General features: G+C 60.3%; 49 protein-coding genes and 1 riboswitch (2 of these 50 running past the window's edge). Of the genes, 14 read left to right on the top strand and 35 right to left on the bottom strand.

Features of this window, described 5'->3' with window-relative positions:
* The 3 genes in view from AC1RJ3_RS01275 to AC1RJ3_RS01265 are tightly spaced (each overlapping or abutting the next) and all read right to left on the bottom strand, a layout consistent with a single transcriptional unit that may run on beyond the window.
* On the bottom strand, positions 1-1,389 hold the 5' portion of the coding sequence (locus AC1RJ3_RS01275) for an N-acetylmuramoyl-L-alanine amidase (RefSeq protein ID WP_054595350.1). It extends 48 nt beyond the left edge of the window; the window shows 1,389 of its 1,437 coding nt (coding positions 1-1,389); its start codon is at positions 1,387-1,389; its stop codon lies off the left edge, out of view.
* On the bottom strand, positions 1,390-1,860 hold the full coding sequence (gene tsaE / locus AC1RJ3_RS01270; RefSeq protein ID WP_054595349.1) for a tRNA (adenosine(37)-N6)-threonylcarbamoyltransferase complex ATPase subunit type 1 TsaE: 471 nt from the start codon (positions 1,858-1,860) through the stop codon (positions 1,390-1,392).
* Positions 1,848-3,347, bottom strand: a complete 1,500-nt coding sequence (locus AC1RJ3_RS01265) for an NAD(P)H-hydrate dehydratase (protein ID WP_493077065.1) — start codon at positions 3,345-3,347, stop codon at positions 1,848-1,850. The genes tsaE and AC1RJ3_RS01265 overlap by 13 nt, the downstream gene beginning before the upstream one ends.
* A gap of 63 nt (positions 3,348-3,410) precedes the next feature.
* Here AC1RJ3_RS01265 and queG point away from each other — a divergent pair, with 63 nt between their 5' ends.
* Positions 3,411-4,475, top strand: a complete 1,065-nt coding sequence (gene queG / locus AC1RJ3_RS01260; protein WP_493077063.1) for a tRNA epoxyqueuosine(34) reductase QueG — start codon at positions 3,411-3,413, stop codon at positions 4,473-4,475.
* Between the two features lie 11 nt (positions 4,476-4,486).
* Here queG and AC1RJ3_RS01255 read toward each other — a convergent pair whose 3' ends face one another.
* Entirely contained in the window at positions 4,487-5,098 is a 612-nt protein-coding gene (locus AC1RJ3_RS01255; protein WP_054595346.1) for a trimeric intracellular cation channel family protein, read from the bottom strand.
* A 227-nt stretch (positions 5,099-5,325) separates the two neighbouring features.
* Positions 5,326-5,868, bottom strand: a complete 543-nt coding sequence (gene orn, locus AC1RJ3_RS01250; protein ID WP_347928737.1) for an oligoribonuclease — start codon at positions 5,866-5,868, stop codon at positions 5,326-5,328.
* A gap of 107 nt (positions 5,869-5,975) precedes the next feature.
* Between orn and rsgA the strand changes: the two genes are divergently transcribed.
* A complete protein-coding gene (gene rsgA, locus AC1RJ3_RS01245) occupies positions 5,976-7,007 on the top strand; it encodes a small ribosomal subunit biogenesis GTPase RsgA (protein WP_054595344.1) in 1,032 nt (343 codons plus the stop codon).
* Positions 7,008-7,105: 98 nt separating this feature from the next.
* Here the strand turns inward: rsgA and motB are convergent, their stop codons facing one another.
* Both motB and motA read right to left on the bottom strand, forming a co-directional pair.
* On the bottom strand, positions 7,106-8,152 hold the full coding sequence (motB, locus tag AC1RJ3_RS01240; RefSeq protein ID WP_493077059.1) for a flagellar motor protein MotB: 1,047 nt from the start codon (positions 8,150-8,152) through the stop codon (positions 7,106-7,108).
* A gap of 162 nt (positions 8,153-8,314) precedes the next feature.
* Complete coding sequence (gene motA / locus AC1RJ3_RS01235) at positions 8,315-9,166, bottom strand: flagellar motor stator protein MotA (protein WP_054595342.1); 852 nt, start codon at positions 9,164-9,166, stop codon at positions 8,315-8,317.
* Between the two features lie 166 nt (positions 9,167-9,332).
* Between motA and AC1RJ3_RS01230 the strand changes: the two genes are divergently transcribed.
* The 3 genes from AC1RJ3_RS01230 (at position 9,333) to asd (ending at position 12,874) form a co-directional block, all read left to right on the top strand.
* On the top strand, positions 9,333-10,865 hold the full coding sequence (locus AC1RJ3_RS01230; RefSeq protein ID WP_493077057.1) for an HDOD domain-containing protein: 1,533 nt from the start codon (positions 9,333-9,335) through the stop codon (positions 10,863-10,865).
* Between the two features lie 314 nt (positions 10,866-11,179).
* A complete protein-coding gene (rhdA, locus tag AC1RJ3_RS01225; RefSeq protein ID WP_493077055.1) occupies positions 11,180-12,004 on the top strand; it encodes a thiosulfate sulfurtransferase in 825 nt (274 codons plus the stop codon).
* 9 nt (positions 12,005-12,013) lie between these two features.
* A complete protein-coding gene (gene asd, locus AC1RJ3_RS01220; RefSeq protein ID WP_493077053.1) occupies positions 12,014-12,874 on the top strand; it encodes an archaetidylserine decarboxylase in 861 nt (286 codons plus the stop codon).
* 125 nt (positions 12,875-12,999) lie between these two features.
* On the opposite strand, the gene serB is transcribed toward asd, so the two are convergent.
* Positions 13,000-14,214: a phosphoserine phosphatase SerB gene (gene serB, locus AC1RJ3_RS01215; RefSeq protein ID WP_054595338.1), complete on the bottom strand. Its 1,215-nt coding sequence runs from the start codon at positions 14,212-14,214 to the stop codon at positions 13,000-13,002.
* 134 nt (positions 14,215-14,348) lie between these two features.
* On the opposite strand from serB, the gene AC1RJ3_RS01210 reads away from it, so the two are divergent.
* Positions 14,349-15,890: an AhpA/YtjB family protein gene (locus tag AC1RJ3_RS01210; RefSeq protein ID WP_103316319.1), complete on the top strand. Its 1,542-nt coding sequence runs from the start codon at positions 14,349-14,351 to the stop codon at positions 15,888-15,890.
* Positions 15,891-16,232: 342 nt separating this feature from the next.
* Here the strand turns inward: AC1RJ3_RS01210 and AC1RJ3_RS01205 are convergent, their stop codons facing one another.
* The 8 genes from AC1RJ3_RS01205 to AC1RJ3_RS01170 form a co-directional block, all read right to left on the bottom strand.
* Positions 16,233-16,940, bottom strand: a complete 708-nt coding sequence (locus AC1RJ3_RS01205; protein WP_054595336.1) for a PqiC family protein — start codon at positions 16,938-16,940, stop codon at positions 16,233-16,235.
* Positions 16,941-17,117: 177 nt separating this feature from the next.
* Positions 17,118-19,382 (bottom strand): DNA topoisomerase IV subunit A, encoded by a 2,265-nt coding sequence (parC, locus tag AC1RJ3_RS01200; RefSeq protein ID WP_103316320.1) that lies wholly within the window; start codon positions 19,380-19,382, stop codon positions 17,118-17,120.
* Between the two features lie 78 nt (positions 19,383-19,460).
* Positions 19,461-20,444, bottom strand: coding sequence for an esterase-like activity of phytase family protein (locus AC1RJ3_RS01195; protein ID WP_493077050.1), 984 nt, complete (start codon positions 20,442-20,444; stop codon positions 19,461-19,463).
* A complete protein-coding gene (gene parE / locus AC1RJ3_RS01190; protein ID WP_054595333.1) occupies positions 20,444-22,348 on the bottom strand; it encodes a DNA topoisomerase IV subunit B in 1,905 nt (634 codons plus the stop codon). Before parE ends, AC1RJ3_RS01195 begins: the two co-directional genes overlap by 1 nt.
* 42 nt (positions 22,349-22,390) lie before the next feature.
* A complete protein-coding gene (locus AC1RJ3_RS01185; RefSeq protein ID WP_493077048.1) occupies positions 22,391-22,999 on the bottom strand; it encodes a YqiA/YcfP family alpha/beta fold hydrolase in 609 nt (202 codons plus the stop codon).
* Positions 23,000-23,243: 244 nt separating this feature from the next.
* The gene (cpdA, locus tag AC1RJ3_RS01180; protein WP_347928729.1) at positions 23,244-24,059 is read right to left on the bottom strand and encodes a 3',5'-cyclic-AMP phosphodiesterase; all 816 of its coding nucleotides are present in this window, start codon (positions 24,057-24,059) and stop codon (positions 23,244-23,246) included.
* A gap of 99 nt (positions 24,060-24,158) precedes the next feature.
* A complete protein-coding gene (locus tag AC1RJ3_RS01175) occupies positions 24,159-24,611 on the bottom strand; it encodes a DUF1249 domain-containing protein (RefSeq protein WP_019691483.1) in 453 nt (150 codons plus the stop codon).
* A complete protein-coding gene (locus AC1RJ3_RS01170) occupies positions 24,602-25,219 on the bottom strand; it encodes an NUDIX domain-containing protein (protein WP_054595330.1) in 618 nt (205 codons plus the stop codon). The genes AC1RJ3_RS01175 and AC1RJ3_RS01170 overlap by 10 nt, the downstream gene beginning before the upstream one ends.
* Before the next feature lie 223 nt (positions 25,220-25,442).
* Here AC1RJ3_RS01170 and AC1RJ3_RS01165 point away from each other — a divergent pair, with 223 nt between their 5' ends.
* A complete protein-coding gene (locus AC1RJ3_RS01165) occupies positions 25,443-26,189 on the top strand; it encodes an RsiV family protein (RefSeq protein WP_347928728.1) in 747 nt (248 codons plus the stop codon).
* Here the strand turns inward: AC1RJ3_RS01165 and cytX are convergent.
* Both cytX and thiC read right to left on the bottom strand, forming a co-directional pair.
* Positions 26,158-27,450, bottom strand: a complete 1,293-nt coding sequence (cytX, locus tag AC1RJ3_RS01160; protein ID WP_347928727.1) for a putative hydroxymethylpyrimidine transporter CytX — start codon at positions 27,448-27,450, stop codon at positions 26,158-26,160. The genes AC1RJ3_RS01165 and cytX overlap by 32 nt on opposite strands.
* Before the next feature lie 215 nt (positions 27,451-27,665).
* A complete protein-coding gene (gene thiC / locus AC1RJ3_RS01155) occupies positions 27,666-29,555 on the bottom strand; it encodes a phosphomethylpyrimidine synthase ThiC (protein WP_054595327.1) in 1,890 nt (629 codons plus the stop codon).
* A 171-nt stretch (positions 29,556-29,726) separates the two neighbouring features.
* Positions 29,727-29,832: riboswitch (TPP riboswitch) on the bottom strand.
* A gap of 196 nt (positions 29,833-30,028) precedes the next feature.
* Here thiC and AC1RJ3_RS01150 point away from each other — a divergent pair.
* A complete protein-coding gene (locus AC1RJ3_RS01150; protein ID WP_493077044.1) occupies positions 30,029-31,468 on the top strand; it encodes a TolC family outer membrane protein in 1,440 nt (479 codons plus the stop codon).
* Positions 31,469-31,525: 57 nt separating this feature from the next.
* On the opposite strand, the gene waaA is transcribed toward AC1RJ3_RS01150, so the two are convergent.
* Entirely contained in the window at positions 31,526-32,800 is a 1,275-nt protein-coding gene (waaA, locus tag AC1RJ3_RS01145; RefSeq protein WP_493077042.1) for a lipid IV(A) 3-deoxy-D-manno-octulosonic acid transferase, read from the bottom strand.
* Between the two features lie 23 nt (positions 32,801-32,823).
* Positions 32,824-33,714 (bottom strand): LysR family transcriptional regulator, encoded by an 891-nt coding sequence (locus tag AC1RJ3_RS01140; RefSeq protein ID WP_054595324.1) that lies wholly within the window; start codon positions 33,712-33,714, stop codon positions 32,824-32,826.
* A gap of 103 nt (positions 33,715-33,817) precedes the next feature.
* Here AC1RJ3_RS01140 and AC1RJ3_RS01135 point away from each other — a divergent pair, with 103 nt between their 5' ends.
* The 4 genes from AC1RJ3_RS01135 (at position 33,818) to AC1RJ3_RS01120 (ending at position 37,395) form a co-directional block, all read left to right on the top strand.
* Positions 33,818-34,150 carry a DMT family transporter gene (locus tag AC1RJ3_RS01135; RefSeq protein ID WP_019691475.1) on the top strand — a complete coding sequence of 111 codons (333 nt, stop codon included), beginning with the start codon at positions 33,818-33,820 and terminating at the stop codon, positions 34,148-34,150.
* A 251-nt stretch (positions 34,151-34,401) separates the two neighbouring features.
* Entirely contained in the window at positions 34,402-35,577 is a 1,176-nt protein-coding gene (locus AC1RJ3_RS01130) for an NAD(P)/FAD-dependent oxidoreductase (RefSeq protein ID WP_493077039.1), read from the top strand.
* Complete coding sequence (locus AC1RJ3_RS01125) at positions 35,574-36,386, top strand: aldo/keto reductase (RefSeq protein ID WP_054595322.1); 813 nt, start codon at positions 35,574-35,576, stop codon at positions 36,384-36,386. Before AC1RJ3_RS01130 ends, AC1RJ3_RS01125 begins: the two co-directional genes overlap by 4 nt.
* 43 nt (positions 36,387-36,429) lie before the next feature.
* Positions 36,430-37,395: a hypothetical protein gene (locus AC1RJ3_RS01120; protein WP_054595321.1), complete on the top strand. Its 966-nt coding sequence runs from the start codon at positions 36,430-36,432 to the stop codon at positions 37,393-37,395.
* Positions 37,396-37,547: 152 nt separating this feature from the next.
* Here the strand turns inward: AC1RJ3_RS01120 and hldE are convergent, their stop codons facing one another.
* The 5 genes from hldE to AC1RJ3_RS01095 all read right to left on the bottom strand — a co-directional run bounded on the left by hldE (position 37,548) and on the right by AC1RJ3_RS01095 (position 43,565).
* Positions 37,548-38,969: a bifunctional D-glycero-beta-D-manno-heptose-7-phosphate kinase/D-glycero-beta-D-manno-heptose 1-phosphate adenylyltransferase HldE gene (gene hldE / locus AC1RJ3_RS01115; protein ID WP_054595320.1), complete on the bottom strand. Its 1,422-nt coding sequence runs from the start codon at positions 38,967-38,969 to the stop codon at positions 37,548-37,550.
* A gap of 103 nt (positions 38,970-39,072) precedes the next feature.
* Positions 39,073-39,684 carry an adenylyl-sulfate kinase gene (gene cysC, locus AC1RJ3_RS01110; RefSeq protein WP_054595319.1) on the bottom strand — a complete coding sequence of 204 codons (612 nt, stop codon included), beginning with the start codon at positions 39,682-39,684 and terminating at the stop codon, positions 39,073-39,075.
* Positions 39,677-40,381: a sulfotransferase family 2 domain-containing protein gene (locus AC1RJ3_RS01105; protein ID WP_493077036.1), complete on the bottom strand. Its 705-nt coding sequence runs from the start codon at positions 40,379-40,381 to the stop codon at positions 39,677-39,679. Before AC1RJ3_RS01105 ends, cysC begins: the two co-directional genes overlap by 8 nt.
* Before the next feature lie 187 nt (positions 40,382-40,568).
* Positions 40,569-42,377 carry a lipid A export permease/ATP-binding protein MsbA gene (gene msbA, locus AC1RJ3_RS01100; protein WP_347928723.1) on the bottom strand — a complete coding sequence of 603 codons (1,809 nt, stop codon included), beginning with the start codon at positions 42,375-42,377 and terminating at the stop codon, positions 40,569-40,571.
* A 15-nt stretch (positions 42,378-42,392) separates the two neighbouring features.
* Positions 42,393-43,565 carry an O-antigen ligase family protein gene (locus AC1RJ3_RS01095; protein WP_493077034.1) on the bottom strand — a complete coding sequence of 391 codons (1,173 nt, stop codon included), beginning with the start codon at positions 43,563-43,565 and terminating at the stop codon, positions 42,393-42,395.
* A 109-nt stretch (positions 43,566-43,674) separates the two neighbouring features.
* Between AC1RJ3_RS01095 and AC1RJ3_RS01090 the strand changes: the two genes are divergently transcribed.
* Positions 43,675-44,280, top strand: coding sequence for a BUD32 family EKC/KEOPS complex subunit (locus tag AC1RJ3_RS01090; RefSeq protein WP_054595315.1), 606 nt, complete (start codon positions 43,675-43,677; stop codon positions 44,278-44,280).
* Here AC1RJ3_RS01090 and AC1RJ3_RS01085 read toward each other — a convergent pair.
* From AC1RJ3_RS01085 to AC1RJ3_RS01060, 6 genes are all read right to left on the bottom strand, one after another.
* Positions 44,266-45,369 (bottom strand): glycosyltransferase, encoded by a 1,104-nt coding sequence (locus AC1RJ3_RS01085; protein WP_493077031.1) that lies wholly within the window; start codon positions 45,367-45,369, stop codon positions 44,266-44,268. The two genes, AC1RJ3_RS01090 and AC1RJ3_RS01085, sit on opposite strands and share 15 nt — an antisense overlap.
* Before the next feature lie 81 nt (positions 45,370-45,450).
* Positions 45,451-46,407 carry a glycosyltransferase family protein gene (locus AC1RJ3_RS01080; protein ID WP_103316337.1) on the bottom strand — a complete coding sequence of 319 codons (957 nt, stop codon included), beginning with the start codon at positions 46,405-46,407 and terminating at the stop codon, positions 45,451-45,453.
* 84 nt (positions 46,408-46,491) lie between these two features.
* Positions 46,492-47,919, bottom strand: coding sequence for a PIG-L deacetylase family protein (locus tag AC1RJ3_RS01075; RefSeq protein ID WP_493077029.1), 1,428 nt, complete (start codon positions 47,917-47,919; stop codon positions 46,492-46,494).
* Positions 47,916-48,812 (bottom strand): antimicrobial resistance protein Mig-14, encoded by an 897-nt coding sequence (locus AC1RJ3_RS01070; RefSeq protein ID WP_216744726.1) that lies wholly within the window; start codon positions 48,810-48,812, stop codon positions 47,916-47,918. Before AC1RJ3_RS01070 ends, AC1RJ3_RS01075 begins: the two co-directional genes overlap by 4 nt.
* A complete protein-coding gene (locus AC1RJ3_RS01065; RefSeq protein WP_347928718.1) occupies positions 48,812-49,942 on the bottom strand; it encodes a glycosyltransferase in 1,131 nt (376 codons plus the stop codon). Before AC1RJ3_RS01065 ends, AC1RJ3_RS01070 begins: the two co-directional genes overlap by 1 nt.
* Positions 49,926-51,683: a carbamoyltransferase family protein gene (locus AC1RJ3_RS01060; RefSeq protein WP_054595310.1), complete on the bottom strand. Its 1,758-nt coding sequence runs from the start codon at positions 51,681-51,683 to the stop codon at positions 49,926-49,928. The genes AC1RJ3_RS01065 and AC1RJ3_RS01060 overlap by 17 nt, the downstream gene beginning before the upstream one ends.
* A 515-nt stretch (positions 51,684-52,198) precedes the next feature.
* Here AC1RJ3_RS01060 and AC1RJ3_RS01055 point away from each other — a divergent pair.
* Positions 52,199-52,570, top strand: a complete 372-nt coding sequence (locus AC1RJ3_RS01055) for a DUF6124 family protein (protein WP_493077026.1) — start codon at positions 52,199-52,201, stop codon at positions 52,568-52,570.
* A gap of 631 nt (positions 52,571-53,201) precedes the next feature.
* Here the strand turns inward: AC1RJ3_RS01055 and AC1RJ3_RS01050 are convergent.
* The 4 genes from AC1RJ3_RS01050 to AC1RJ3_RS01035 form a co-directional block, all read right to left on the bottom strand.
* Entirely contained in the window at positions 53,202-54,641 is a 1,440-nt protein-coding gene (locus AC1RJ3_RS01050) for a lipopolysaccharide kinase InaA family protein (protein ID WP_347928717.1), read from the bottom strand.
* The gene (locus tag AC1RJ3_RS01045) at positions 54,641-55,393 is read right to left on the bottom strand and encodes a lipopolysaccharide kinase InaA family protein (protein ID WP_054595306.1); all 753 of its coding nucleotides are present in this window, start codon (positions 55,391-55,393) and stop codon (positions 54,641-54,643) included. Before AC1RJ3_RS01045 ends, AC1RJ3_RS01050 begins: the two co-directional genes overlap by 1 nt.
* A gap of 103 nt (positions 55,394-55,496) precedes the next feature.
* Positions 55,497-56,303 carry a lipopolysaccharide core heptose(I) kinase RfaP gene (rfaP, locus tag AC1RJ3_RS01040; protein ID WP_347928716.1) on the bottom strand — a complete coding sequence of 269 codons (807 nt, stop codon included), beginning with the start codon at positions 56,301-56,303 and terminating at the stop codon, positions 55,497-55,499.
* Positions 56,303-57,409, bottom strand: partial view of a glycosyltransferase family 4 protein gene (locus tag AC1RJ3_RS01035; RefSeq protein ID WP_054595304.1) — the 3' portion only. The gene runs 15 nt beyond the window's last position; the window shows 1,107 of its 1,122 coding nt (coding positions 16-1,122); its start codon lies beyond the right edge, outside the window — the gene reads right to left on this strand; it ends in the stop codon at positions 56,303-56,305. Before AC1RJ3_RS01035 ends, rfaP begins: the two co-directional genes overlap by 1 nt.

Here is a 57,409-nt window from a genome sequence, read left to right as displayed (position 1 = left end):
GATTTTCAGTTCGTCGGACTGCAGGCCGTTGGCGCTGCGCAGAGTCGCCGGCGAGACCTGATAACGCACCGCGATCATCGCCAGGGTTTCACCCGGACGCACCGTGTGGTCACGCGGCCCCTGGGCGATCTTGCCGGAATCACGCAGCCAGGCGATGTAGGTGCCCGGTGGCGGGTTCTGCTGGAAGAACTGGCGCACACCCGCGCTGATCGAACGGGCCAGCGCTTGCTGGTGACCGGACGCCGCCAGTTTCGAGGCTTCGTTGGCGTTGGAGATAAACCCGGTTTCCACCAGGATCGATGGAATGTCCGGCGACTTCAGCACCATGAATCCGGCCTGCTCGACGCGTTGTTTGTGCAACGAGGTGACCCGGCCAATGTTGCTCAAGACCTTCTGGCCGACGTTCAGGCTGGAAGTCAGCGACGCGGTCATCGACAGATCAAGCAGTACGCCGGCAAGCATCTTGTCCTTGTCGTCGAGACTGACGTTGCCAGCACCGCCGATCAGGTCGGAGCGGTTTTCGCTGTCGGCCAGCCAACGCGCGGTCTCGGACGTTGCGCCGCGCTCGGACAAGGCGAATACCGAAGCGCCGAACGCTGCAGCGGAGGGTGCCGCGTCGGCGTGAATCGAGACGAACAGGTCGGCGCCCTTCTTGCGGGCGATCTCGGTACGGCCACGCAATGGAATGAAGTAGTCGCCGGTACGGGTCAGCTCGGCCCGGAAGCCTTTCATGCCGTTGACCTGGCGCTGCAGCTCGCGAGCGATGGCCAGCACCACGTCTTTTTCGTGCTGGCCACGGGAACCGGAAGCCCCCGGATCCTCGCCGCCGTGTCCGGCATCGATGACCACGATGATGTCGCGCTTACCGGCCGGAGCAGGCGGCAGCTTGATTGCCGGCTCAACCGGAGCCACCGGCACCGCTGGCACAGTGGCAACGGTTGGGGCCGGGGTCGGTGCGGGCGGTGGCGCGGCATCGGCGGCGTTGTCGAACAGGTCGACCACCAGGCGATTGCCGTACTGCGCATTCGGCGCCAGCACGAAGCTCTTCGGGGTAACGGCTTTTTTCAGGTCGATGACCACCCGCAGATCGGTCGGCGTGCGCTGAGCCGAACGCATGTCGGTAATCGGGGTATTGGCGGTAGAGACCTTCAGCGGCGCGCCAAGGACGGCGCCATTGATGTCGATCACCAGACGATCCGGGGACGTCAGGGTAAAGACGCTGTGCTGGACCGGGCCGGACAGGTCAAACACCAGTCGGGTGTTATCCGGCGCCCGCCACAAGCGAACACTGTTGACCTTTGTCGCGGCCACAGCGTCGACGGCCAGTGCCGTAAGCAGCATTCCTACGACAGCAACCAACGCGCGAAAGCGCATACCTAACCCCATCATTTATTTGAATTCCAATGCCAAAGAGGCACACCAAGACTCGCCACGCAAACCCTGGGGCGACAGATTCAGCGAACGCCCGCTGTCATGCGGGCTAATGGTAATGGTCAGGTCGGGCTTTGGCAAAAAGCCTGCACCCTTCTGGGGCCACTCGATCAGACACAGTGCATCGTCTTCTAGATAGTCACGAATGCCAAGAAACTCCAGCTCCTCCGGATCGACCAGTCGATACAGGTCAAAATGGAAGGCGCGAATGTCGCCGATCTCGTAGGGCTCGACCAAGGTAAAGGTCGGACTTTTTACTGCGCCAACATGCCCCAAACCGCGAATAATGCCCCGCGACAGGGTGGTTTTACCCGCCCCAAGGTCACCGTCCAGAAAGATGATGCCGTGCCCTTTGGTCACTTGAGCGATACGGTTGCCCAACGCGACCATGGCGTCTTCATTGGCCAGATACAGGGTTACTTCAGACACGGTGCTTGCTCCTCCAGCAACTGACGAATGGCGGGAATCAGATCACTGGCCGCCAGCCCACGGCCCGTTTTACCTTCACGCTCGCCGGCGTTGGCGTGCAGCCAGACCGCCAGGCAAGCTGCATCGAATGCATTCATGCCCTGGGCCAGCAAGGCGCCGACCAGTCCGGCCAGCACATCCCCCAGACCCGCGGCAGCCATGGCCGGGTGGCCTTGATGACACAGCGCCAAACGACCATCAGGGCTGGCAATCAGGCTGCCGGCCCCTTTGAGAATGACGGTGGTTGTGTATTTTTTGCTCAATGCATGGGCCGCGGCGGGGCGATCGGCTTGAACCTCGGCCGTGGAAATCCCCAATAACCGCGCCGCTTCCCCCGGATGCGGAGTGATCACGCAATCCTTTGGCAGGCGCACATCACCCCGGCTCAGCAAATTCAGCGCATCGGCGTCCCAGACCTGCGGTAACGGGGCGTTGGCCGCTGCCGACAACAAACTGCGACCCCACGCGCCCTTGCCGAGCCCCGGTCCGACCACCAGCACACTGGCCTGACCGAGCGGGTCCATCAGTTGGTTGGCCGAGTGAACGCCCAGCACCATGACTTCGGGCACCCGCGCCAATGCGGCCGGTACATGTTCACTGCGGGTCGCCAGAGACACCATGCCCGCGCCGCTGCGCAGGGCACTTTGGGCACTCAAGAGAATGGCACCGCCGAAACCCCGATCGCCACCGATCAGCAGGACGTGACCGAATCGGCCTTTGTGAGCGCTCGGTGCCCGAGCTGCCAGGCGCGGCAGGTTGTCTGGATTCAGGCGATAAGCACTGACGGTGCTTTCAGCAACGATCTGCGTGTCGGCTTGCAGATCGTTGAACTGCAACTCCCCCACCTGATCCGCCGCATCGCCGGTGAACAGCCCAAGCTTGAGGCCGATGTACGTCACGGTGAGGTCGGCCCGAACCGCAACCCCGAGGACTCGCCCGGTATCGGCGCACAGACCGGACGGGATATCCACCGCCGCAACGGGCAGGCCACAGGCATTGATCGCCTCGATCGCGGCAACATAGGGTTCGCGCACCTCACCGCTCAGGCCGGTACCCAGCAGCGCATCCAGCACCACCCCACGCAGCTCGATGGCAGGTGACCAGGCCTCGACGACAACCCCGACGGCCAGCGCTTCGGCAAATGCCAGCGCGGCATCGCCCTGCAAGCGCGACGGTTCAACCACCGCCAGCACTCGCACCTGCCAACCGGCACGCAACGCCAGTACCGCCACCAGATAACCGTCCCCGGCGTTATTGCCGTGGCCCGCCAACACACTGAGCTCAGTGGCCGTCGGCCAGTGCCGGACCAACGCTCGCCACGTGGCGCGGGCAGCCCGATGCATCAATTCGAAGCCCGTTGTCCCGGCCGCAATCAGCCGCGCGTCGAGCGCCCGGACCTGTGCGGCGCTGTACAGTGCGTCGGGTAAATGGTGTTTTGTCTGCGGCATGCGTCTTCAGGCTCCGATGTCTGGCAGAATTATACGCACCTCAGCTCCGGTTTCCCCTGTCTCATGCCTGCAATTACCACAGATCTTCCTGCTCTCGCCCAATCGATCAAGGACTGGGGCCGCGAGTTGGGTTTTCAACAAGTCGGCATCAGTGGTCTGGACCTGGCTGAGCATGAACAACACCTGGAGCGCTGGCTCGAAGCCGGCTACCACGGCGAAATGGATTACATGGGCGCCCACGGCAGCAAACGCTCACACCCGGAAGAACTGGTGCCGGGCACATTGCGGGTGGTTTCACTGCGCATGGACTACCTGCCGGGCGACACGGAAATGGCCAAGCGCCTGGGCCAACCGGAAAAAGCCTACGTCTCGCGCTATGCCTTGGGCCGCGACTATCACAAGCTGATCCGCAAACGCGTGCAGCAACTGGCCGAGAAGATTCAGCAGGTCATTGGCCCCTTCGGCTACAGGGCTTTCGTCGACAGCGCCCCGGTGCTGGAAAAAGCCATCGCCGAACAGGCGGGTCTCGGTTGGATCGGCAAAAACACCTTGGTACTGAACCGCAAGGCCGGCAGTTACTTCTTTTTGAGCGAGCTGTTCGTCGACCTGCCGCTGCCGGTCGACCCGCCCCACAGCACCGAGCACTGCGGGCGCTGCACGGCGTGCCTGGACATCTGCCCGACCAAGGCCTTTGTCGGCCCCTATGTATTGGACGCCCGCCGCTGCATTTCGTACCTGACCATCGAGCTGAAAACGGCGATCCCCGAAGATTTGCGGCCGCTGATCGGCAATCGGGTGTTCGGTTGCGATGATTGCCAGATCGTCTGCCCATGGAACCGCTTCGCCCGTCCGTCCGGCGAAAGCGACTTCAAACCGCGACACAACCTCGACAACGCCGAGTTGGCCGAACTGTTCATGTGGGATGAAGACAAATTTCTGAGCAGCACCGAAGGCTCGCCGCTGCGCCGCGCCGGTTATGAGCGCTGGCTGCGTAACCTGGCCGTCGGACTTGGCAATGCGCCTTCAACGATTCCGGTGCTGGAAGCCCTGAAGGCGCGTGCAGACTATCCGTCAGAGCTGGTGCGCGAGCATGTGGCGTGGGCCCTGAAGCAACACGGACTCTCGTAGGAGCTCTGGTGTCAGGCTTCGTCGTTGTAGACGAACTTGGGCATTTCCCAGTGGAAACGAATCGCCAGCAAGCGCAGCAGGAAGCCGCCAAACAAGGTGATCAAAATCGCCTGTTCGTCGGGTAATTGCAGGTAAAGGCAGAGCATGTAGCACCAGGCGGCAGCGAACGAGACGCTGGCGTAGAGCTCGCGACGGAAGATCAGCGGGATGTCGTTGCAGAAAATGTCGCGCAGGATGCCGCCGAACACTCCGGTGATCACCCCGCTGACCGACGCCACCAACATGCCGTGGCCCGTTTCCAGCGCAATCATGCAGCCGATCAGGGTAAACGCCACCAACCCTACGGCGTCGAGTACCAGGAACAGCGAGCGCAGATGGCGCATCCAGCGTGCGGTAAAGACCGTGAGCATTGCCGCAGCCGAGGTCAACACCAGGTATTCCGGGTGTTTGACCCAGGTCAGCGGATAGTGCCCGAGCAGCACGTCACGCACCGAACCACCGCCCAGCGCCGTCACGCAGGCGATCAGCACCACGCCAAACCAGTCCATGCCACGCCGACCGGCAGACAACGCGCCAGTCATGGCTTCAGCGGTAATGGCAATCAGGTAGAGCATCAACAACATGGCGGCGGTCCTTACGAGAAGGCGCGCAGTCTACTCAGATCGTCGGGGCACCAAAAGGGGGCGGTGAGCGAATATAAACCCTGTGGCGAGGGAGCTTGCTCCCGCTGGAGTGCGAAGCACTCCCAACCTAGGCTGCCTGATAAACCGTAGCTGCCAGACTTACGGCTGCTGCGCAGCCGAGCGGGAGCAAGCTCCCTCGCCACATTAGCCCCCCCAATATCATTCAATCAGAACTTGATGAAATGCGTGCGGTAGTGCTGCAACTCGGCGATCGACTCGCGGATATCGTCCAGCGCCAGGTGCGTGCTGCCCTTCTTGAAGCTGTCGCGTACGTCCGGAGCCCAGCGTGCGGCCAGTTCCTTCAAGGTCGAGACGTCGAGGTTGCGGTAGTGGAAGTAACTTTCCAGCGCCTTCATGTGCGTATAGAGGAAGCGCCGGTCCTGGCAAATGCTGTTGCCGCAGATCGGCGACGTGCCCTTCGGCACCCACTTTTCCAGGAAGGAGATGGTCTGGGCTTCCGCTTCAGCCATACTGATGCGGCTGTCGCGTACCCGCTGGGTCAGGCCGGAGCCACCGTGTTGACGGGTGTTCCACTCGTCCATGCCCGCCAGGATCTCGTCGCTGTGGTGAATGGCGATGACCGGGCCTTCGGCCAAGGTGTTGAGATTGCTGTCGGTGACAATGGTGGCCATCTCGATGATGACATCGGTGTCAGGGTTCAGACCGGTCATTTCCAGATCGATCCAAATCAGGTTCTGCGGGTTTTGCATGTGTCGGCTCCTCGGCGTAGGCATGCAGTTTAGCCTAGAGGACTCTCGGGGCGTGCTAAACTCGCGGCCGTTTTACCTAATCGCTGCATTATCCACACGGAACACCCATGGCCAAACGCCAACTCAATCGTCGTCAAAACTGGCGCATCGAAAAGATTCAAGGTGAGCGCGCTGCACGCGCCGCCAAACGCGAATCCTCCGCCGTCGAAGCGCTCGAGGGCGGCGACCTTGGCCCCGAGCAGACCGGCCTGGTGATCGCTCACTTCGGCGTTCAGGTCGAGGTCGAAGCCCGCGACGGCGAACTGGCCGGCCAGGTGTTCCGCTGCCATTTGCGGGCCAACCTGCCTGCGCTGGTGACCGGCGACCAGGTGGTCTGGCGTGCCGGCAACCAGGGCATCGGCGTCATCGTCGCGCAATTGCCGCGTAAAACCGAACTGTGCCGTCCCGACAGTCGTGGCCAGCTCAAGCCGGTAGCGGCTAACGTCGACATGATCGTGATCGTCTTCGCCCCGCTCCCCGAACCTCATGCCAACCTGATCGACCGCTACCTGGTCGCTGCCGAACACGCTGGTATTCGCCCGCTGCTGTTGCTCAATAAGTTCGACCTGATCGACGAGCAGAATGCCCCGGCGCTGAATGCCTTGCTGGCGGTCTACCGCACGCTGGGTTACCCGGTGCTGGAAGTCTCGGCGCACCATGGCAATGGCATGGAGCAGTTGCAGGAACAACTGGACGGGCGCATCAGTGTGTTCGTTGGTCAGTCCGGCGTCGGTAAGTCCTCGCTGGTCAACAGCCTGCTGCCGGAAGTCGAAACCCGTGTCGGCCCACTGTCCGAGCTGTCCGGCCAGGGCACCCACACCACCACCACCGCGCGATTGTTCCACTTCCCCGGCGGCGGTGAGCTGATCGACTCCCCGGGTATTCGGGAATTCGGCCTGGGCCACGTCAGCCGTGCCGACGTCGAAGCCGGTTTCATCGAGTTCAACGACTTGATCGGCACCTGCCGCTTCCGCGACTGCAAGCACGACCGCGAACCCGGTTGCGCCCTGCTCAAGGCACTGGAAGAAGGTCGCGTACAACAGCAGCGCATGAACAGCTACCGCTCGATCATCGCCAGCTTGCCCGAAACCAGCTATTAACCAGAGCGCTCAGCAGCCCCGACACTGAAGGCTGCTGAGTGCTCACTGGCGCACCGACAGACAATAAAAAGCCGCGATCATCGCGGCTTTTTATTGGGTCACTGCCTAGGCGGCTCAGCCGGTTTGGCCGGGTCGCCGGCTTTCGGTGCCGGAGCGTCGAACAGGTTCAAGCGTTCCCGAAGCTCATGTGCCGGCAGGGGTTCCTTGTCCGCCGGCAAGGCGTTCGGATCGGCAGGGACGGCCGGCACTTCACCCGGAGCGCCCTGCCCCGGTGTCGGTGTTGGTGCCGGTTCCGCGCCTTGTTCACCCTCGATGGCGCGCTGGGCCTTCTTGGTCAGCACGACGATGTCGATGCGGCGGTTGACCGGATTGAGCGGATTTTTGCGATCGAACAACGTCGACGAAGCGTAACCCACCACCCGCGCCACTTGCTGTTCCGGATAGCTGCCCGCGACCAGCGCCCGGCGAGCGGCGTTGGCACGATTGGCCGAAAGCTCCCAGTTGCCGAATTCACCGGTGCCCGCATAAGGCTTGGCGTCGGTGTGGCCACCGATGCTGATCTTGTTCGGCACTGCTTTGATGGTGTCAGCCATGGCCAGCAGAATATCTTCGAAGTACGGTTTCAAGCGCGCACTGCCGGAGTCGAACATTGGCCGATTTTCGGAATCGATGATCTGGATGCGCAAGCCATCCGGGGTGATTTCGAAAAGAATCTGATCCTTGAACTTCTGCAGCTGCGGGTTTTCTTCGACCTTGTTCTGCAGCTCTTGCAGCAACAGTTCCAGACGCTCGTGCTCGACCTGTTCGGCCATGCCTTCGACCTGCTCGGTATCGACGGTGACCTTGTCCGGTTGCGGCTGCGACTTGACCTCGGGGTTGAGAGTCTTGTCCGGCGCCAGCACCGGCGTGCCGCCCAGGTCGATAATGAACGGCGTACCGCTTTCAGAGAAGCCGATCGGGTCCTTGAAGTAACCGGCAATGGCGATCTTCTGTTCCGGTGTGGCGGTGGATAGCAGCCACAGCACCAGGAAGAACGCCATCATTGCCGTCGCAAAGTCAGCGAAGGCGATTTTCCACGCGCCCCCGTGATGCCCGCCAGCAATGCGCTTGACGCGCTTGATGATTATCGGCTGATTATTTTCCATGTTAAGTGCTCTGTCTCACAAATACTGTTCCTTTCTGGCGGTGCCTGTTGTCGCCATACGGCGTTGCCGCTCTTCGCCATAGCGGGCTATGACTCGTCGCGGCGCCTTGTCTGGCAACAACAGACACTCGCCAAAAAAGGAACGTATTTACAAGACAAAGCACTAACGACCGCGAACCGCTTGTTCCAGCTCAGCGAAGCTCGGACGGTGTGCCGGGTACAGAACCTTGCGCCCGAACTCCACCGCCAGCGATGGCGGCATGCCGGAAGCTGAAGCCACCAGCGAAGCCTTGATGGCTTCGTAGATATTCAGCTCTTCCTTGGCATCGTGAGCCAGGGAGTGCGCCAGCGGGCCAAAGAAACCGTAGGCCGCGAGAATACCGAAGAAGGTACCGACCAGTGCGGCACCTACGTGCAGACCGATGGACTTCTGATCGCCCTCACCCAGCGAGGCCATGGTCACCACGATACCGAGTACCGCCGCAACGATACCGAAGCCGGGCATGGCATCGGCGATACCGTTGACCGCGTGGGATGGGTGCTCGAGGTCTTCCTTGAGGCTGAACAGTTCCATGTCGAACAGGCCCTCAAGCTCATGCGGCGCCATGTTGCCGGACGACATGATGCGCAAGTAATCGCAGATGAACGCGGTCATGCGGTCGTCTTTGAGAACCGCCGGGTACTTGGCAAAAATCGGGCTGGCAGCGGCGTCTTCAATATCGCCTTCAATGGCCATCATACCTTCGCGACGGCTCTTGTTGAGTATCTCGTAGATCAGACCCAGCACCTCCAGGTAGAAGGTGTGATTGAAACGCGAACTGAACATGCCCAAGGATTTCTTGAGCACGTGCATCGTCATGTGACCGGGGTTGGCCTGAAGGAATGCACCCAGCGCCGCACCGCCGATGATCATCACCTCGAAAGGCTGAATCAGGGCGGCAATCTTGCCGTGGGAAAGCACGTATCCGCCGAGCACGCTCGCGAATACGACGATGATGCCGATAATTTTAGCCATAGGTAGAAGGTACTTACTTAAGTCGGGTTCAAGGTCATATTCGGAAGTTAAAAAATCTCTTCTTCTACTTATCGGCAAAACTGCGCCAGACTATAGCCAGTTAAGGCGAAAAGCTAATTTGGCCCGCTCCGGGCGTGTTTAATGCAGACGATGATCGCGCCCAACCATGGCTAATGAAACGACCGTTCCAACTGCTAGACCGACCACACTCGAAGGCTGGGTCAAGCTGCTCGATGGCGTAACCTTGCCCGTGCCGCGAGCCAGCCATGATCGCGTCTGCAAGGCTATCGCCGACAATCGCAGCTCGTTGCGCGATATTGCCGAACTGATGCAAGGCAGCCCGGCCCTGGCCCTCAGCGTCATCCGCGAAGCCAATCGCCACACCCACGGCAGCATGAGCGAGCCCAGCGAGAACCTGGAAGTGGCGATCAACCGCCTAGGTCTCAAGCGCACCGAAGAACTGCTCGCGCGCCTGCCCGCCCTGCCCGAGAACGAAATCCCGCCGGCCCTGCGCCAACTTCAATTGATCAGCCTGCACGCGACCCAACAGGCCAACGGTTTTTTTGCCAGTCGCCTGGCGCGGCTCTGGCAGGACATCCACTGGGGTAGCCTGCTGTTCCTCTCGCCGTTCTGGCCACTGGCCCTGACCTTCCCGCAACTGCTGGAAGACTGGGAACTGCGGGTCCTGCACAAGCGCGAGCCAGCACGCAAGGTCGAAAAAGAATTGTTCGGCGTACGCCTGCTGGAACTCGGCCAGGCACTGGTGGAAGTCTGGCGCCTGCCCATCTGGGTAGGACAAGGCTATCGATTGCTGCTGGATGAACAACGCGAGCTGGCGAAAGTCGTGCATATCGCCCGCGACGCCGAACACCCGTTGCGCCAGCAAAACCGCCTTGATGACGACCCGACGCTGCGCCGCTGGCTCAACCAACCGGCCAACACGGTATTGCTGGCCAACGGTCTGGCGTTATCGGCACAGCAAGCCTGGAGCAGCCCTCACTGCCTGCGCTGGCAGTTTCTGACCAGCCTCTACCTGCAAATGCCGATGGACGAGGTCCAGCAGCAACTGCACCAGCAAGCCGCACTCAGCGCCCGCAACCATGCCATGCCGGACCTTTGGCATCCCGCCGGGGCATTGCTCTGGCCGTGGGACGAGCGACGCCTTCATCGCGGCCAGCTTCCGGCGCCCGCCCCCACCGCCGAAGACCTGACAAAGTGGCGCAAGCAATGCGCAGAACTGCTGGCGGAGCCGAGCCGCTTTACCAATGCCATGCACCTGACCACCTTCGCCCGGGACGCGCTGGCTGCCTGCGGCATGCGTCGGGTGATGATTCTGATGGCTGATCGCACGCACAGCCAATTGCGCGTGCACCAGATTCACGGCCTGCCTAAAGAAGCCGCGATGCTGAACTTTGTGGTCAGCCAGAGCACCGTGCTGCAACGCTTGCTCTCGCAACAGGCTCAGGTGCGGCTGACGCCAGTCAACAACGCACAGTTTTCAGCCTTGCTGCCTGCCAGCCTGCGCGCACTGTTCGGTGGCGAGCACCTGCTGCTGCGCTCACTGGTCAACAATGGCCGGGTGATCATGTTGGTCGTGGCGGACCAGGGCGGCGGTCCATTTTCGGAAATCACCGTGCAAGCCTTCGGCAAAACCGCACAGTGCATCGAAAAAGCCCTGCACAGCTTTAGCCACCGCTAGGGCCTGTCATCAATTATTTCCTGTGCCGCGTTGTCGCCTGAAAGCGGGCCAGGCAAGGCGCAGTCCGCAGATAAGGGTCGTTTCCTTGCCAAGGACTGCAACGCAGTCTGACCCGCTTTCAGGCACAACCCGAAGGGCCGGGCCTGCTGTGGCGCAGGGCAGCGTTGCTCGGAGCTTATTTGGAATGACCAAACCGCGCTCCTCGCGCCTTGCCCTGCACCACAGCAGACCCGGCGCGGCACAGGAAATAATTGATGACAGGCCCTCATAGCCGTTGCGCTACAATCCTTCCCTTTGTGCTCTGGAGACCTCACATGTCTGACTTCTCTGGCTTGTCGCTGGTCATCGAGCCGAGCGACCTGCTCGCCCGTCTCGATGCTCGCGAACTGATTCTGGTCGACCTGACCAGCAGCGCCCGCTACGCCGAAGGCCATATTCCCGGCGCGCGCTTCGTCGACCCCAAACGGACTCAACTGGGTCATCCGCCGGCACCGGGCCTGTTGCCGCCACAGGCTGCACTTGAAGCCCTGTTCGGCGAACTGGGACATAACCCGGACGCGGTCTACGTGGTCTACGACGATGAAGGCGGCGGTTGGGCCGGACGCTTCATCTGGTTGCTGGATGTCATCGGCCACAGCAACTACCACTATGTGGACGGCGGCCTGCTGGCCTGGCTGGCGGAAGGCTTGCCGGTTTCAACCGAGGTTCCAGCGGCTGTCGGCGGCCCGGTTGCACTGACCTTGCACGACGAGCCCACCGCTACCCGCGAATACCTGCAAAGCCGTCTTGGCGCCGCCGACCTGGCAATCTGGGACGCACGCGGGCCGCTGGAATATTCCGGCGAGAAAGTCCTCGCCGCCAAGGGCGGACACATCCCTGGCGCAGTCAATTTCGAATGGACCGCCGGCATGGACAAGGCGCGCAACCTGCGTATCCGCACCGACATGCCACAGATCCTCGAACAACTCGGGATCAGCAAAGACAAAGAAGTGATTACCCACTGCCAGACCCACCATCGCTCTGGCTTCACCTATCTGGTGGCCAAGGCGCTCGGTTATCCGCGGGTCAAAGGCTACGCCGGCTCCTGGGGCGAATGGGGCAACCACCCCGACACGCCTGTTGAGATTCAAGGTTCTTAAGGACAGTTAATGAAAAAGCGTTTGTTTATCCTCAGCCAGTACCTGCTGCCTCATCACCTGCTCTCGCGTCTGGCCGGCTGCATCGCCGAATGCCGCGTGCGCTGGTTCAAGAACGCCTTCACCGCCTGGTTCGCCAAGCGTTATCAGGTGGACATGTCGCAAGCGCTGGTCGAGGACCTGACCGCTTACGAACACTTCAACGCGTTCTTCACCCGCGCACTGAAAGATGGCGCCCGCCCGCTGGACCAGACCCCGGGCGCAATCCTCAGCCCGGCTGACGGTGCCGTCAGCCAGCTCGGCCCGATCGAGCATGGTCGAGTGTTCCAGGCCAAGGGCCACAGTTTCAGCGTGCTGGAATTGCTCGGCGGTGATACGGCAAACGCTGCGCCGTTCATGGGCGGCGATTTCGCCACTATTTACCTGTCGCCCAAAGACTACCATCGCGTACACATGCCGCTGGCTGGCACCCTGCGCGAAATGGTCTACATTCCGGGCCGGATCTTCTCGGTCAACCAGATCACCGCGGAAAACGTTCCAGAGTTGTTCGCCCGTAACGAGCGCGTCGCGTGCATCTTCGACACCGAGCGCGGGCCAATGGCTGTGGTATTGGTCGGTGCGATGATCGTCGCTTCGATCGAAACCGTCTGGGCCGGGCTGGTAACGCCACCCAAGCGCGAACTGAAAACCTTCCGCTACGACGAAGCTGCCCGCGCGCCGATTCACCTGGAAAAAGGCGCCGAGCTGGGTCGCTTCAAACTGGGTTCGACGGCGGTTGTGCTATTTGGCCCGAATCAAGTGAAGTGGGCTGAAGAGCTGGCGGCTGGCTCGCCAGTGATGATGGGCCAAGGCATGGGCACTCCAAAGGCATAACCAAAGGCCTGCGATCTTTTGACACCTGCGAGATCGCGAAGATCAAAAGATCGCAGCCTGCGGCAGCTCCTGCGCACAGAAAAAACGCCGCTATTTGCGGCGTTTTTTTTGGCACTTGATTCGGTTCAGAGCTGACCGTCGCGGTCTCTGAAGCCCAGCAGATACAGCACGCCATCCAGCCCCAGGGTCGAAATCGCCTGCTTGGCCGACTGTTTGACCAGCGGCTTGGCACGGAACGCCACGCCCAGACCTGCAATTGCCAGCATCGGCAAATCGTTGGCACCGTCGCCGACGGCAATGGTCTGCTCCAGACGCAAGCCTTCCTTGTGCGCCAGCTCACGCAGCAAATCGGCTTTGCGCTGTGCATCGACGATTGGCTCGACAGCCACACCGGTCACTTTGCCGTCGACCACTTCCAGTTCATTGGCGAACACATAGTCGATGCCCAGCTTGGCTTGCAGCTGTTTGGCAAAGTAAGTGAAACCGCCCGACAGAATGGCCGTCTTGTAGCCCAGGCGCTTGAGTTCGGCGAACAAGGTTTCAGCGCCTTCGGTCAGGCGCAGGGAGGCCCCGATCGAGTCCAGCACGCTGACGTCCAGCCCTTTGAGCAAGGCCAGGCGCTCCTTGAAACTGGCGCGGAAATCCAGTTCGCCGGCCATCGCCCGCTCGGTGATTTCCGACACCTTCTCGCCCACCCCGGCAGCCTTGGCCAGCTCGTCGATAACTTCGGCTTCGATCAGTGTCGAATCCATGTCGAATACCGCCAGACGACGATTGCGACGGAACAGCGAATCTTCCTGGAAGGCGATATCGACGTTCAGCTCCTGGGCCACGCTGAGGAACTCGGCACGCAGGGCCTGCGGATCGGCCGCTTCGCCACGCACGGAAAACTCAATGCAGCCCTTGCCCTTGTCAGCTGGAGTGTCCAGTGGCATACGTCCGGACAGACGGTCGATGTGATCGATGTTCAGCCCGTATTTGGCAGTGATCGAACTCACGCGCTGCAACTGCTCGGCCGTCACTTTGCGGGTCAGCAAGGTCACAATGTGGCGTTTCTTGCCTTGAGCGCCGACCCACAGCTGGTAATCCTCTTCGGAGACCGGCGTGAAACGCACCTGTTGCCCCAGCTCGTAGGCCTTGAACAGGATGTCCTTGAGCACCGACGAACCCTGTTCGGTGTCGGGAATTTCAACCAGGATGCCGAACGACAACGTGTCGTGGATCACCGCCTGACCGATGTCGAGAATGTTCACACCACCCTGGGCCAGTACACCGGTAATGGCCGCAGTCAGACCCGGACGGTCGACTCCCGTGATGTTTATCAGGACGATTTCGCGCAAGGCGCACCCCCGCAAGTGGAAAAAAACCGCATTCTACCCACTTTCAGTGACCATCGGGCACAGCGAGCGCTTTGCCGGTCTGGGGCCTGTCGCTATACTGCGCGTCAACTTCACGGACAAAAGAGCCGAGCTCAGTGAACCGGCCTACGCCAGTTAAAACCGATAACTTCTTTCTGCTGATCTTCCGGGCACTGCGCCATCGCCGTGTACCGATTGCATTGCGCATTGCCAGCCATAACGTGATCCTGGTCGCATTGGCCCTGGTGATCTATGCCTGCGTGATGGGTCTGCAGTTCAAACAGGCCATGCACGAGCAAGCGGATGCCCTCGGCCAGAGCCTGACTACCCAGACAGCGATGTCGGCGACCGAACTGTTGGTGTCCAACGACATCCTCAGCCTCAACGTATTGCTGAACAACCTGACCAAGAACCCGTTGGTGGCTCACGCGGCTATTTATAGCGTGGACAACCGGATTCTCGCCGAGGCCGGACAGCGCCCCAAGCATGGCTTGCTGGGCGAAGCCGAAGGCATGTACGAGAGCAAGATCACCTTTCAGGACGTGACGGCCGGTCAACTGCGGATCAGCCTGGACATGGCGCAGTTCCAGCAGCCGATGACCATCAGCCTGCAAAGCATGGGCATTCTCAGCGCGATCCTGCTGGCGTTGTCCCTGGCCCTGAGCTTGCGCCTGGGTCGGCACATCTCCACGCCGCTGCTGCAATTGCGGGTGTGGTTGCGCGACATTGACGAACACACCCCGGCGACTCAGCGCCAGGACGAAATCGGTGACCTGGCTCGCCAGCTCCACAGCAGTTATGCACCCGAAAAGGTCGAGCCTGAACCCGAGCCAGAGCCAGAATTCGACGATTTCGAAGACACTGAAGAGGCCGAACCGAGCTTCGAAGTGCGTAACCTGCGCGACCCAAGCTTCGACGAGAGCGCTCCGGTGGCCGGCCTGAAACCGGCAGCACGGCACGTGGTCAGCGCTGAAGAAGACGAACTGGACGAAGATGATCCTTTTGCCGACCTTCGCGACACCGCTGCCGCCGCGCCCGTTGCCAAGCCGCAACTCAACAAGCCTGCTGCCCCTGCGCAACCGCAGCACAGCGCGGTATTGGCGGTGCAGCTGGGTGCTCAGGAGCAACTGCGCCGCCTGCCACGCGCACGCCTGACCGAACTGCTGGAGCGTTATCGCGACTGCCTGGACCAGGCGGCTTCGCTGTATGAAAGCGAACTGCACACCCTGAACGATGGCAGCACGCTGATGCTGTTCCACAGTGAAGACAGCGGCGACGACTACCTGACCAACGCCATCTGCTGCGGTGAGTTGCTGCGTGCGCTCGGCCACCAGTTGCAGATCGAAGTCGCCGACAGCGGCATCACCCTGCAATTGCAGCTGGGCCTGACCTTGGGCGATGGGCTCTTTGGCCTCAGCCAGATTGATCTGCTGCTGACTGAAACCGCTCAGGATGCGCTCGCATTGTCCCAACACAGCCGAAACCTGCTGCTGGTGGAGCGCAAGATCAGCGACGACGTACTGATCCGCCAACGTGCGCGGATCCGCCCAATCGCCAGCCCTGAAGGCGCTTGCTGCGTCGAACGGTTGATGGAGCCCTACCCGTCGATGCTGGAGCGGCAACTGGCGCGCATGCACGAGACACGCGCCAAGAGCTGAACCCGGCCGTGAACCAAAAAGCCCGCAGACGAGTGATTGTCTGCGGGCTTTTTCATGGCCGACGGCATAGAAACCGTATACGTAGCAGCTGCCGAGCCTGCGAGGCTGCGTTCGAGGCGGACCGCGATCGGGCGAAGTCCTCGCAAATCCTGTGCACGCGGCTTGTCTGAAAGAACAAGTTACCTGGTTTCACGACCGCTTCGCGGCCGAACGCAGCCTCGCAGGCTCGGCAGCTGCTACATGCGTTGGCCCCGCAGCACGGTGCTGCCTGCATTCTCCCTTCCAACCGCCAGAAACAACAAAGCCCGCATCAACGCGGGCTTTGTCTGTACGGCATTCACCTCAGAACCTGAACACTTCCATGTCCGTGCGAATTGGTGAAGCCATCGGGATCTTCGGTTTCTCCGGCTCTGCCGGCGCCGCCGGCTTGGACGCAGGTTTACGCGGTGCTTCGACAACCGGCGGCTGATTGGCCAGCGGCTTGAGCGCGACCGACAGCTGCTCGGCCAAACGCTGCAGCAATATGCCCTGGGCCTGCACCTGAGCGGCCGTACCACTGGCGTGCGGCTCTTGCAGATGAATGATGCGGTTGTCACGCACCTGGCCACGACGGTCGATCAAACGCCACTGGGCATCGAGGATCGCCGGTTGCGACTCACCCGAATCCAGGCGAGTGATCGACAGCAAAACCTGTACATCCGGGGTGAAACCCAGGGTCGCCGGTGCCAGCACTACGCGCTGGCTGTCCAGATGGCCGGCCACCTGGCGCAACAGAAGCTGATTGATGTCCGAAGACAGGCTGCCCGCCCAACGACCGTCGGTGGACGCTTGCAGGCTTCCATCAGGCTGGCGCTGCAGCAGGGTTTCACGTTGCAGGTAATCGGCGATCGATACCGGGCCCAACAAAACCGCCATGCCCGCGCTTTGCGCAGGCTGAGCCGGACTTCCGCTGTCCAGCTGATACAGCGACACCGGCTGGTGAACGCTGCAACCCGCCAGGCCAAATACGCCAGCGAGCAACAAAAGTAGAGGAAGGCGCAGAACAGTCATCATCCCATCCAAGTGACGGCCAACGAGCCGGTCACAGTGAAAAATACTCAATCAATATGAAGAACGCAGGACCACGCCCACGTTTGAAAGGCCATATCATCCGTGAATATGGCCTCCGACTCCAGCGCGAAAGCATCGATCTACGGGTTAAATCGTAGATCGAGCACGCTGGACCGCTTAATTGATAGCTTCTACCAATAGTGCATCAACGCGCTGAAAGCCCCGTGGCAGCTTGTTGCCACGGCGTCCGCGCTCACCTTTATAGTGTTCGAGGTCATCGGCTTTAAGCGACAGCGTGCGCTTACCGGCCTGCAATACCAGGGTCGCGCCTTCCGGCAATACCGCGATGTCGGTGACATATTCCTCGCGACTGGCCACACGTTCGCCGGAGATACCGATGATCTTGTTGCCTTTGCCCTTGCCCAGCTGCGGCAGATCGCTGATTTTGAATATCAGCAAGCGACCTTCGGTGGTGACCGAGGCCAACCAGTTCTGCTCACGGTCAGCGACCGGACGCGGGAGAATCACCTTGGCGTTGTTCGGCAGGCTCAACAGCGCCTTGCCGGCCTTGTTCTTGGCTTGCAGGTCTTCACCCTTGACCACGAAACCGTAACCGGCGTCCGAGGCAATGACATACAGCCCATCGTCTTCAGGCATCAAAACGCATTCGAAGGTCGCGCCGGGCGGCGGCGTCAGACGCCCCGTCAGCGGCTCACCCTGGCCACGGGCCGATGGCAGCGTGTGCGCCGGCACCGAATAACTGCGACCGGTGGAATCGATGAACACCGCAAACTGGTTGGAACGACCGGCCGCTGCGGTCTTGAAGCCGTCCCCGGCCTTGTACGAAAGCCCGGTGGCGTCGATGTCGTGGCCCTTGGCCGAGCGCACCCAACCTTTCTCGGACAGCACTACGGTGACTTTTTCGTTCGGCAGCAGATCGTGCTCGGTCAGCGCTTTGGCTTCGGCACGCTCGACAATCGGCGAGCGACGGTCGTCGCCATAGGTTTCGGCGTCTTTGATCAGCTCGCTGCGCACCAGCTTCTTCAGCTTGGTTTCGCTGCCCAGCAAGGCTTGCAGCTTGGCTTGTTCCTTGAGCAGTTCATCCTGCTCATCGCGCAGCTTCATTTCTTCGAGTCGCGCCAACTGACGCAGGCGAGTGTCGAGAATGTAGTCAGCCTGGATTTCGCTCAGGGCAAAGCGTTCGATCAGCTTGGCTTTGGGGTGTTCCTCGGTACGGATGATGTGGATCACTTCATCCAGGTTGAGGTACGCGATCAGCAAGCCGTCCAACAGGTGCAGGCGACGCTCGACCTTGTCCAGGCGAAATTGCAAGCGGCGGCGCACGGTCTGAACCCGGAACTCCAGCCACTCCACCAGCAACGCCCGCAGGTTCTTCAACTGCGGTTTGCCGTCCAGGCCAATGATATTGATGTTGACCCGGTAGCTCGACTCCAGCTCGGTGCTGGCAAACAGGTGCTGCATCAACGCTTCATGATCGACCCGGCTGTTGACCGGAATGATCACGATACGGCATGGGTTCTCGTGGTCCGACTCATCGCGCAGGTCCGCCACTTGCGGCGCCTTGGACGGTTTGGCCTGCATCATCGCCGCAATCTGCTCCAGCACTTTGGCACCGGAAACCTGATGCGGCAGCGCGGTGACGACAATGTCGCCGTCTTCGATGTGATACACGGCGCGCATGCGCACCGAACCGCGACCGGTTTCGTAGATTTTCAGCAGGTCGGCGCGCGGTGTGATGATTTCCGCTTCGGTCGGATAATCCGGGCCCTGGATGTGCTCACAGAGCTGCTCGACCGTGGCTTTCGGTTCATCGAGCAAACGCACGCAGGCCGTGGCAACTTCCCGCAGATTGTGCGGCGGAACGTCTGTGGCCATACCCACGGCGATGCCAGTGGTGCCGTTGAGCAGGATGTTCGGCAAACGTGCTGGCAATACCAGCGGTTCATCGAGGGTGCCGTCGAAGTTCGGACCCCAATCCGCCGTGCCCTGGCCCAGTTCGCTGAGCAGCACTTCGGAATAACGCGACAGGCGCGCCTCGGTGTAACGCATGGCCGCGAAGGATTTCGGATCGTCCGGCGCACCCCAGTTACCCTGCCCGTCCACCAGCGTGTAGCGGTAGCTGAACGGCTGGGCCATCAGCACCATGGCTTCGTAGCACGCCGAGTCGCCGTGCGGGTGGAACTTGCCGAGCACGTCACCGACCGTACGCGCGGACTTCTTGTGCTTGGAGTCAGCGTCCAGCCCCAACTCGCTCATGGCGTAGATGATACGCCGCTGTACAGGTTTCAAGCCGTCGCCGATGTGCGGCAAAGCACGGTCCATGATCACGTACATGGAGTAGTTGAGGTAGGCATTTTCGGTGAAGTCGGCCAGTGAACGGCGTTCAACGCCGTCCAGGCTGAGATCCAGGGAGTCGCTCATGCGGGCCTCATCAGTTCGTTGTCTGGCGCAGCAACAAGGTGCCACTGCGCTGGGTAAATTCAAGTTTTTTCAGGATGCTCACGACTTGGCGTCCCAGCCGCCTTGCGGCGCGGCAAAGCGCCAGACAATCGGCCGGGCTTCGCCATCCGCGCGAGCACCATTGTTGTTGTCGATGCCGATCCAGGCGCCATCAACGTCGACCACCAGTGCTTCGGCAAGACCATAGGGCTGTGAATAGCGTCGATGTTCCTGCAAGGCTTCAGCCGCAAATGACCAGCAGCGCTCGACCTTGGCGCTCAGCGCATCGCGACGGCAGATTTGAAACGCATTGCGTTCCAGGGTGAAGAGCTTGCCGTTGAACAGTGCCAGATCCGCAAAATCCTTGGATACCGGCTTGGCATTGGGAAATGGCGCGGGCTGCATTTCCTTGCCAGCTTCGCTCAACAGCACACAGCTGCCGTCACAGTCCCAGACGGTCTGTTGGCGCTTGACCAGCAACAAACCACGCCGCTCGCGCTCGGCTGCCAGCCATAGCTGATCACCTTGCGGACTGATCGCCAGCCCTTCGAACAGCGCGTTGAAATGCAGCAACATGCCGCTGGCTCGCGCTTCGCGAACCATGATCGGTGAAATTTTCAGCCACGCGGCTGGCCCCTGTACCGGCACTTGCAGCACCGCAGCATGGGCTTCACTAACGATGTAGCGGTTACCGGCCTTGTCGCAGGTGATCCCCTCGAAGTCGAGGTTTCCACCGCGCACGAACGATGCCGCCCAGGTGCGCGACTTCAGCCCCCAGGGCAACCCGCTGTCAGGTACCGGCGGCACATTGATGCGCACGGTTTCGGCCTGCCAAACCCGCTCGCTGCTATCGAGCCGGTAGATCTGATCATCATCACGATCGGAAACCGCCCACAGGTCTTTGCCGCATTGCGCCAGCCCCGACAGGTTACCGCCGCGCATACCCTCCACGGCATGCTCGGCAACCAGCGTCAGTTCCGGCGCAGGCTGCGCCGCAACGGCGGACGCCAACAGCAGCAACGCGAGGGCGAAACCGCTCCGCATCAGCCCAGAACCTCGGCCAGGTTGCCTTTGGATTCCAGCCAGGACTTGCGGTCGCCGGCGCGTTTTTTCGCCAGCAGCATGTCCATCATTTCCGAGGTGGCTTCGAAATCATCCAGCGTCAGTTGCACCAGACGTCGAGTGTTCGGGTCCATGGTGGTTTCACGCAGTTGCGGCGGGTTCATTTCACCCAGACCCTTGAATCGGGTGACCTGCGGCTTGCCGCGTTTCTTCTCGGCCACCAGGCGATCGAGAATGCCATCGCGCTCGGCTTCATCGAGGGCGTAGTAAATCTCTTTGCCGAGGTCGATACGGTACAGCGGCGGCATCGCCACATAGACGTGACCGGCGTCCACCAACGGCCGGAAATGCTGGACGAACAAGGCACACAGCAAGGTCGCGATGTGCAGGCCGTCGGAGTCGGCGTCGGCGAGGATGCAGATCTTTCCGTAGCGCAGCTGGCTCATGTCCGCAGCGCCCGGATCAACACCAATGGCCACGGCAATGTTGTGCACTTCCTGGCTGGCCAGCACTTCGCTGCCGTCGACTTCCCAAGTGTTCAGAATCTTCCCGCGCAGCGGCAGGATCGCCTGGAACTCTTTGTCCCGCGCTTGCTTGGCCGAACCGCCGGCGGAATCACCTTCCACCAGGAACAGCTCGGAACGCATTGGGTCCTGCCCGGCGCAATCGGCGAGCTTGCCCGGCAAGGCCGGTCCTTGGGTGATGCGTTTGCGCTCGACCTTTTTACTCGCCTTCAAACGGCGACCAGCGTTATTGATCGCAAGCTCGGCCAGTTGCAGGCCCAACTCGGGATTCGCGTTGAGCCACAGGCTGAAAGCGTCCTTGACCACGCCGGAAACAAACGCCGCCGCCTCGCGGGACGACAGGCGCTCTTTGGTCTGGCCGGAGAATTGCGGCTCCTGCATTTTCATCGAGAGGACGAAGGCAATGCGCTCCCAGACATCTTCCGGTGCCAGCTTCACGCCACGCGGCAGCAGGCTGCGGAACTCGCAGAACTCACGCATTGCGTCGAGCAAGCCCTGACGCAAACCGTTGACGTGAGTACCGCCCTGGGCCGTCGGGATCAGGTTGACGTAGCTTTCCTGCACGCTATCGCCACCTTCAGGCAGCCACAGCAGCGCCCAGTCGACCGCTTCTTTATTACCGGCCAGGCTGCCGCAGAAAGGCTCGTCGGGCAGACGTTCGAATTCGCTGACTGCATCGACCAGGTAGGAACGCAGACCGTCTTCGTAATGCCATTCGACTTTTTCGCCGGTGGCCTTGTCTTCAAAGCTGACCAGCAGCCCCGGGCACAACACAGCCTTGGCCTTGAGGACGTGCTTGAGACGGCTGATGGAAAATTTCGGTGAATCGAAGTATTTCGGGTCCGGCGCGAAGTACACGCTGGTCCCGGTGTTGCGCTTGCCAACGGTGCCGACCACTTCCAGGTCGGTGGCTTTGTAGCCGTCGGCGAAGGTCATCTGGTACTCGTTGCCATCGCGTTTGACGCGTACCCGGACCTGAGTCGACAGGGCGTTGACCACCGAAATACCCACCCCGTGCAAACCGCCGGAGAACTGGTAGTTCTTGTTCGAGAACTTGCCGCCGGCGTGCAGCTTGGTGAGGATCAGCTCGACGCCCGAGACGCCCTCTTCGGGGTGAATGTCCACTGGCATGCCACGGCCGTCATCGCTGACTTCCAGGGAGTGGTCCGCGTGGAGAATGACCTGCACCGATGTCGCGTGCCCGGCCAAGGCTTCGTCGACACTGTTGTCGATGACTTCCTGGGCAAGGTGGTTCGGCCGACTGGTGTCGGTGTACATGCCGGGGCGTTTGCGCACCGGGTCGAGGCCCGAGAGGACTTCGATGGCGTCTGCGTTATAAGAGCTAGCGCTGGGAGTGGCCATGGGGTCTCGTCGTCAGTCGTTCATGAAAATAGGGGCGAAGGTTCACAGTGCTGTGAAATCGATCGCCTGGTACACATCTGCGCCGATGCCGGCAAAACTCAATAAGGCCGGCAGTTGCTCGGCGAATCCCTGGAAACTATGGTCGCCGCCAGCCTGGATACGCAAGGCACAGGCTCGGTAATACTGCTGGGCGAGGCGATAGTCCAGCGTTTCGTCCCCGGTTTGCAACCACACCTGAAACCGCTGCGGGTCCTGGGGCGCCGGCACTTCCAGCTCGGCCAGGGCCGTCACGTGGTCGTGGGTCAATTCCCAGGTCTCTTCGGTATACAGGTTTTTCTGCGTGCCCAGGTATCCGTCGAACATCCGGTGCGGGCTGACGGCAGGGTTGATCAACAGGGCCTTGAGGGCATGGCGCTCGGCAAGGTGAGTGGCATAGTAGCCGCCGAGGGAGCTGCCGACCAGCAGTGGCCGCCCCAGCCTGGCAATCGCCTGCTCCAGCTGACCGATGGCCTCGCGTGGATGGTGATGCAAGGCCGGCACCTGCAACTGGTCGCCCAGACCCAGACGATCCATCACGTCGACCAGCTGACAGGCCTTTTTCGACGCGGGTGCGCTGTTGAAACCGTGGATATAAAGGATCGAACCAGACATGCGAGCTCCCTGTGAGGCGGGCAAAGATGCCGCAGTTTACAGGGAGTCCACGAGATTGACTTGCTCAGGAACGAATCAGATCGTTCCGATCAGAGACAAACCCTGTGGCGAGGAAGCTTGCTCCCGCTGGGCTGCGCAGCAGCCCCAAAACATTCAATCGCGTCTAGCCAAATTACTGCACGCACCGATTTTTACGAACGCTTCGCGATCGAGCGGGAGCAAGCTCCCTCGCCACAAAGGGGGGTCAGTAGCCGTTAGAGCCGTAATCAACCTCAAACTCGAACCCGGTCACACGCTCGACCCCGGTTTCCAGCCGTCCGTCCGGCAGCAACCGCAACCAGCGATAGCCTGGTGCCAGGGTATCGACCTTGAAGTCCACACTGCCAGGCTCGAACTGGATGCACGTCGATGGCGAAGCGATCAACCGCACATCGTTGCGCAACTGATCGATTTCCTGATGCACATGCCCCCAGAGCACTGCCCGTACGTGTGGGAAGCGATCGAGCACGGCAAACAGGGCGTCCGGGTTGCGCAGGCCAATCGGTTCCATCCAGGCACAACCGATGGACACCGGATGATGGTGCAAGCACACCAGATGATGGCGCTCCGGCGCTTCGCTCAGGGCGCGCGCGAGCAATTGCAGTTGGTCATCCTGCAAATACCCTGGCACCGAGCCCGGTACTGCCGAATCCAGCAAGGTGATCCGCCAGTTACCGATGTCCACGATGGGCTCCAGCAACTGACTCTGGACCGCGGCCTGGGCCATGATCTGCGGCTCATCGTGGTTGCCGGGAATCCAGCGCGCGGGCGCATCGATCTGCCGGGTCATTTCGCGAAACTGCTGATACGACTCAAGCGTGCCATCCTGGGACACGTCGCCACTGGCGATCACCAGATCGATGCGCGGCTGTTGTGCCAGCGCCAACTCGATAACCTTTTGCAGGCTGTCGCGGGTGTTCATCCCCAGCAACGTGCCATCCGCTTCGGCGAACAGATGGCTGTCAGAGAGCTGCACCAGCAATACGGCATCGTTGGCTGTCAGAGTGGATACGCTCGGCAAGGCGTTCTCCCAAGGCGTGATCACGGATATGGATTAATGGCGCAATTATGCTGGGGGAACTTGAAAAGAGGAAACCCGTGAACCTGACGCAGTTCACAACTAGCGTACGACTTCGAACTCATGCCCGCAGGCCAGGCAATGACTCAGCCACTCGCCGAGGAACACATTGAGCTGGGCCTTTTCATCCGGCTGGTGCATCAACGCATTCGGATAAGGGTAGATGCCGCGAAAGCGCCGTGCATGTTCTGCACTGATGACTTCGGCCATGCGCGCGTCGTGGTAGACCTGCACTTCCAGTTGCGGCACCGGCAGCCATGGCAGGCTGTGCTCCTGGCGCACGCGCAGGGTCGTGGTGTACGGACATGCCTGCAACACTTCCAGCATCAGCACGCCCAGCATCTGCTCACCCTGGGTCATGGCAATGCGCCGGGCAGCCGGCTGGTTGCGCATCTCCGGTAACAGGCGCATCAGTCGGGCGTAGTTGGCCTCGCAGGCGCTTTGCAGCCCCACAAGATCGACCCGATAACGATCGCGCTGTTTGTTTACGACCATAACCCCCTCACTTCAACGCGGTTCAAAGCCAGCCATTGCAAGGCAATAATGCTCGCCGCGTTGGAAATCCGTCCATCACGTACGGCTTGCAGGGCATCTTCGAAATCCCAGACCGTCACGCGAATATCTTCTGCTTCCTCCACCAGCCCATGAATGCCGCCGGCCCCGTTACTGTCACACCGCCCCAGATACAAGTGCACGTATTCGGTACTGCCACCGGGCGACGGAAAATAATTGAGCATCGGCCACAGCGCAGTGAATACAAGCCCAGCTTCCTCCTGCGCTTCGCGGTGAGCAACTTCTTCCGGTTGTTCGTCCTTATCGATCAGACCGGCGACCAGTTCGATCAGCCACGGATTATCAGTCTTGCCCAATACACCCGCGCGAAATTGCTCGATCAATACCACCTCGTCCCGCTGCGGATCGTAAGGCAAGACACACACAGCATCATGACGAACGAACAACTCGCGGCTGATCTCGCGACTCATGCCACCGGCAAACAGCTCATGACGCAAGTGCACGCGATCAAGCTGGTAAAAACCCTTGAAGCAGTTTTCGCGGCGTACGACGTCTACGATGGTCGGGGTGGCATTGGCAAAATCAGTCATAACAATCCTCGTTTACTGTCAATCCGTCCGGAGCTCCCCCCAGGCTTCGCGCCATCCTAACGCGCCCGCACCGTTTGATGCAGCCTCTTTGCCGTCAGCGGGATAGACGGCAAGGGGTGAAAACAACTCTAATTGGCTCTAATTAGCTTAGTGGCGAACCGACCGCGCCGCTGGCAGTCGAAGACCCTGAATTTTGCCTTTCTCTGATTCATGAAGGACGCCCATGTCGCTGTTGAAAATCGCCTCCGTGGCCTGTATTGCCCTCACGCTCGGCGCCTGCCAAAGCCTGTTCCAACCCAGCTATCGGGCACAGGTGACATCCACTCGCGATGCGTCCGAGCAGGTCAAGCCGGGTTGCGACGGCCCCGACTGCCCGCTGGTAAATATCGACACGGTGCATTTCCCGACCGACCCGCAACTGGACCGGATCGTCGAACAGCGCCTGCTGCAAATGACCCGCACCTCACCGGGCGCGGCGTTACCCGCCTCCCTCAACGCCTACCGCGAACAGTTCCTGCGTGAGTCAGGCGATCGCAACAGTGTCTACTTGCAAGCCAAGGTACGTGAGCAGCATGACGGACTGGTGATCATCGAAGTGTCCAGCTATCTGGACACGGGCGCGGCCAATGGCACGCCAGGACGGGGCTTTATCAACTACTCGCGCCAGCTGCAAAAAGAGCTGAGCCTGAGCGACATGCTCTTGCCGGGGCAGGAAGTGGCGTTCTGGAAGACTGCGCAAGTTGCACACAATAGCTGGCTGATCAATTCGCAACTGGATCGGGATCCGGACTTCGTCAAAAGCTGGCCGTTCCAGAAAACCCCGAACGTGGCCTTGACCAGCGCCGGGGTGGTGCTCAAGTACAACGTCGCGACCATCGCGCCCTATTCGAGTGGCCTCATCGAGATGACCATCCCCTACGCTCGCCTCAAGGGTCAGATCAAGCCTGAGCTGGTGCCGGAGCGTAGCTGAAGACCCGCCCCAGCAGCAGTTGCAGCAGCCCTGCCACTACCAGCGATGGCAGGGTTGCGCCAACCTCCGGATACAGATTCGCCAGCAAGTGATAGGTGCTCACCCCGCCCAGCCAGGCGAGCAACGCCGGCCAGCGCAAGGCGGCTGACGCAATTTGAGCACTGCGCTTGCGCAGGATGAAGTGATCCACCAGCACCACGCCGAACAGTGGCGCAAACACCGAGCCGATCAACAGCAGGAAGTTCTGGTACTGGGCCAATGGCGCCAGGCACGCGATCAAGGTGCAGATCACCCCGATGGCCAAGGCCAGGTGCTCGACTTTCATGCGCAACAGAATCCCGCTGGAGACCGCCGCCGAGTGAATGTCGGCGAAAGCGTTTTCCGACTCGTCAAGCAGGATCAGCAACAGCGGAATACCCAAACCGGCACCGGCCAGCGCCAACAGCAAGGCATTGACTTCACCACTCGGGGCAAATGCCAGGGTGTAGGCAACGCCCAGGCTCATCAGCCAGAAGTTACCAATGAAGAAGCCCAGCGCCGTACCGCCGAATACGCTTTTCGCACGCTTGCCGAAACGCGAGTAGTCGGCAATCAGCGGCAGCCACGACAGTGGCATCGCGATGGCGATATCAAAACCCACGGCGAATGGCATCGAACCGTCACCGGCCTGCATCCACAGCGCGGCCAGATCGGCTTTGGCGAAGAGGTTCCAGGTCAGCCAGATGCACGCTGCCAGCAGCAACCAGATGCCCCACTTGCGCAGGATCTGACGGACAAACGTCAACGGGCCACTAACTGCAAGCAAGGTCGCCAGGGCGCCAAACGCCAGCGTCCAGAGCAATGGATTGGCCATCAGGCTAGCGTCGCTGAATGCACGGGCGCCGAGCAGGCTGGCCGCGTCGCGCATGACGATGATTTCGAACGAGCCCCAACCGATCAGTTGCAGCAGGTTCAACAGCGCCGGCAGACTCGCACCGCGAGTACCGAGGCTCAGTTTGAGTGCAGCCATGGCCGACAGGCCGGTATCGCTGCCGATCACCCCGACGCACGCCAGCAGCAGAACACCGACCAGCGTGCCCAGGAAAATTGCCAGCAACGAGCCCGACAAGCCCAACCCCGGCGCCAGCAAAGCCCCGGTCTGCAAGACCATCAGACCAATGCCAAGGGAGAACCACAGGGAGAACAGATCGCGGGCACCGAACACGCGCTGGGCCAGAGGCACGGCGTGATCGGGAGAATAGGTACTGGGTTGAATACTCAAGGGGGGTTATCTCAGAGGAACATTTGTTGTTGTGGATCGTCAGATCCCCTGTGGCGAGGGGGCTTGCCCCCGTTGGACTGCGAAGCAGTCCCAAAGCAAACGACTGAGCCCTGTCAGTTAGAACTCGTCGCCGGATTTACGACCGCTTCGCGGCCGAGCGGGGGCAAGCCCCCTCGCCACAGAGTTGCCGGCGCCTCTGGAGGCGCCGGCAAAAATCAAACCTTCTTGTACAGCTGACTGCCTTCCTGCTTGAAGCGCTCAGCCTGTTCGGCCAGACCTTGGGCGACTTCGGCATCGACGGTTTCGATCCGCTGGTTGGCCGCATACTCGCGGACTTCCTGGGTGATTTTCATCGAGCAGAATTTCGGCCCGCACATCGAGCAGAAATGCGCGACCTTGGCCGAGTCTTTCGGCAGGGTTTCATCGTGGTACGAACGCGCGGTGTCCGGGTCCAGGCCCAGGTTGAACTGATCTTCCCAGCGGAATTCGAAACGCGCCTTGCTCAAGGCGTTGTCGCGGATCTGTGCGCCCGGATGTCCTTTGGCCAAGTCTGCCGCGTGGGCGGCGATCTTGTAGGTGATGATCCCGGTCTTCACGTCATCCTTGTTCGGCAGGCCCAAGTGCTCCTTCGGCGTGACGTAGCAGAGCATGGCGCAACCGAACCAGCCGATCATTGCCGCGCCGATGCCCGAGGTGATGTGGTCGTAACCCGGTGCGATGTCGGTGGTCAATGGGCCGAGGGTGTAGAACGGCGCCTCGTCGCAGCACTCGAGCTGCTTGTCCATGTTCTCCTTGATCAACTGCATCGGCACATGGCCCGGGCCTTCGATCATGGTTTGCACGTCGTGCTTCCAGGCGATCTTGGTCAGCTCGCCGAGGGTTTCCAGCTCACCGAATTGCGCTTCGTCGTTGGCGTCGGCAATCGAGCCAGGACGCAGGCCATCGCCCAGCGAGAAGCTGACGTCGTAGGCCTTCATGATTTCGCAGATGTCTTCGAAATGAGTGTAGAGGAAGTTCTCTTTGTGGTGCGCCAGGCACCACTTGGCCATGATCGAACCGCCACGGGAAACGATCCCGGTCACGCGTTTGGCGGTCATCGGCACGTAGCGCAGCAACACGCCAGCGTGGATGGTGAAGTAGTCGACGCCCTGCTCGGCCTGCTCGATCAGCGTGTCGCGGAACAGCTCCCAGGTCAGGTCTTCGGCAGCGCCACCGACTTTTTCCAGGGCCTGATAGATCGGCACGGTACCGATCGGCACTGGCGAGTTGCGGATGATCCACTCACGGGTTTCGTGAATGTGCTTGCCGGTGGACAGGTCCATGACCGTGTCCGAGCCCCAGCGAATGCCCCAGGTCAGTTTCGCCACTTCTTCTTCGATGGACGAACCCAGTGCGCTGTTACCGATGTTGCCGTTGATCTTCACCAGGAAGTTACGGCCGATGATCATCGGTTCCAGTTCGGTGTGGTTGATGTTCGCTGGAATGATCGCGCGACCGCGGGCGATTTCTTCACGGACGAATTCCGGGGTGATGATTTTCGGCACGCTGGCACCGAAGCTGTGACCGGCGTGCTGCTGATCCAGCAGACCTGCGGCGCGGGCCACTTCGAGCTTCATGTTTTCGCGGATGGCGACGTATTCCATCTCGGCGGTGATGATGCCTTTGCGGGCGTAGTGCATCTGGCTGACGTTGGCACCCGGCTTGGCGCGGCGCGGGTTGTTGACGTGAGCGAAACGCAGCTTGGTCAGCTCCGGATCAGCGAGGCGTTCCTGGCCGAAGTTCGAGCTCAGGCCGGCCAGGCGCTCGGTATCACCACGGGCTTCGATCCACGGCGAACGCACGTCACCCAAGCCTTTGCGCACATCGATGATGACGTTGGGGTCGGTGTACGGACCCGAGGTGTCGTAGACCACGACCGGCGCGTTGATCTCGCCGCCGAAATCGGTGGGGGTCACGTCGAGGCTGATTTCGCGCATCGGCACGAGGATGTCCGGGCGAGAGCCCTGAACATAAATTTTTTGCGAGCGGGTAAAGGGCTGAACCGATTGCTGATCGACTTTGGCCGAGTCACTCAGATTGATCGCATTTTTTGATTTTGTAGTCATCACGGGCTCTCCAGACTTCATCCAGGCAGTGGAATTTTGTCGGAGCGAACCTGTAACGAATGGACGCAGCCCACCAGTGAAGACTCCAGCTGGATGAGTGCTGTGCTGAGTGCACGAGGGTTGTTCGATTGTCGAACAACATCCCGGACGAAGCACAAGAGGACTCGCCGGGTGACGAGAAATCTTGTTCCCTACGCAGGCTTAAACCTGATCAGGTTCAACGGGATCCGAAATTATTCGATCTCAGCCTCATAGCAAGGCACCCCGACAAGAACCCGGCCAGTCTAGACACAACTGGCAAAGAACGCCAACACCGGTGCATACAGCGTGATGAATGGCGTAATTACAGGATTGTTGCCGCAGGTTGGCGCATCTACACTCGCAGCGCCATGCTGCGCCTTGACGCTGCCGGGCGTGCGCCGTAGCCTTGGCGCTCAAATTACCACTGTAATATTCACTCTAGGGATCGCCTCATGCTGCGCAAACTCTCACTGGCTCTTGCCGTGTCTTGTGCGTCCAACGGAATGGCCTGGGCAGCAGAAGCGCCATTATCGAGCAATACCGATTTGGTCAGCGTCTACCAGGAAGCTGTCGACAACAACGCCGACCTGGCCGCCGCCCGTGCCCAATATGGCGCGCAAAAGGAAGTCGTGCCCCAGGCCCGCGCCGGCCTGCTGCCGAACCTCTCGGGTAGCGCCGAGGTCGCCGATGTCCGGACGAAAATCGACCAACCATCGGCTATTGCCAATCGCAGTGCCCACTTCTATCAAGCAACGCTGGCCCAGCCGTTGTTCCGCGCCGATCGCTGGTTCCAGCTCCAGGCAGCCAAGGATGTCAACGAGCAAGCGGCGTTGCAACTTTCGGCGACCGAGCAGAACCTGATCCTGCAAAGCGCCGAAACCTACTTCAACGTGCTGCGCAGTCAGGACAACCTTGCCTCGACCAAGGCCGAGGAAGCCGCGTTCAAGCGCCAGCTCGATCAGTCCAATGAGCGTTTCGATGTCGGCCTCTCGGACAAGACCGACGTGCTGCAATCACAAGCCAGTTACGACACCGCGCGCGCCAACCGGATTCTCGCCCAGCGCCAGGTGGATGATGCGTTCGAAGCACTGATCACCCTGACCAACCGTCAGTACAACTCGCTTCAGGGCATCGTCCACACCTTGCCCGTCCTGCCGCCAGCGCCGAACGACGCCAAGGCCTGGGTCGACACTGCCGCCAAACAGAACCTCAATCTGCTGGCCAGCAACTACGCAGTCAGCGCGGCAGAAGAAACGCTCAAGCAGCGCAAGGCCGGCCACGCACCGACCCTCGACGCAGTGGCGCAGTACAAGACCGGAGACAACGATGCGTTCGGTCTCAGCAACCCGAGTGCCTTTCCCCAGCCGTACGGTGGCCCCGTCTCGCAACGTACGGTCGGCCTGCAATTGAACATTCCGATATACAGTGGCGGGCTGACCAGCTCGCAGGTTCGCGAGTCGTACTCGCGCCTGGACCAAAACGAACAGCAACGCGAAGCACTGCGTCGGCAAGTGGTGGAAAACACCCGCAACCTGCACCGTGCGGTGAACAGTGATGTCGAGCAGGTGCAGGCACGTCGCCAGTCGATCATCTCGAACCAGAGCGCGGTGGAAGCCACGGAGATCGGTTATCAGGTAGGCACGCGCAATATCGTCGACGTACTCGACGCCCAGCGCCAGCTGTACACCTCGGTGCGCAACTACAACAACAGCCGCTACGACTACATTCTCGACAACCTGCGCCTGAAGCAGGCGGCCGGCACCCTGAGCCCGGGCGACTTGCAGGACCTGAAGCGTTATCTCAAGGCCGACTACAACCCGGACAAGGACTTCCTGCCCCCGGACCTGGCCAAGGCTGCAGCGGAACAGCTGAAGGCCAATCCCGGCCAGTAAAAAACCAACCCTTTGGTGAGGGAGCAAGCTCCCTCACCAAAGGTGTCAGGTTCAGAATCAGTTGATCAACCGCCCCAACCCATCCAGCAAGCGCTGCAAGGCGCCCTGATTGGCGCGCATCACGTTCAGCCCCGCCTCTGCCATCCGCTGCGCATCGCGTGGCAATTCAAACAGTCGCTGCACCGCTAGCGCCAGCCCGTGGGCGTCATCCACTTCCTGCAACGCCTTGGCACTGCGCATCAATGCAGCGATCTCAAGGAAGTTGAACAGGTGCGGCCCGCTCAACACCGGTTTGGCCAGCGCCGCCGGCTCCAGCAGGTTATGCCCGCCATTCGGCACCAGGCTACCGCCGACGAACGCACTGTCGGCCAAGGCGTAGAGAAACAGCAACTCGCCCATGGTGTCGCCGAGCAGCACTGAGGTGCTGGCGCTGACCGCTTCACCGGTCGAACGACGGATCGTGTTGAAGCCTTGCTGCTGACAGAGCTCGAACACCGGATTGAAACGCTCGGGGTGACGCGGCACCAGAATAAGCAGCGCATCCGGATGGCTGGCAAGCAATTGTCGATGCGCCGCCAGCACCACTTCGTCTTCACCTTCATGGGTACTCGCGGCGATCCATACCGGCCGCTCGACCGCTTGCCATTGCTGACGCAACTCGGCGGCCCGTTGCAATAACAGTGGGTCGATGCGCAAATCGAACTTGATCGAGCCGGTCACTTCGACCGTTTCCGCGCGCGCGCCCAGCTGCCGAAAACGTTCAGCCTCGGCTTCAGTCTGCACCGCGAACAGACTCATTTCGGCCAGCATCGGCTGCGTCAGCTTGCCGAAACGGCCATAGCCTTTGGCCGAGCGTTCCGAAAGCCGGGCATTGGCCAGCGCCACCGGGATCCCGCGTTTGGCGCACTGATGAATGTGGTTGGGCCAGAGTTCAGTTTCCATGATCACCGCCAGTTTCGGCTGAACCCGATCGAGAAACCGCGCCGCCGCACAGGGCAGATCGTAAGGCAGGTAGCAGTGCTGGATGCGTGGTTCATTAGCGAACATTGCGTGAATCCGCTCGGACCCGGTCGGGGTCATACAGGTCACGGTGATCGGCAGCTGTGGATAACGCTCGAGCAACCCGCGAATCATGGGGGCAGCGGCAATGCTTTCGCCAACCGACACCGCATGTACCCAGATGCCACCGGGCTTCATCACCGGCAGGCCGATGGAGAAACGCTCGCCAATACGCTTGGCGTACGCCGGTGCCTTGCGCGAGCGCAGCCACAGCCGAATCGCTACCAGTGGCAGCCCCAGGTAAAACAGCGCGGTGTAGAGAGTTCTATTCATGGCGGCGGAGTTTATCGGCTTTTTTAGCCGATCGCCTGCAAGTGCACGGCAAAACGTTCCGCCAACCAACGCGCCGCCGGTCCCAGCGGTTCATCACGCCGCCAGACCAACTCCACCACCAACGCTGGCGGGGTCCATTCGCTGACCAGTTCGACCATCTGCCCTTGATACGCCGGGTACTGCACCACATGCCGCGGCAGCCAGCCCCACCCCAGGCCACGCATCAGCCACTCGGCGAGCACGTAGAAACTGTCGGCGCGCCAGACTTGCGGGCTGGCTTGTTCACTGCCGGGGTAGACGCTGGAATGCGTGGCCATCAACAGTTGTCGGTGTTGCGCCATCTGCTGGCAATTGACCTGCCCTTCTACGGCCAGCGGATGCCCGACTCCGCACACCGTGACCATCTCGACGCTGCCCAGCACTCGACGTTCCAGGGCTTCGGGAATCTGTTCGTGATAAAACAGCAAGCCCAGATCGGCCCGGCGCTCCACCAGTTTGCGCGCCACATCGCCCTGAGCGGCGCTGGCCAGTTGCACTTCCAGGCTGGGAAATTGCTCGGCCAATGCTTCGAGGCTGTCGAGCACCGGCTGATAAGGCATGGCCTCATCCTGCGCCAGACGCAGCCGCGCTTCCTGACCGCGCATCAACGCCAGCGCCCGCCCATTGAGACGCTCGCACTGGCGCAGCACTTCTCGCGCTTCTTCGAGCAACGCGCTGCCGGCCTCGGTCAAGCGCGGCTGGCGGCCGCTACTGCGATCAAACAGGTTCAGGCCAAGGTCTGCTTCAAGCAGTGCTATTGCACTGCTGACCGCCGACTGCGCCTTGCGTTGGTCCCGCGCGACCGCCGAAAACGAACGCTGCTCGGCCACGCTGACGAACAAACGCATCTGCTCCAGATTCCATAACACACTCATGGCTCAACCCATCTTCAAATCAGATAGGTAATGACTTTACCCCATCTCGAAAGCCTCTAGAATGCCGACCTCATCAAGCAGGCCAAAATACGAGGATCACACCATGAACGCTTACTACCTCCTGGCTATCGCCATCTGCGCCGAAGTGATCGCCACCGTATCGATGAAAGCGGTCAAGGGCCTGAGCACACCACTCCCTTTGCTGTTGATCATTGTCGGTTACGGCATCGCGTTCTGGATGCTGACCCTGGTGGTGCGCACCATTCCGGTTGGCGTCACCTACGCGGTATGGGCCGGCATGGGGATCGTGATGGTCAGCATCGCGGCGCTGTTTCTCTACGACCAGAAACTCGACATCCCGGCCATGCTTGGTATGGCGCTGATCGTCCTGGGCGTGGTGGTCATCCAGCTGTTCTCGAAAACTGCCGGACACTAAAGCCAGATACCAGTCCATTGTGGCGAGGGCGCTTGCTCCCGCTGGGTCGCGAAGCGGCCCCAAAACCTGATATCGAGGCTTGGGGATAGACCGCATTGGTTCATTTGCGGCTGCTGCGCACCCGAGCGGGAGCAAGCTCCCTCGCCACAGGTTTGTGCGTGGCCTGACCAACCACCTATTGATCGCCAGCAAAACCTCTATTCGTCGAGTCTGTATACTGCGCCTCTAGTCCTGAACTCTGAGGTCGCTGCATGCCATCCGTTATTTCCACCGACGTACTGATTGTCGGCGCTGGTGTCGCCGGCCTCTGGCTGAACGCGCGCCTGCGTCGCCAGGGTTTCTCGACCGTGCTGGTGGAAAGTGCCAGTCTCGGCGGCGGGCAGAGCGTGAAGTCCCAGGGGATCATCCACGGCGGCGCCAAATACGCGCTGCATGGTGCGTTGACCGGTGCCTCCGAAGCGATTTCCGACATGCCGCGCCGTTGGCGTGCAGCCTTGGCCGGCGACGGCGAGCTGGACCTGTCCGGCGTGCGTCTGCTGTCCGAAGCCCACTATTTGTGGTCCCCCGGCACCCTCGCCGGCAACCTCACCAGTTTCTTCGCCAGCAAAGCGGTGCGCGGTCGGGTTGATCAGGTCAAAGGCGAGCAGCTGCCGCCGGCCCTGCAAGACAAGCGCTTCAAGGGCAAGGTCTATCGCCTTGCGGAACTGGTGGTCGATGTGCCAAGCCTGATCGGACGTCTGGCTGAGCTTGCCGGTGACGGCCTGCTGGCCGGGCAGAAGATCGAGCCACTGCTGGAAAACGGCGAACTGGTCGGCCTGCGCGTTGACGAGCGTGAGATCCGTGCACAGCGCATCGTTCTCAGCGCTGGCGCTGGCAACGCTGACTTGCTCACGGCGCTCGGCCTGAGCCAGCCAGCCATGCAACGTCGACCGCTGCACATGGTCATCGTCAAAAGCCCAAGCCTGAAACCGCTCTACGCCCACTGCCTGGGCGGCGGGTCGAAGCCGCGCATCACCGTCACCACCCACCCGGCCGCCGATGGTCAATGGATCTGGTACCTTGGCGGTGATATCGCCGAAGCCGAAGGCGTGGCTCGCGAACCCGCCGCGCAAATAGCCGCCGCGCAGAAAGAACTCGGCAACCTGTTGCCGTGGGTCGACCTCAGCCAGGCGCAATGGGCAACCTTGCGGGTCGAGCGCGCCGAGCCACTGCAATCGGGCCTGAGCCGACCCGACAACGCCTTCCTCGCCGAGCAGGATCGCCTGCTGGTGGGCTGGCCGACCAAACTGGCGCTGGCACCGGACTTCGCTGACCGGGTAATGGCGTCGCTGCAACGCGACGGCATCCAGCCAAGCCATCCGGCGCCGTTGCCAACCCTGCCAAAACCGCCGATGGGCGTGCCGGCCTGGGAGCAACTGCTGCCATGAGCCAAGCCACCCTGCACGATCTGCATCGCCCGCTGGGCAGTACTGGCCTGCTGGTTTCGCCATTGGGCCTGGGCACGGTGAAACTTGGTCGCGACCAAGGGGTGAAATACCCCAACGGCTTCCAGATCCCGGACGATGACGAAGCGCGCAGACTGCTCAAGCTGACCCGCGAGCTGGGCATCAACCTGATCGACACCGCACCCGCTTATGGCCGCAGCGAAGAACGCCTCGGCCCGCTGCTGCGCGGTCAGCGTCAGGAGTGGGTGATCGTCAGCAAGGTCGGTGAAGAATTCGCCGACGGCCTGTCGCACCACGACTTCAGTGCTGCCCACACGCGCTTTTCCATCGAGCGCAGCCTGAAACGCCTGGAAACCGACTTCATCGACCTGGTGCTGGTGCATTCGGATGGTAACGACCTGGCGATTCTCAACGACTGTGAGGTCTACCAGACCCTCGCCGAGCTCAAGCGCGAGGGCAAGATTCGCGGGTTCGGGTTTTCCGGCAAAACTGTCGATGGTGGGTTGAAGGCTCTGGAACAAGGTGATTGCGCCATGATCACCTACAATCTCAACGAGCAGGCCGAGCGGCCGGTCATCGACTACGCTGCTGCCCACGGCAAAGCCATTCTGGTGAAGAAGGCTCTGGCCAGCGGTCACGCCTGCCTCAGCCCCGGCGTAGATCCCGTACGCGCCAGCTTCGAGCTGTTGTTTGCGCAACCCGGTGTCGCCAGTGCTATTGTCGGGACCATTAATCCGCTGCACCTCGCCCACAATGTGGCGACTGTTGCTCAAGTCCTACGTAGTCGTTGAACAGCCGCCACAGCGGCCGACCCCGACGCAAGAAGGAGCCGACATGCCGCGAACGCTCATAAGAAAGAATCCCAGCAACTTCAAGACCCTGCCGTTATACGTCGAAGCGACTCCCGAAGGCCTGAGTTATCAGAGTGTCGGCAGGCCGCTGAATTTCTCCCAGACCCTGCAACGTCGGCGCCCGGTCACGGTGGCCAATCCAGAGCACTTTTCGCTGGAGCTGGCCAACCTCGGCGTCTCGGTACGGCTGACTCTGCACTGGCAGAATCGCGATTACTGGGTGCTGGTCCGCCAGCGCCGTCAGGACCGTGGCGACGTGGTGCTCAAACTGATCTCGGGTTATGTGCCGGCTCACGAGCTGAACCTGCCGTTGCACACGGCGATTCAGGAGATCGCCGAGGAATGCCTGCTGGAAACCCCCGAAGGCTGGCTTGGCGGGCGCTTCAATGACACCTGGCTGCCAGCGCCCTACGCCAGCGCGCTGCATTACCGCGAGGCGCTGCCGTTCCGCCTGACGCCGCTGTCTGGCGCTGCACGTCCGGTGCGCTGCGCCAACATGCAGTTGATCGAACGCCCACGAGCCTACGTGCATCTGCCCACGGCTTCGTTGCAGTTGATCTACGATTTGCGCCTGGACGTGCCCAAGGAGACCAAGTCCCTGAGCCTGTTTCATGTCGATGAACGCCTTGAAGGCGATCAACTTGTCGCGCGACTGGATCGCAAGCGCCCCGACCTGTACCTGATGCCGCTTGAGGATGGCCAGCCGCTGCCCGAGCTCTATACCCTGAAAAAAGATCAGCTCTACCCGGCAAGCACACGCGGACTGTATCTGGCAGAAAGTTTTGCCCAACAGGAAGGCTGGCTGGTGCGTGACGAACGGATTCGCTGGAAGGACTGGCTCAGGCAGCAAGGCTTGAGCCAACCGGGCAAGGTATCGGGTTTCAGCCGATTGACCGGCAAGGCCAAACTACTGCTGAAGAAAATCGTGCCACGCAAGGTGGCAAGATAGGACGAGACCACATAGCTGTGGCGAGGGAGCTTGCTCCCGCTGGGCCGCGAAGCGGCCCTAAAACCCGCCATTGAGTTTCTACAGATACACCGCGTTTGCTGGTTTTACGCCTGCTGCGCAGGCGAGCGGGAGCAAGCTCCCTCGCCACAGTTTCAGGTCTTGCGGATTTTTTCGACAATTGCGGTCGTCGAGCTGTTTTCCACCAGCCCCAGCACTTTCACTGTTCCGCCATAAGCGCTGACGATGTCGGCGCCGACCACTTGGTCGATCCCGTAATCGCCGCCCTTGACCAGCACGTCTGGCTTGACCTGTGCCAGGAGGTTTTCCGGAGTGCCTTCAGAGAAGCTGATCACCCAGTCCACCGCGCCCAGACCCGCCAATACCGCCATGCGTCGGTCAACACTGTTGATCGGCCGCCCAGGACCTTTCAAGCGGCTCACCGACGCATCGTCGTTGACCGCAACGATCAAACGATCGCCCTGCGCCCGCGCCTGCTCGAGATAGGTCACATGGCCCGCATGGAGGATGTCGAAGCAGCCATTGGTAAAGACGATCTTCTCTTTGTGCGCACGCGCATCGTCGACGGCCAGCAGCAATTGCTCCAGGCCCAGGACACCCCGTTCGGAACCTTCTTCACGCTGAATCGCGCGACGCAACTCCGGAGCACTGATCGCTGCCGTACCCAGCTTGCCGACCACAATGCCAGCAGCCAGGTTGGCCAGGGCCACCGCGTGGGGCAGTTCTTCGCCAGCAGCGATCGCCGCCGCCAGGGTAGAAATCACCGTATCACCGGCACCGGTTACGTCGAACACTTCACGGGCCCGTGCGGGCAAGTGCAGCGCCGGATGATCAGGACGCAGCAAGGTCATGCCGTGCTCGCCACGCGTGACCAGCAAGGCGCCCAGATCCAGGTCATGCATCAGCTTCGCACCCTTGCTGACCAGATCGTGCTCATCGGCACAACCGCCAACAATGGTTTCAAACTCGCTGAGGTTCGGGGTGATCAGGCTGGCACCGCGGTAAATCGAGAAATCCTTGCCTTTGGGATCCGCCAGCACCGGAATGCCACGGGCACGTGCGGCCTGGATCAACACCTGGTGGTTCTTCAGCGCACCTTTGCCGTAGTCGGACAACACCAGCACCTTGATGCCTTCGAGCAGGCCGTCGACTTCAGCCCCGAGCGCCAGCGCGTCGGTGGCAAACGGTTCTTCGAAGTCGATACGCAGCAATTGCTGGTGACGACTCATGACCCGCAGTTTGACGATGGTCGGCTGATGCGCGATGCGCTGGAACAACGCCCGTACACCGGCGCCTTTTAGGCTATTGGTCAGGCTGTCGGCGGCCTCGTCATCACCGGTCACACCGACCAGGGACGCCGGCGCGCCGAGCGCGGCAATGTTCAAGGCAACGTTGGCAGCACCGCCCGGGCGGTCTTCGATTTGCTCGACCTTGACCACCGGCACCGGCGCCTCAGGAGAAATCCGTGAGGTACCACCATGCCAGTAACGGTCGAGCATGACATCGCCGACCACCAAGACAGGGGCTTGATCGAATCGCGGCATGGACAACTTCATGGTGCAACCCACATACAAAATGAACAGGGGCGCGATATTAGCACAGGGTGAACGCTGCCTAGTTCGACAGCTTCAACAGGTGTGCATTACGCCGCTACATTGTTCATTTTTTAAGCAAAACAGCCAGGACGTGCTGCACGGCGTCGGCCAGTACAACCTCGTCGGTGTTGATTTCGCAGTCCGCCTGCCGCGGTGCTTCATAAGGGCTGTCGAGACCGGTGAAGTCCTTGATTCGCCCCTGCAGTGCAGCTTGATACAAACCCTTGGGATCGCGCCGGGCGCAGATGTCGAACGGCGTGCTGACATATACCTCAAGAAACTCGTCCGTGCGGAACAAGGCTCTGGCCGATGCTCGATCGGCCTGAAACGGCGAAATCGCCGAGACAATCACAATCAACCCCGCGTCGACCATCAACCGCGCCACTTCGGCAATACGCCGGATATTTTCCTTGCGCGCTGCAGCGCCCATACCCAGGTCATTGCACAAACCGTTGCGCAGGTTGTCGCCATCCAGCACAAAGGTGTGGCGCCCCTGCTCATTGAGCTGCAACTCGAGTGCATTGGCCAAGGTCGACTTGCCAGCGCCCGACAGCCCCGTCAGCCACAGGCAACACGGTTGCTGATGCTTGAGCGCTGCTCGGGCCGAGGGTGACAACGACAATGCAAAGGGGCGAATGTTCGACGAATGTGCAGCAATCAGCGGCGACTCATTCATAACCAAGCACCTCGTAATCACGCTGATAGGCACGCCGTACCAGGCGCCGTGTGCGCACCGAGCAAAAATCGCGTACGGGCTCAGCGCGACGCTCTTGCGAGATATTCAGATGAGGCAACGATGACGTCATGCCGAGATGCTGGCAGAGCAGTTGAAAGTCGCGTTCCAGGTGTTCCTGATAGCCGACGAAATCCATCGCCATGCGCCCCATGGAGTCACTCAAAAAGTCGGTTTGCGGCGCGAAATGAAGCTGTTTACGGAGGTTATCCGGGTGCAACCAATGCCCGACGAAATCATCAAAATCCCGGTAACTGTTGACCAACAGCCGAGCCGATTCATCCCGTTGCGGCAACTGCTTGCCGCGCAAATAGGCATAGGCGGAATAAACCCGCTCCAATGGATCGCGGACAAACGCAAACCTGAAACTGCGTGCGTAGTGTTCGGGAAACTGCTGTTCGTACCAGTACAGTGGCAGGTGTCCAGGCGCCCAACCATTGAACAACGCCGAGCACACGCTGCTGCCGGCACATTTCGGAACATGGATGAACAGGCATGAACGCTGCTGAAAGTGCGCCGGAAAAACGGTATTGCCTGACATCGACTTGTTCACGGCTTGCCGGTCAACGACCGACAAACGGCCCAGCAAAAAGGTGCGCTGTGTTTTGGGGAGTAGTTTCCAGAGGTGACGTTGCAACATTCCAGTCCCCGCACGAGAAGGTTGTCCTTCCCGTTTGCATTCACAATCGAAGCAGGAACCATAACAAGCACGGCACGCAGAATTATTTAGGCTTGGTCAAGTATGTAAAGGGCTGGATACAAATCGTCGGACGCGTTGCGCGCCCGGGAGGCTGACAGGGTGAGCGATGCTCACCCTGGCGTCGAGCTCAGGCTATGTCCGCCGGAGAGGGTTCGTCCAGTCCCATGGCATGCAGACGCGAGTAGTACCCGCCTTGTGCCAGCAGTTGGGCGTGAGTACCGCGCTCGACAATTTCACCGTGGTCCATCACCAGGATCAGATCGGCCTTTTCGATAGTCGACAGACGGTGCGCGATCACCAGCGTGGTACGACCCTTCATGACCTTATCCAGCGCTGCCTGAATATGCCGCTCGGACTCGGTGTCCAGTGCCGAAGTCGCCTCATCGAGAATCAGCAACGGTGCGTTTTTCAACAAGGCGCGAGCAATGGCCAGACGCTGACGTTGACCACCGGACAGCAATACCCCGTTCTCGCCGACCTCAGTGTCCAGGCCGTTTGGCAACTGGGAGATGAAGTCCATCGCATAGGCATCTTGTGCAGCCTTCTCGATGTCTGCACGCGGAGCCCCGGCCAGATCACCGTAGGCGATGTTGTTGGCCACGGTATCGTTGAACAGGGTGACGTGTTGTGTGACCTGAGAGACATGCTTGCGCAGGTTACGCAGGCGATAGTCTTCGATCTCTACTTCATCGAGCAGTATTTGCCCCGTTTCATGATGGTAGAAACGCGGGATCAGGCTGGCCAGCGTCGACTTGCCGCTTCCCGAGCGTCCAACCAGTGCGATCATCTGCCCCGGTGTCGCAGTGAAGCTGATGTTTTTCAACACCTCGCGATCAGTGCCCGGGTAAGTGAAACTCAGGTTGTGTACATCCAGACGACCGCTGATACGCTCGCGCTCGATGGTGCCAGCATCGAGCTCCGGCTCGACATCGAGCTGTTCGAAAATGCTTTCAGCACCCGCCACGCCTTTCTGAATAGTCGAGCTGACTTCGGACAGCTGACGAATCGGCTTGGGCAACAGACCCGCAGCCGTAATGTAGGCCACCAGATCACCGGCCGTCGCATCACCACGCAGAAACAGCACCAGGAACATCAATGCGGCCATGGCGCTATAAATCACCAGTTGCAGTGCAGGGGTATAGATCGCACTGGTTCTGGTCATGCGCAATTGCTTGTCGGTGTTGCTCTGACTGGCTTTGGCGAAGCGCTGTTGCTCGTAGCTTTCACCACCGAAGCTGCGCACCACGCGATAGCCCTGAATGGTTTCGGACGCGACGTGAGTCACGTCGCCCATCGCCACCTGAATCTTCTTGCTCTGCTTGCGAAATTTCTTGCTGGTATTGCCGACCATGAAAGAAATCAGCGGCAGAATTGCCAGCATCACCAAGGTGAGCTTCCAGTTCATCCACAACAGGTAGCCGAACAGAAAAACTACGGTCAGACCTTCGCGAATCACCACTTTAATGGCGTCTGTTGCAGCACCGGTCACCATGGTCACGTTGAAGGTGATACGGGAAATCAGATGCCCGGAGTTGTGGGTATCGAAATAACGGTTAGGCAACACCAGCAGCTTGTTGAACAACTCCACCCGCAAGTCATGAACCAGACCCAGGGAAACCCTGGCCAGATAGTAGTTACTCAGGAACGAACCAAGCCCTTGCCAGGCCGCGATCAAGATGATCAACAGCGGCACGGCAACCAGCAACTTCAACTCCCGCAGATACGGAGTGTGGGGAAAGAGCACTGCTTCAGGATTGCTCAAGCCATCGACGAAATATTTGAGAATCCCGGCCAGCATCGGCTGCGTGGAGGCAAATATCACAAAACCCACGATACTCAACAGGAAAATGCCAACGTAGGGTTTTACATACCCCAACAGTCGCAAATAGATTTTCAGGCTTGATTCCTGTTCCGCATTGGGCGGTGCTGCACTCATCGTAGAGCTCACTGATTAGGTTGAACGCGAAATTTTATCACAGGCTTTGTATTTGGCCTGTGTCCATACCAAAACGGTGGCGAGGCCAACCGGTAGCCAGCTGATGAACCATTCGGCTCGTGGCGATCCACTGATGCTGGCCGCATCGAATTGCATGGCCAGGAACGAGAACAACCAGATCCCGATGACACCCTGACCATACAGCGTTTCACGGGCTCGCCATGCTTCACGCAATACCGCAAACCAGACCACACACCACAGCAAGAGCCCTGGCAGCCCCAATTCGATTGCGATATGGGTGAACAGGTTGTGCGCGTGATCAAATTCGACGCCTTCGGCAAGCACCGTGTAGCCAGACTCCAACCCCAGGCCACGCAAGGGATGTGCAGCGATCATGTTCAGACTGGCCATGAATATTTGAGGCCGGTACGAGGTACCGCGAGCCAACACCAGCGGTTCGAAAAGCCAGAACGCCAGCATCGCCAGCACCAGTGCGCCGATAGCGATGGTGCAGCTACGTCGGTTGCGGCTCCAAATGGGCATTGCCACCAGCGTCAGCAACAGCGCCAGCGCGGCGCCACGACTCTGGGACAGCACGACAAAGCCTGCGAGCAAACCCAGTGCAACCAACCAGACACCTTGCAGCCAACGGGTCCGGGGCACCCAATGGATCATCCAGACCGCCGCCACGCCCAGTACGTAACCGCCCAGAATCGGGTGACCCAACTCCCCCAACCCTTCAACGCGCGCGGTCCAGGTGTTGCCGTCGATCAGATAAAACTTGATGGCCGCCAACAGTGCACTCAATGCCAGGGCCAGGCCACCCCATTGCATGACCCGCACGACACGCTCCGGACGGGCATTGGCAAATACCGGAAAAAACAACAGGAACACCACGATGTACAATATGCGTTTGGCGCCCCGTGTCAGGTCATCATCATGAGTCCACGACACGCTGATCAACGACCACAGCACCAGCCCGAGCAGCCCAAGACAAAACACCCGCTGTGCTTGCCAAAGCTCAAATAACCGAGCACGTGCCGACCAGGCAAAAAACATTGCCGGCAACCAGAGGAACACGGTCAACCCTTGCTGATAAAGCTTATTGGTCGGCGCAAAAGCAATGGCAGTCAAAAACCAGAACAATCCGGTCGTCATCCATACCTGCGCCCAACGCGTTTCCTGCATTGACCTTTCCTCGTTAAATCGTCCGATCGCCAAGCCGGCATGGTGAAAACAGCAACTTTTCGGCATCATTGATCGCCAATACGCCCGCAATTTCTACAAGGCTCTCTACATGCAATGCTTCCGGCTTCCACAAGCCGCTTTAAATCAGATGATTAAAGGCGCCAGAGTACTAGAAGCCGACAGCTTCGGCCCGAAAGTATTTCTTCTGCCGGACGGGAACATCCTCAAACTGTTTCGCCGCAAGCGGCTTCTCTCGTCGGCATTGTTTCGCCCCTATTCAAAGCGCTTCATCGACAATGCCGCCCGACTCGAAAAGCTCGGCATTCCTACCCTTCAGACACTCACACTCCATCAGCTGGATACGCCTGGCATGACGGCCGTGCTTTACCGTCCCCTGCCAGGAGAAACCCTGCGCCAGCTGGCAGACAAAAACGGCTTCGACTGGCAACAGACCCTGCCGGCGCTGACCGCATTCATCCGCGAACTCCATGCAGCCGGGGTCTACTTCCGCTCGCTGCACCTGGGCAACATCGTCGTGACTCCGGGCAACCAGTTCGGTCTGATCGACGTCGCCGACATGCGCTTCTTGCGGGGGCCGCTGCCGCAGCACCTGGTCAAGCGCAACCTGCAACACTTCGCACGGTATATTGATCGAGAGAAGCTGAACGAGAGCTTTCCGATGCAGACGCTGGAGCAAATCCTACTTTGCGCATGACAACAGCTTGCGGGCAACCTGGCTGAATTCCAGCCAGGCGTCGTCCGGTGAAAGTACAGTGAATTGAGCCGCAGCGACCGATTCAGAAGCGACACCAAGCGCCTGTATTAACGCCTCGCTCCAGGCGGTCACATCCTCTGGCGTGGCGTAACGGCCCGCCCCTGCCAATTGCTCGCGAAACACTGCCAAATCGCTGGACAGCACCGGGACACCGGCCATTACCGCCTCTTGCAGGATCAAGCCAAGACCTTCCTCAAGTGACGGGATCGCGATCCAGTCGAAAGCCCGAAAAAGCGTCGCTGCATCCTCAAGGTTTCCGGGTAACAGCACCTTGTCGCGCAACCCAAGCTCGTTGACCCGCACCTCCAGCGCAGCCCTTGCCTGACCTTCCCCGATAATCACCAGGCGCAACTGCGGGTGCTGTGTCAGCGCCTTGGCAAAGGCTTCGATCAGGCATGCAAAGCCTTTTTTGCCAACCAGGCGCCCTACAGCCCCCACGACAGGTGTGTTGTCGACGGGCAATTGCAGCCGAGCACGCGCCTGCTCACGAGAAAGCAACCGGGAACGAAAAGCCAGTGGATCGAGCGCACTGCGCAACGTGACGACGGGGATCTGTAAATCGGCCTCAAGTGCGTTGGCCAGGGTTTGCGAAACCGCCGCAAGGGTCAGCTGTGAAGCGGGAAATCGTGAAAGCAACTTGCGATCGGCTGCGCTGATCCGGGTCGCGCCATGAAAAAGCACCACCGCGCGCAACTGCGGCAGCTTCTTGAGGACCGGTAACAGGGCACGAGCCGTGCCTAAGCCGTCGAGCAACAGCACGCGCACGTCACTTTGATTCAGGGCGTAATAAAAACGCGCCTGCATCCATAGCGTCAGCAGCTTCCAGAAACGCCTGCCCTTGAGTTGATTGGAGGACAGATGCCACTCCCGCGTTTCACCGATTTCGGCGACACAGCCGCGCGCACTACCCTGCAACAGCCAGGTATTGATCGGTGTTGCGGGTTCTACCTGAGCAAGTATCTGCAGATGAACCTTGTGGACAGAGGCGTAGGCAGCCCCACCGGACCACATGACATTAAGGATACTCATCGAGCTGAAAGCCCTTTTTCACATCGGCTGATGGCACGTTTTATTATGATTTCGAGCACTTCCAATGATTTGAAAACCCTGTCAAATGCCCAGCTTCAGGCGTAACCGTTCGATCAGACTCAATGCGGCGCGAGGCCTCAAAGCCGGCTGGAGCTCTTCGACAATACGCTGACCAATACGTGCGAAGCTGAACTGACTGACCGCCAGATCGCGTCCGTTTCGGGCAATGATCGAAGCCAACTCAGGATCGGCACGCAGCCTGGCGAGTTTTTCCTGCAGTTGCGGGATATCCCGATAGAGCACCACGTTGTGCATATCCTGCAGCCCCAGAGCCCGAGTTTCCGCATCCCCCTGATCGAAGGCCAACAACACGCAGCCACAGGCCATCGCTTCAAAGTTCTTGATCATGAATTCGCCCATGCCAACGTCGGCACTGACGAAGAAGCGGATACGGTTGAGCGTGTCGCGATATTCGTCACCGGAATGGGTACGAGTCACTACCAAGGGTTCGACACCCGCCAACTCATCGAGCAGCGCTTTGCGACCGCTGTACGCCACGCTATTGGTACTGCCGACGAAGGCCAGTTCGATATCGCGCTCACGCCCCTGATCCTGCAACAGGGTCTGGTCATAGCCCTTGGGCACGAACACCGCGTCAAAGCCTTCTTCGCGTAAACGCTTGGCGACCATGAAACCGGAACTGATCACCCGCGCCCACGGCAGGCGGCGGTAATGCGCACTGAACTTGCCGGTGTACTTGCAGGGAATGTAGTTCTGGTAGGCATCGTGTTCGAGAATCACCAGATTGGGAATCGTGCGAATGAACCCGACCTGGCGGATTTCCTGCTTGAACCGCAGGAAGAACACGATACGGTCATAGCGCGACACGTCCACTTCACGCCGAAAATAGCCACGCAGGTTGCGCTGTTCATCACTGCTCAACCAGCGCAGGTCGCATTCGCAATGAGCGGCCACACCTTCGTACAAACGGTCCAGAATGGCCCGCTGTTCTTTCTGCACCAGAAATAGAACCTTCATTGTCTTCCTTGCAGCATTGAACAGCCCGACAAAAACCTGAAATCACCCTTCTGCCCTGGCAGAAAGACTCCATGCGACAGCCATTTACAAACGCCAAAACAACTCATGCCGACGCACAGCCTTGCGAAAAAACTCGTTCTCGCCGTAAGGCGAGCCTGAACGCCCAGCCAGCAGACGCTGCAAGCCGCGACGCATCCGACGCTTGAACGGCGCACGCGGCTGCAAGTCATGCATCATCCCCAGCGCCATAGCCTTGTCGCGCTGTTGCTCGATCGACAATACCAGGCAATAGGGTTGTAGCACCTGCGCCGGATCGAACACCGGCGGTAACGCAATCCCGGCCTCGGAATCACCCATTGGCCAGCGATCATTATCGTGCAGATGGTTCGCGTATCCGAGCAGTGTAGTCGGCTGCCACTCAAGCCCCTTCAAGGCTTCCAGCACCGCATGCTGTGCACAGATGTGATCGGGATGCGGATCCAGCGAGGAGTGCGGCAGGACGATCACTTCAGGGCGCGCCTTGAGCAGCAGTTCGCGCAGATCGGCCAGCAGGTTAATCCAGGTCGGTGCACCATCGCGGTCACCGGGCAACGCGAACGGATTAAGTTGGCGAAACAGTCGCGTGTCGTTCAGATTCGCTTCACGCGAGCCCACTGGTTGGTCCGGCGCCGCCTGCATGGCTGGCAATTGCAGGCAGAAATAGCCCAATTGCACACACTGCGATTCAGGTACGCCGGCCCAGCGCGGCACCGTAATGCTGTCCCAGGCGCGCAAGCGGCCTTTGATGCGCGACGCCTCGACGGCGTCCAGCCCCATCTGCCGATAGTGCCCGGCTTCAATTTCGCCAGCGGTCAACGTGACAATCCAGGCCTCGTCGGCCTGGCTGTACAAACCGAAAGCGGCCAGCTCCGCATCGTCGGCGTGAGGCGCGATCACCATCACTCGCTGACGGCGGTAATCCGGTTGTTCGAACGACCAGAGCACGGGTTCGCCGAGCAAGCGGCAGAAACGCCCGCGCACACGCAAATCGCCTTGCGACAGAACATGCGCCTGACCACTGAGATTGAGGTAACGCAGGCCGTCTACACCACGCTCGAAGGCTTGTCGGTCTGGATTATCGCCACCCGACAACTCGACTGCAGGATCGAAAAAGCGTCCCAGCCAGGTGCTTTTTACCCGCAGTGCCAGTACCAGCGTGGTGTCGTCGGTCAGGATGACGCCGTCATCGAGCAGCAGACGCGCACCCTCCAGCCGGACCTTGGGCTGCTGCGTGTAGGGCGGGAAGCTGTACTGGTAATCGTCCTTGGGCGAGTAAAACAAATGGTCGGCAAACCACGCCTCATGGGCAACCCAGGCCAGGACCGCGAGTACCAGCGGCAGCCACCAGGTGACCAGCAGGCCAACGGCAATCAACAGCAAGACACCGATCAACAGACCGATGCGCTTGTTACGTCGATGACGCTTGAGCAGTTGCTGCTTGCGATTGAGTGGCAGGCTCATGGTCTGGCTCATACGGTGAACACCGGCACAGGGTTGCACCAGCGGTCCTTGTATTCACGATCAGCCCGCCCGAAGGAAAAGCGCAGCGGCTTATCGATTGCCCGGGCGTGCTCCCAGGCGCTTTGGGTATTGAGAAAACTCAATACACTGCCTGGGCTGAACTCACGAGTCTCGGGGTCGACGCCACCGTTGATGTACTCGACGCTGATCCACTCTGGCGCTTCAACACGGTAGACCAACTGAATCGCAATCGGCGCATCGTTGAGGAAAATCACCGAGCCGATCATCAGCTCGCGCAGCAGCTCGAGCACCTCGCCCATGCGCGGCGCACCGGTTGCCGGAAATCCCCAGCGGCGCTGGAACAGATCGCAATAAATCGCCGCCAGTTCCTGACTGGAAAAGTCGCTGACCGGTCGTATTACGCCACCGGCCTCTTCCAGCAAGCGCAGTTCACGGCGCTGGTTGTAGCGAAACTTCTTCGACAGCTCTTCAGGTGTGCGGGCCATGGCCAGTTGTTCGGCTTGCAGCTTGAGACCGGCAAAGCGACCTTCATTCAGCGCCGACAAGTAGCGCCCGCGGTGCCGCAACAGCGCTTGCGCGTCGGCCGCAGCCGGCAGGATGAATTCAGCGTTGCCGAGATCGAACAAACCTTTCTTGCCGTTACGCTTGAGCACGTCCTTGGACAATGCCAGGTCGCGGCCCCAGGTCGGGATCGCGGCTTTCAGTTCGCCACCCTGTTCCCAGGCCAGGTAACGCACCGGGATATCGGCCAACTGTGCCAGGCGTTCGACCACCAGTGGATGCGTTGCGACGCTACCGCCAAAACGCTGCCAGGCATCGCGATACGTCGACGCATCGACAACGGACCAGCCACGCTCGCGCCAGCCTTGAAATCGGTTGAGCATCAGGCCCTCGCCGTCAGTTCAAGGACGTGCGGCAGACGCCAGAACGTCTCGTGCACTGCACGATCCGAGAAGCGCTCGCGCAGGCGATCAAGCATCATTTCGGCGCAGACCTGGTGCTCGTGCTGATTCATCACCGCCAGATGTTGCAGGCCCAGCGCCAAGTGCTCGACATCCCCCTGCGGGAACAAAATACCGACACCTTCGACCACCTCCGCTGCCCCGCCGCACGCGGTGGCCAGTAATGGCACACCGGCGGCCATCGCTTCGAGCAGCACCATGCCGAATGGCTCGTGGTCGGAACTCAGGGCAAACACATCGAAAGCCCGGAAGTAGCGACGCGCCTCCGGCACCTGACCGAGAAACAGCACACGGTCACCAATACCGATTTCACGAGCCAGATCCTTGAGCCGCTGCTCCAGACGTCCGGAGCCAAGAATCGCCAGTTGACTGCCGACCGGCAAACGCGGCAAGGCCTGGGCAAAGCCGCGCAGCAAAGTGGCCTGGTCCTTGTCCGGGTGCAGGCGACCGACGTTGCCGATCACCCACGCATCCGGCGACAGCCCCAAGGCGTCGCGTGCCTCATCGAAGGACACCTGAGTGGCCTGCAACGCGTCGACATCGATGCGGTTGTAAAGGGTTTGAATCCGCGCCGCCGGCCACTTCGGCAGACAACGGCGCATGTCGTCGCGGACCGCATCGGAAACCCCGAGCAGGCTTAGGCGCTTGCGAAAAATATGCGCGAACAGCTTGCGCGTCCGCCGCTGGTAATCGCCAAAGGCGTGGTGCACGCCGATTACCGGCAGCGGCGTTGCGAGCAAGGCGATGTAGATCGGCTTGAAACGGTGGGCGATACAAAAACTGAAATTGCGCGACTGGGCGATTTTGCGCAGATCGGCAATCGCCGAAAGCTTCAGGCCACGAATGGCCTTGGAGCTGTATTCCATGAACAGCACTTCATCAGACGCACAGCCCGCCGCAACGTCAGCATCGGCAACCCCGGTGAGAAACACCGTGGTCACTCGATAACCAGACCCTGCAAACAGGCTCGCGTACTGTCGGGCGCAGTCCAGGAACGGCCCGTCATAGCCGTGACAGAACTGCAGCACATGGCGTTCAGCCGAGCGTGTCATAAGCGTCCGCGCCGTCTTTGACCACCAGAATGTCTTCCATGATCAGATACTGTAGATCGGAGCCGAAGAACATGTTCAGGGCGTCGGTCGGCGAGCAGATCATCGGCTCGCCGCGGCGGTTCAGCGAGGTGTTCAGCGACACGCCGTTACCGGTCAGCACTTCCAGCGCTTTCATCATGTCGTAGTAACGCGGATTGTATTCGCGCTTGAGCACCTGGGCACGGGACGTACCGTCTTCATGGACGACTTCCGGCACGCGGGTTTTCCACTCTTCAGCCACTTCGAAGGTGAAGGTCATGAACGGTGCCGGGTGATCGATTTTGATCATCTGCGGCGCCACGGTGTCGAGCATCGACGGGCAGAAAGGCCTCCAGCGCTCGCGGAACTTGATCTGATGGTTGATCCGGTCAGCCACGCCAGTGGCGCTCGGGCAACCGATGATCGAACGACCGCCCAACGCACGCGGACCGAACTCCATGCGCCCCTGGAACCAGGCCACCGGATTACCGTCGACCATGATTTTGGCGATCTTCTCCGGCATGTCATCGAGCTTGCGCCACTTGGGTGCGCTCGGGTGACGAGCACAAGCCGCGATCACGTCTTCGTTGCTGTACGACGGGCCGAGGTAAACGTGCTCCATCTTCTCGACCGGTACGCCACGGGCGTGGGACACGTAAGCCGCAGCACCCACCGCCGTGCCGGCATCGCCGGACGCAGGCTGTACGAACAACTCTTTGATGTCGTCGCGAGCGATGATTTTCTGGTTCAGCTTGACGTTCAACGCACAGCCGCCAGCAAACGCCAGCTTGCCGGTTTCCTTGAGCACGTCGCCCAGGTAGTAGTCGATCATCTGCAACGCCAGTTTCTCGAACAGCGCTTGCATGCTCGCGGCGTAATGAATGTACGGTTCGTCAGCGATATCGCCTTCGCGTTTCGGCCCCAGCCACTCGATCAGCTTCGGCGAGAAGTAGAAACCCTTGCCCTTTTCTTTGTAGCGACGCAGGCCGATGACGTTGGCGTAATCGGTGTTGATCACCAGCTCGCCGTTTTCGAACGACGCCAGACGGGAGAAATCATATTTGCTGGCGTCGCCGTACGGCGCCATGCCCATGACCTTGAACTCACCGTCGAGCATTTCAAAACCGAGAAACTCGGTGATCGCGCCGTACAGGCCACCGAGGGAATCCGGGTCGAAGAATTCCTTGATCTTGTGGATCTTGCCGTTCTCGCCATAACCGAAGAAGGTCGTGGCGTACTCGCCCTTGCCGTCGATCCCGAGGATCGCGGTTTTCTCTTTGAAACCGGAGCAGTGGTAGGCGCTGGAGGCATGAGCCAAGTGATGCTCGACCGGCTGGATCTTGATTTTCTTCGGATCGAAGCCCAGTTGCTCGAGGCACCAGACAATCTTGTTGCGATAGCGCTTGTAGCGACGGTTGCCCATCAGGATCGCATCAAGCGCGCGATCCGGGGCGTACCAGTAACGCTTGGCGTAGTGCCAGCGGGCCTTGCCAAACAGGCTGATCGGGGCAAACGGGATCGCCACTACGTCAACGTCGGAAGGTTTGATGCCAGCCTGTTCCAGACAGAACTTCGCCGATTCGTAAGGCATGCGGTTCTTTGCATGTTTATCGCGTACGAAGCGCTCTTCTTCAGCAGCCGCGACCAGCTTGCCGTCGATGTACAAGGCTGCGGAAGGATCATGGCTAAGGGCGCCGGACAGGCCAAGAATCGTCAATGCCACAGGGGTCTAGCCTCTTAAGTCTGCATGCAGGCGACAGGCGCCTGGAAATAATGTGTCCTCGCAAAAGGGCGAGAAACAGCTAAAGGGCGGGATTATAGCGTAAAGATGGCGGGAATGACCCAGAGGTTGTTTGACGCACAAAGTTCATATTCAACAGGACACAGCAAGCGACGACGGCAAAAAGAACGATGTTTATAAAGCCTGTAGGTTTCAGGGAAGCATCCGACATGTTTTTCAGGTTGCTGGTGGGAAGCCGCGTGACTAGTCTCTGGTGGTCGCTGCCAATTCAGCGACCGGGCGTCGCGGCCCGGATCAATCAAGGCGCATAGCGCCATCATTTCCTTTCAGTTGGCGCTTTTTTATCGTCTACTGCTTTGCGTTATGGCGGCTGTGCGCGGGATACCTTCGGGTATGCCGGGTTCCTTGATGCCCCGGTCCGCGAACCTGCGTACAGCTGCCACCTCCCATCGCGTCGCGGCGATCAGTGGCGGCTCCACTCATCAAGGAGCTTCACCATGCACAAAGTCACTCCAAATCCCCCTGAAACCCCAAGCACTTCCCCCTACGCCTCCAACGACTCGAAAAAACTCCACGACGCCGCCGAACGGGCGCTGGATCACTACCTCAAACCACCATTCGACAAGGGCAACCTGCCCGATAAACGTCCCTCCAACATCTTCGCGGTGATCCCCGATCTGGATAATGAGACGCTGTTGGCGCACGCCTCGGAAACCCTCGCCTCGGTCAATGTGCTGGCGAGCGACCTGGCCTTCGAGCTTGAAGGCACCCGCCGACATGTAGCGCTGGCAATTCAGCAGATGATCTCGTTGGGGGAATTGTTGGTGAATCGGGCACTGGATAGTTTTGATCAGCCAGAAGCGCCGTAACACGCACGGTGGGGAGGGCCGCCCGGTCCGCCCCACCGTTTTGATCTGTATATATCCGCGAATGATTGCGGTCGTTCCCACGCTCTGCCTCAGCTCACGAATCGTGACGCAGAGCGTCACCGGATGCATTCCTTTGCTGCGCGTGGGAACGAGATCCAAGCCGTACACGCTCTTACCACTCAGGCCGGCCGGTAGGCCGCCGTGCTTTGCTGTTGATTTTGATCCACCCGCCCCTATCGGGAGGCCGAGCGCAGGTGTTCATCAGGGGGTGGGCGCGCAGCGCCGTACGGCGCAGCCGGACACATCGAGAGGAGGTCGTCGCGAAGCAGACCGTAGGCGATGCCCCCTGATGGACACCGGAGTGAGGGGACGCCGAGCCTAGGCGAGGTGCCGTACGCTTGGGGCGAGCGTTTTTTTGCTTACTTTTTTTAGGCGCTTGTAAAAAAAGTGAGTCGCCGTCAGGCGAAACCGCAAGCGGCCGTTACCGCAGGAATGGATATGTACACCTGCAAGAGGTTGGTCGGCTGTCAGGCCGCCATCGCGGGCAAGCCCGGCTCCCACAGGTTTGGTTGGGGTACATCTGCGGGAGATTGGCCGGCTGTCAGGCCGCCATCGCAAGCAAGCTCAGCGCCTACACATTCTTGGGCAAACGCTGATCAATCACCCGATACAGCGCACTGCCCTCAGGCCAGTTACGCATAAACCGCGCCCGATCCCGAGCATACGCCGGAGCAAAACTACTCAGCGAACCGTGCTGACACATCGAATCCAGATCGATCAACGACCAGCGATCCTTGTCCCAAAACAGATTATGCCCCTTGAAATCCCCATGACTGATCCGCTCGCGAATCAGCTCGGCAAACAAATGATCCAGCGCCAGCAACTCAGCTTCAGGCGCCTCACCACTCTCAACGAACGGCGCAAAGCGCTCAATAATGTCCGGCCCCGAAAGGTACTCGGTAATCAGATAGGCCCGACTGCGCAGCCAGAAAAAACGCTTCTCCAACAGCGCCAACGGCTTGGGCGTAGCGATACCGAGGAACCCCAGGCGATGCCCCTCGCGCCATGAATGCCAGGCGCGACTCGGGCGCCAGAAGCGCTTGAACCAATGGGCAACGCCCTTGATGTTGTAGCGCTTGACCAGCAGCGTGCGCCCCGCCACCTCGACCTTGCCAACACTCGCCGCACCACCGGTCTTGTACAGATGCCCCTGATCGAGCAACGCATCGGCCTGCGCCAATACCGGCAACATGGCCGCTTCTTCCTCGCGACGAATCGCGCGCAATCCGAACGCCCCGCGCTGCACACTGAACAACGTGCATTCGCGGCCGACCTTGATCAGGAAGTCTTTCAAACGCCAACTGCGGACCTTGTCGACCTGCTTCTGCAAAGCTTCCAGTGGCAAGGCATGCTCGCCGTTACTCAACAGGTAATACACCAGCAATTCTTCGGTGAACGGCTCAAGCGACTTGGGCAACTGAGCGAAAAACACCCCGAGGTTCTCCAGGACTTTTTGTCGAGACAACGGCTGACCAGCCTGCTCGACCCGAATCCCCGCACCGTCGATCAAATACAGTTGGCCGTCGTGGCGCAACAGGTTGTCCAGGTGCAAGTCTTCCTGCCACAAGCCCTTGCTGTGCAATTGACCGATGGCGCCCAGCGCCTCGGCCAACACCGCCGCTTGCTCGTCCGCCAGCGCCGGCAGCGCTTCGACCTGCTTCCAGGCATCGCCGAGGCTTTCAGCGCCTTCGAGGAAATCGAACAGCAGCCAGCCGCCCTCGCCATCCTTCAGGCCATCGGCCAGCAGCCTCGGTGTGGTCAGGCCTTGAGCGGCGAGCAGACGGACACCGTCCAGCTCACGCTGAAAATGCCGCGCTGCCTTGCTGCCCACCAACAGTTTGGCCAGCACCGGACGCCCACGCCAAACAGCGGCGCCCACGTAACGCTGGCCCGGCAAAACCCGCAACACGCTGAGCAGTTGCAACTGCGCCGGGCCTGCGGCGTCCGCCAGCTCGATGCTCAATGGCAAGTCTGGCGTACGACCGGCGCTTTTCAGTTCAGACAAACGCATCAACGCGTCTCCTTGTGGCTGCGTCGAGCGATCAGGCGCTGCACCCAACGCTCGACCTGCGGGCTATTCGCCGACTGATTCAGATAAGTTGCCAGCAACAGCCGCACCTCCTCGCAAGTCCAGACCGGCGCCCGGCGTACCAACGGCTCCAGATCCTTGATCCGGTCGCGCTGACCAAACAGCAGCGGCCGGGTTTTCTCCAGATCGATCAGTTGCGCCTGATAACCATCGCCAGCAGGCCGCAAAAAAATGTGCTTGGGATAAAAGCAGCCGTGCACTTGACCCACATCGTGCAGCCGACGTGCAAGCCGCGCACAGGCACGCAGAATCCCCGCCTGCTGCGCATCACTGAGACCCGACCACTGCTCCAGCAGCGAATCCAGATCATTCCAGCCGTCCAGTGCACGCGTCAGCAGAATCGCCCGAACTTCACCCTCTAGCTTGCGCTCACCAAAAAATACCGCCTGCAGCGCTGGAATTCCCAACTGTTGGTAGCGGCTGATGTTACGAAACTCACGGGCAAAACTGGGCTCGCCAAACGGCCGGAACAAGGACCGCGTCAAGTAGTTGCTCTGTCGTTTGAGGTAGTAACCATTACCCTCAAGATCCAGCCTGAAAACGCTGCTCCAACCGTCTTGTGACGTGTTCGGCTCATCCACTGCATCGAGCCGCCTGGTCCATAGGGCATCGAACCCGTCGAGGCCATGACGCTCCAGCAGTTCGCGGTCGTCAGTGGCCAGAAAATCAGTCATTCGTATCCCTTGAGAGTCTCACGCTCTTCCGGTTCCGGCGCGTGTCGAAGGCCTTGAGTCGAGACTCTTGGCAGTACAGCAGTTTCAGGCTCCATCCCCACCATCAGAGCGCATCTCCATAGCGCTGCTTGCGTTCATAAAGCTTGTTGGCCTTGCCCTCGAGCCACGCCAGCAACGACGCTTCCTCACGCAAAATCTGACGCAAGGGTTGCTGGAAGTAACCTTTGAGGAAACGCAGCTTGTCGCGACGCGTCAGGCCGATATCCAGCGCCGAGAAATACAACGCCGCCAGATCCTTGTTACGCCAGCGCCGGGTGATCGCCCGGCGGGTCTGGGCACGGTGCAAATCAATCACCGAGAGCTTGAAGTCGTCGGCTGTCACCGGTTTATCAGTGTGCAGCAGAAAGTGGCAGATGTAGCAGTCGCGGTGGTTGACCCCGGCACGGTGCATCATGCCGGTCATGCGCGCCACTTCGGCGATCAGCGCGCGCTTGAGTTTTGGCTCCGGCGGCTGCTTGACCCAATCGATGCTGAAGTCTTCCAGGCTAACAGTCGGCGCCAGTTCTTCGGTGACAATGAACGAGTGCTGGCCCGCCGGGTTACTGCCGCGCTCGCCGTAAGCCACGGCGGTCATGGTCGGCACGCCGACTTCCTGCAAACGCTGGATAGCCCGCCATTCCTGGCCGGCACCGAGTACCGGCAGCTTGGCGGTGAGCAGGTTCTTGAAGATTTCGCCCCAGCCAATGCCGCGGTGAATTTTCACAAAGAAGCCGTTCCCGGCCACTTCGGTGCGCAGGGTCCGGCGAGCTTCGAGCTCACGGTACACCTCGCCCTTCAGGCCTTCGACTTCGGTGAACGCATCGCGTCCGGCCCAAAGGCTCTTGAACGGTTCGGCAAGAATCAACTTCATCAGTGTTGCTCCGCCAGAATCACATCCGCCGCGTGCTGCGGCATGCTGTAGAGATCGGCCGTGTCAGCGAAGACCAGGCCATTACGGCTCCAGGCCGCACGCGCTGCGTCATCGCTCAACATGGTCGTCAGGTACTGCGTGAGTTGCGCCTGTTCGAACGGTTCGTCCAGCACCAGGCCACTGTCGGCCTCAGCGATGTAATGCGCGTAACCGCACACCGCACTGACCAGCACCGGCAAGCCCGCTACCAGCGCTTCAAGCAATACCGTCCCGGTATTTTCGTTGTACGCCGGGTGGATCAACAGGTCGGCACCGAGCAGGAAACGCGGGATATCGCTGCGGCCCTTGAGGAACTGCACGTTATCGCCGAGCCCCAACGTGGCACTCTGTAGCTGGAATACTTTGGGGTCGTCCTGGCCAATTACAAACAGCCGGGTACGTTTACGCAGTTCCGCTGGCAACGCGGCCAGCGCCTTGAGGCTGCGATCGACACCTTTGGTCTTGAACCCGGACCCGATCTGCACCAGCAACAAGTCATCGTCAGCCAGGGAAAATTCGCGACGGAATTCAGCGCGAATTTCAGCGGCATTGGCCGGCGCACGCCGGTCCAGGGCAATCCCCGGTGGCAGCAGATGGAAGCGCTCAAGCGGCGTGTCGTAATGCTTGATGAACAGCGGCTGCTGGACTTCGGAAATCATCAGGACTTCGGTTTTCGCATCCTTGGCGAACACCGCGCGCTCGTACTCGGCGAAGTGCCGGTAGCGACCCCAGCGCCGATAGAGGGCATTGCGCAGGGTCTGCGCCTTGTCCTCGAAACAACCATCCGCAGCGTAGTAGACGTCGAGCCCCGGCATTTTGTTGAAACCGATCAGCCGGTCCACCGGACGCTTGGCCAGGTCGGCTTCCATCCAGGCACTCAGCTTTTCGTTTCGCCGATGGTTGAAGATCGCCTTGACCGGCGCCACCAGCACTTCGAAACCCGGCGGCACATCGCCTTCCCAGATCAGCGTGTAAACGCGGATCTGATGCCCGCGCTGCTGACATTCCAGGGCGATGCGCATGAAATCGCGCTGCAATCCGCCAAACGGGAAATATTTGTAAAGGAC

Source organism: Pseudomonas sp. GW822-FHT04C11 (assembly GCF_058800905.1).
Note: the sequence above shows the minus strand (reverse complement) of the source record. Positions and strands in the feature narration are given on the sequence as shown.

Bases quoted from the DNA above. Each gene is read 5' to 3' on its own strand.
- AC1RJ3_RS01195 (WP_493077050.1), bottom strand. From the start codon at position 20,444: ATGCGGAGCGGTTTCGCCCTCGCGTTGCTGCTGTTGGCGTCCGCCGTT.
- msbA (WP_347928723.1), bottom strand. From the start codon at position 42,377: ATGAGTGCAGCACCGCCCAATGCGGAACAGGAATCAAGCCTGAAAATC.
- hldE (WP_054595320.1), bottom strand. From the start codon at position 38,969: ATGAAGTTGTCCATGCCGCGATTCGATCAAGCCCCTGTCTTGGTGGTC.
- orn (WP_347928737.1), bottom strand. From the start codon at position 5,868: ATGCAAAACCCGCAGAACCTGATTTGGATCGATCTGGAAATGACCGGT.
- AC1RJ3_RS01140 (WP_054595324.1), bottom strand. From the start codon at position 33,714: ATGAGTGTGTTATGGAATCTGGAGCAGATGCGTTTGTTCGTCAGCGTG.
- AC1RJ3_RS01125 (WP_054595322.1), top strand. From the start codon at position 35,574: ATGAGCCAAGCCACCCTGCACGATCTGCATCGCCCGCTGGGCAGTACT.
- AC1RJ3_RS01080 (WP_103316337.1), bottom strand. From the start codon at position 46,407: ATGAAGGTTCTATTTCTGGTGCAGAAAGAACAGCGGGCCATTCTGGAC.
- motB (WP_493077059.1), bottom strand. From the start codon at position 8,152: ATGGAAAATAATCAGCCGATAATCATCAAGCGCGTCAAGCGCATTGCT.
- cysC (WP_054595319.1), bottom strand. From the start codon at position 39,684: ATGAATGAGTCGCCGCTGATTGCTGCACATTCGTCGAACATTCGCCCC.
- AC1RJ3_RS01135 (WP_019691475.1), top strand. From the start codon at position 33,818: ATGAACGCTTACTACCTCCTGGCTATCGCCATCTGCGCCGAAGTGATC.
- asd (WP_493077053.1), top strand. From the start codon at position 12,014: ATGAAAAAGCGTTTGTTTATCCTCAGCCAGTACCTGCTGCCTCATCAC.
- AC1RJ3_RS01095 (WP_493077034.1), bottom strand. From the start codon at position 43,565: ATGCAGGAAACGCGTTGGGCGCAGGTATGGATGACGACCGGATTGTTC.
- AC1RJ3_RS01185 (WP_493077048.1), bottom strand. From the start codon at position 22,999: ATGTCTGGTTCGATCCTTTATATCCACGGTTTCAACAGCGCACCCGCG.
- rsgA (WP_054595344.1), top strand. From the start codon at position 5,976: ATGGCCAAACGCCAACTCAATCGTCGTCAAAACTGGCGCATCGAAAAG.
- AC1RJ3_RS01120 (WP_054595321.1), top strand. From the start codon at position 36,430: ATGCCGCGAACGCTCATAAGAAAGAATCCCAGCAACTTCAAGACCCTG.
- parE (WP_054595333.1), bottom strand. From the start codon at position 22,348: ATGGCCACTCCCAGCGCTAGCTCTTATAACGCAGACGCCATCGAAGTC.
- AC1RJ3_RS01165 (WP_347928728.1), top strand. From the start codon at position 25,443: ATGTCGCTGTTGAAAATCGCCTCCGTGGCCTGTATTGCCCTCACGCTC.
- AC1RJ3_RS01045 (WP_054595306.1), bottom strand. From the start codon at position 55,393: ATGACTGATTTTCTGGCCACTGACGACCGCGAACTGCTGGAGCGTCAT.
- AC1RJ3_RS01175 (WP_019691483.1), bottom strand. From the start codon at position 24,611: ATGGTCGTAAACAAACAGCGCGATCGTTATCGGGTCGATCTTGTGGGG.
- AC1RJ3_RS01255 (WP_054595346.1), bottom strand. From the start codon at position 5,098: ATGTTGTTGATGCTCTACCTGATTGCCATTACCGCTGAAGCCATGACT.
- AC1RJ3_RS01265 (WP_493077065.1), bottom strand. From the start codon at position 3,347: ATGCCGCAGACAAAACACCATTTACCCGACGCACTGTACAGCGCCGCA.
- AC1RJ3_RS01085 (WP_493077031.1), bottom strand. From the start codon at position 45,369: ATGAGTATCCTTAATGTCATGTGGTCCGGTGGGGCTGCCTACGCCTCT.
- thiC (WP_054595327.1), bottom strand. From the start codon at position 29,555: ATGACTACAAAATCAAAAAATGCGATCAATCTGAGTGACTCGGCCAAA.
- AC1RJ3_RS01070 (WP_216744726.1), bottom strand. From the start codon at position 48,812: ATGCTCAACCGATTTCAAGGCTGGCGCGAGCGTGGCTGGTCCGTTGTC.
- AC1RJ3_RS01065 (WP_347928718.1), bottom strand. From the start codon at position 49,942: ATGACACGCTCGGCTGAACGCCATGTGCTGCAGTTCTGTCACGGCTAT.
- AC1RJ3_RS01050 (WP_347928717.1), bottom strand. From the start codon at position 54,641: ATGCGTTTGTCTGAACTGAAAAGCGCCGGTCGTACGCCAGACTTGCCA.
- motA (WP_054595342.1), bottom strand. From the start codon at position 9,166: ATGGCTAAAATTATCGGCATCATCGTCGTATTCGCGAGCGTGCTCGGC.
- parC (WP_103316320.1), bottom strand. From the start codon at position 19,382: ATGAGCGACTCCCTGGATCTCAGCCTGGACGGCGTTGAACGCCGTTCA.
- rhdA (WP_493077055.1), top strand. From the start codon at position 11,180: ATGTCTGACTTCTCTGGCTTGTCGCTGGTCATCGAGCCGAGCGACCTG.
- AC1RJ3_RS01075 (WP_493077029.1), bottom strand. From the start codon at position 47,919: ATGAGCCAGACCATGAGCCTGCCACTCAATCGCAAGCAGCAACTGCTC.
- AC1RJ3_RS01150 (WP_493077044.1), top strand. From the start codon at position 30,029: ATGCTGCGCAAACTCTCACTGGCTCTTGCCGTGTCTTGTGCGTCCAAC.
- AC1RJ3_RS01105 (WP_493077036.1), bottom strand. From the start codon at position 40,381: ATGTTGCAACGTCACCTCTGGAAACTACTCCCCAAAACACAGCGCACC.
- AC1RJ3_RS01170 (WP_054595330.1), bottom strand. From the start codon at position 25,219: ATGACTGATTTTGCCAATGCCACCCCGACCATCGTAGACGTCGTACGC.
- AC1RJ3_RS01055 (WP_493077026.1), top strand. From the start codon at position 52,199: ATGCACAAAGTCACTCCAAATCCCCCTGAAACCCCAAGCACTTCCCCC.
- AC1RJ3_RS01090 (WP_054595315.1), top strand. From the start codon at position 43,675: ATGCAATGCTTCCGGCTTCCACAAGCCGCTTTAAATCAGATGATTAAA.
- queG (WP_493077063.1), top strand. From the start codon at position 3,411: ATGCCTGCAATTACCACAGATCTTCCTGCTCTCGCCCAATCGATCAAG.
- rfaP (WP_347928716.1), bottom strand. From the start codon at position 56,303: ATGAAGTTGATTCTTGCCGAACCGTTCAAGAGCCTTTGGGCCGGACGC.
- AC1RJ3_RS01230 (WP_493077057.1), top strand. From the start codon at position 9,333: ATGGCTAATGAAACGACCGTTCCAACTGCTAGACCGACCACACTCGAA.
- AC1RJ3_RS01205 (WP_054595336.1), bottom strand. From the start codon at position 16,940: ATGACTGTTCTGCGCCTTCCTCTACTTTTGTTGCTCGCTGGCGTATTT.
- AC1RJ3_RS01130 (WP_493077039.1), top strand. From the start codon at position 34,402: ATGCCATCCGTTATTTCCACCGACGTACTGATTGTCGGCGCTGGTGTC.
- waaA (WP_493077042.1), bottom strand. From the start codon at position 32,800: ATGAATAGAACTCTCTACACCGCGCTGTTTTACCTGGGGCTGCCACTG.